This is a genomic window from Planococcus sp. APC 3906 (assembly GCF_030407685.1).
Classification (GTDB): domain Bacteria; phylum Bacillota; class Bacilli; order Bacillales_A; family Planococcaceae; genus Planococcus; species Planococcus koreensis.
Genome location: NZ_JASDCW010000007.1, coordinates 56552 through 114222, shown reverse-complemented (window position 1 = coordinate 114222; position 57671 = coordinate 56552). Strand labels below are relative to the sequence as shown.

At 48.6% G+C, this 57671-nt stretch carries 58 protein-coding genes (2 of these 58 running past the window's edge); 3 read left to right on the top strand and 55 right to left on the bottom strand.

Features of this window, described 5'->3' with window-relative positions; translation table 11 throughout:
- The 15 genes from QMA09_RS06480 to QMA09_RS06410 form a co-directional block, all read right to left on the bottom strand.
- Positions 1-532, bottom strand: the start of a protein-coding gene (locus QMA09_RS06480; RefSeq protein WP_290212484.1) for an amidohydrolase. Its footprint begins 560 nt before the window's first position; only the first 532 of its 1092 coding nucleotides appear in the window; the start codon lies at positions 530-532; its stop codon lies off the left edge, out of view.
- Complete coding sequence (locus tag QMA09_RS06475; protein WP_290212483.1) at positions 522-1658, bottom strand: mandelate racemase/muconate lactonizing enzyme family protein; 1137 nt, start codon at positions 1656-1658, stop codon at positions 522-524. Before QMA09_RS06475 ends, QMA09_RS06480 begins: the two co-directional genes overlap by 11 nt.
- Before the next feature lie 321 nt (positions 1659-1979).
- Positions 1980-3593: a M20/M25/M40 family metallo-hydrolase gene (locus QMA09_RS06470; protein WP_290212482.1), complete on the bottom strand. Its 1614-nt coding sequence runs from the start codon at positions 3591-3593 to the stop codon at positions 1980-1982.
- 45 nt (positions 3594-3638) lie between these two features.
- Entirely contained in the window at positions 3639-4799 is a 1161-nt protein-coding gene (locus QMA09_RS06465; protein WP_290212481.1) for an aminotransferase class I/II-fold pyridoxal phosphate-dependent enzyme, read from the bottom strand.
- Between the two features lie 96 nt (positions 4800-4895).
- On the bottom strand, positions 4896-5810 hold the full coding sequence (locus tag QMA09_RS06460) for a DMT family transporter (protein ID WP_135501585.1): 915 nt from the start codon (positions 5808-5810) through the stop codon (positions 4896-4898).
- 567 nt (positions 5811-6377) lie between these two features.
- Positions 6378-7838 (bottom strand): sodium/pantothenate symporter, encoded by a 1461-nt coding sequence (panF, locus tag QMA09_RS06455; RefSeq protein ID WP_290212480.1) that lies wholly within the window; start codon positions 7836-7838, stop codon positions 6378-6380.
- Positions 7835-8104, bottom strand: a complete 270-nt coding sequence (locus QMA09_RS06450; protein ID WP_290212479.1) for a YhdT family protein — start codon at positions 8102-8104, stop codon at positions 7835-7837. Before QMA09_RS06450 ends, panF begins: the two co-directional genes overlap by 4 nt.
- Positions 8105-8220: 116 nt before the next feature.
- Positions 8221-9519, bottom strand: coding sequence for an efflux RND transporter periplasmic adaptor subunit (locus QMA09_RS06445; protein WP_290212478.1), 1299 nt, complete (start codon positions 9517-9519; stop codon positions 8221-8223).
- Complete coding sequence (locus tag QMA09_RS06440; RefSeq protein ID WP_290212477.1) at positions 9512-10204, bottom strand: hypothetical protein; 693 nt, start codon at positions 10202-10204, stop codon at positions 9512-9514. The genes QMA09_RS06445 and QMA09_RS06440 overlap by 8 nt, the downstream gene beginning before the upstream one ends.
- 184 nt (positions 10205-10388) lie before the next feature.
- Positions 10389-10610: a DUF2187 family protein gene (locus QMA09_RS06435; RefSeq protein WP_135501577.1), complete on the bottom strand. Its 222-nt coding sequence runs from the start codon at positions 10608-10610 to the stop codon at positions 10389-10391.
- Positions 10611-10987: 377 nt separating this feature from the next.
- Positions 10988-11929 (bottom strand): C40 family peptidase, encoded by a 942-nt coding sequence (locus QMA09_RS06430; protein ID WP_290212476.1) that lies wholly within the window; start codon positions 11927-11929, stop codon positions 10988-10990.
- A 23-nt stretch (positions 11930-11952) separates the two neighbouring features.
- Positions 11953-12876 carry a S66 peptidase family protein gene (locus tag QMA09_RS06425; RefSeq protein ID WP_135501573.1) on the bottom strand — a complete coding sequence of 308 codons (924 nt, stop codon included), beginning with the start codon at positions 12874-12876 and terminating at the stop codon, positions 11953-11955.
- A gap of 48 nt (positions 12877-12924) precedes the next feature.
- The gene (locus QMA09_RS06420) at positions 12925-13749 is read right to left on the bottom strand and encodes a M55 family metallopeptidase (protein ID WP_290212475.1); all 825 of its coding nucleotides are present in this window, start codon (positions 13747-13749) and stop codon (positions 12925-12927) included.
- A 525-nt stretch (positions 13750-14274) separates the two neighbouring features.
- Positions 14275-14760 carry a transcriptional regulator gene (locus tag QMA09_RS06415; protein WP_135500208.1) on the bottom strand — a complete coding sequence of 162 codons (486 nt, stop codon included), beginning with the start codon at positions 14758-14760 and terminating at the stop codon, positions 14275-14277.
- A 101-nt stretch (positions 14761-14861) separates the two neighbouring features.
- On the bottom strand, positions 14862-15224 hold the full coding sequence (locus tag QMA09_RS06410) for a hypothetical protein (RefSeq protein WP_290212474.1): 363 nt from the start codon (positions 15222-15224) through the stop codon (positions 14862-14864).
- Between the two features lie 249 nt (positions 15225-15473).
- On the opposite strand from QMA09_RS06410, the gene QMA09_RS06405 reads away from it, so the two are divergent.
- Positions 15474-17006: an SWIM zinc finger family protein gene (locus QMA09_RS06405; RefSeq protein ID WP_290212473.1), complete on the top strand. Its 1533-nt coding sequence runs from the start codon at positions 15474-15476 to the stop codon at positions 17004-17006.
- A complete protein-coding gene (locus QMA09_RS06400) occupies positions 17003-19726 on the top strand; it encodes a DEAD/DEAH box helicase (RefSeq protein ID WP_290212472.1) in 2724 nt (907 codons plus the stop codon). Before QMA09_RS06405 ends, QMA09_RS06400 begins: the two co-directional genes overlap by 4 nt.
- Positions 19727-19780: 54 nt before the next feature.
- Here the strand turns inward: QMA09_RS06400 and QMA09_RS06395 are convergent, their stop codons facing one another.
- A complete protein-coding gene (locus tag QMA09_RS06395) occupies positions 19781-19924 on the bottom strand; it encodes a hypothetical protein (RefSeq protein ID WP_175580250.1) in 144 nt (47 codons plus the stop codon).
- 23 nt (positions 19925-19947) lie between these two features.
- Entirely contained in the window at positions 19948-20352 is a 405-nt protein-coding gene (locus QMA09_RS06390; RefSeq protein WP_135500204.1) for a single-stranded DNA-binding protein, read from the bottom strand.
- Positions 20353-20634: 282 nt separating this feature from the next.
- Between QMA09_RS06390 and QMA09_RS06385 the strand changes: the two genes are divergently transcribed.
- Complete coding sequence (locus QMA09_RS06385) at positions 20635-21072, top strand: YwpF family protein (RefSeq protein ID WP_135500203.1); 438 nt, start codon at positions 20635-20637, stop codon at positions 21070-21072.
- 49 nt (positions 21073-21121) lie between these two features.
- Here the strand turns inward: QMA09_RS06385 and fabZ are convergent, their stop codons facing one another.
- From fabZ to QMA09_RS06195, 38 genes are all read right to left on the bottom strand, one after another.
- Positions 21122-21562 carry a 3-hydroxyacyl-ACP dehydratase FabZ gene (gene fabZ, locus QMA09_RS06380; protein ID WP_135500202.1) on the bottom strand — a complete coding sequence of 147 codons (441 nt, stop codon included), beginning with the start codon at positions 21560-21562 and terminating at the stop codon, positions 21122-21124.
- 105 nt (positions 21563-21667) lie between these two features.
- On the bottom strand, positions 21668-21949 hold the full coding sequence (locus QMA09_RS06375) for a DNA-directed RNA polymerase subunit beta (RefSeq protein WP_135500201.1): 282 nt from the start codon (positions 21947-21949) through the stop codon (positions 21668-21670).
- Between the two features lie 186 nt (positions 21950-22135).
- Entirely contained in the window at positions 22136-23131 is a 996-nt protein-coding gene (gene mreB / locus QMA09_RS06370; RefSeq protein ID WP_135500200.1) for a rod shape-determining protein, read from the bottom strand.
- A 270-nt stretch (positions 23132-23401) separates the two neighbouring features.
- Positions 23402-24700 carry a UDP-N-acetylglucosamine 1-carboxyvinyltransferase gene (gene murA / locus QMA09_RS06365; protein ID WP_290212471.1) on the bottom strand — a complete coding sequence of 433 codons (1299 nt, stop codon included), beginning with the start codon at positions 24698-24700 and terminating at the stop codon, positions 23402-23404.
- 343 nt (positions 24701-25043) lie between these two features.
- On the bottom strand, positions 25044-25277 hold the full coding sequence (locus QMA09_RS06360; RefSeq protein WP_290212470.1) for a DUF1146 family protein: 234 nt from the start codon (positions 25275-25277) through the stop codon (positions 25044-25046).
- 249 nt (positions 25278-25526) lie between these two features.
- Positions 25527-25931: a F0F1 ATP synthase subunit epsilon gene (locus QMA09_RS06355; RefSeq protein WP_290212469.1), complete on the bottom strand. Its 405-nt coding sequence runs from the start codon at positions 25929-25931 to the stop codon at positions 25527-25529.
- 24 nt (positions 25932-25955) lie between these two features.
- Positions 25956-27371 carry a F0F1 ATP synthase subunit beta gene (gene atpD / locus QMA09_RS06350; protein WP_135500196.1) on the bottom strand — a complete coding sequence of 472 codons (1416 nt, stop codon included), beginning with the start codon at positions 27369-27371 and terminating at the stop codon, positions 25956-25958.
- A gap of 95 nt (positions 27372-27466) precedes the next feature.
- Positions 27467-28321, bottom strand: coding sequence for an ATP synthase F1 subunit gamma (gene atpG / locus QMA09_RS06345; protein ID WP_290212468.1), 855 nt, complete (start codon positions 28319-28321; stop codon positions 27467-27469).
- Between the two features lie 51 nt (positions 28322-28372).
- The gene (gene atpA, locus QMA09_RS06340; RefSeq protein ID WP_290212467.1) at positions 28373-29881 is read right to left on the bottom strand and encodes a F0F1 ATP synthase subunit alpha; all 1509 of its coding nucleotides are present in this window, start codon (positions 29879-29881) and stop codon (positions 28373-28375) included.
- Positions 29882-29909: 28 nt separating this feature from the next.
- The gene (locus QMA09_RS06335) at positions 29910-30440 is read right to left on the bottom strand and encodes a F0F1 ATP synthase subunit delta (protein ID WP_290212466.1); all 531 of its coding nucleotides are present in this window, start codon (positions 30438-30440) and stop codon (positions 29910-29912) included.
- Positions 30437-30958, bottom strand: a complete 522-nt coding sequence (atpF, locus tag QMA09_RS06330; protein WP_290212465.1) for a F0F1 ATP synthase subunit B — start codon at positions 30956-30958, stop codon at positions 30437-30439. The genes QMA09_RS06335 and atpF overlap by 4 nt, the downstream gene beginning before the upstream one ends.
- Before the next feature lie 320 nt (positions 30959-31278).
- Positions 31279-31503 carry a F0F1 ATP synthase subunit C gene (gene atpE, locus QMA09_RS06325; RefSeq protein WP_135500191.1) on the bottom strand — a complete coding sequence of 75 codons (225 nt, stop codon included), beginning with the start codon at positions 31501-31503 and terminating at the stop codon, positions 31279-31281.
- Between the two features lie 61 nt (positions 31504-31564).
- Positions 31565-32275: a F0F1 ATP synthase subunit A gene (gene atpB, locus QMA09_RS06320; protein WP_135500190.1), complete on the bottom strand. Its 711-nt coding sequence runs from the start codon at positions 32273-32275 to the stop codon at positions 31565-31567.
- 27 nt (positions 32276-32302) lie between these two features.
- Positions 32303-32674 (bottom strand): ATP synthase subunit I, encoded by a 372-nt coding sequence (locus QMA09_RS06315; RefSeq protein ID WP_290212464.1) that lies wholly within the window; start codon positions 32672-32674, stop codon positions 32303-32305.
- 3 nt (positions 32675-32677) lie between these two features.
- Positions 32678-32899, bottom strand: a complete 222-nt coding sequence (locus QMA09_RS06310) for an AtpZ/AtpI family protein (RefSeq protein WP_135500188.1) — start codon at positions 32897-32899, stop codon at positions 32678-32680.
- A 233-nt stretch (positions 32900-33132) separates the two neighbouring features.
- Positions 33133-34254: a non-hydrolyzing UDP-N-acetylglucosamine 2-epimerase gene (wecB, locus tag QMA09_RS06305; protein ID WP_290212463.1), complete on the bottom strand. Its 1122-nt coding sequence runs from the start codon at positions 34252-34254 to the stop codon at positions 33133-33135.
- 148 nt (positions 34255-34402) lie between these two features.
- A complete protein-coding gene (gene upp, locus QMA09_RS06300; RefSeq protein ID WP_290212462.1) occupies positions 34403-35032 on the bottom strand; it encodes a uracil phosphoribosyltransferase in 630 nt (209 codons plus the stop codon).
- Positions 35033-35245: 213 nt separating this feature from the next.
- Positions 35246-37420, bottom strand: coding sequence for a putative bifunctional diguanylate cyclase/phosphodiesterase (locus tag QMA09_RS06295; RefSeq protein ID WP_290212461.1), 2175 nt, complete (start codon positions 37418-37420; stop codon positions 35246-35248).
- 83 nt (positions 37421-37503) lie between these two features.
- Complete coding sequence (gene glyA, locus QMA09_RS06290; protein ID WP_421958233.1) at positions 37504-38745, bottom strand: serine hydroxymethyltransferase; 1242 nt, start codon at positions 38743-38745, stop codon at positions 37504-37506.
- Complete coding sequence (locus QMA09_RS06285) at positions 38726-39316, bottom strand: TIGR01440 family protein (RefSeq protein ID WP_135500184.1); 591 nt, start codon at positions 39314-39316, stop codon at positions 38726-38728. Before QMA09_RS06285 ends, glyA begins: the two co-directional genes overlap by 20 nt.
- Before the next feature lie 17 nt (positions 39317-39333).
- Entirely contained in the window at positions 39334-39771 is a 438-nt protein-coding gene (gene rpiB, locus QMA09_RS06280; protein ID WP_135500183.1) for a ribose 5-phosphate isomerase B, read from the bottom strand.
- A gap of 173 nt (positions 39772-39944) precedes the next feature.
- Complete coding sequence (locus QMA09_RS06275) at positions 39945-40379, bottom strand: low molecular weight protein arginine phosphatase (protein ID WP_338325005.1); 435 nt, start codon at positions 40377-40379, stop codon at positions 39945-39947.
- 21 nt (positions 40380-40400) lie between these two features.
- Complete coding sequence (locus QMA09_RS06270; protein ID WP_290212460.1) at positions 40401-41393, bottom strand: L-threonylcarbamoyladenylate synthase; 993 nt, start codon at positions 41391-41393, stop codon at positions 40401-40403.
- Positions 41394-41482: 89 nt separating this feature from the next.
- Positions 41483-42340 carry a peptide chain release factor N(5)-glutamine methyltransferase gene (gene prmC / locus QMA09_RS06265; protein ID WP_135500181.1) on the bottom strand — a complete coding sequence of 286 codons (858 nt, stop codon included), beginning with the start codon at positions 42338-42340 and terminating at the stop codon, positions 41483-41485.
- Complete coding sequence (prfA, locus tag QMA09_RS06260) at positions 42333-43406, bottom strand: peptide chain release factor 1 (RefSeq protein ID WP_290212459.1); 1074 nt, start codon at positions 43404-43406, stop codon at positions 42333-42335. The genes prmC and prfA overlap by 8 nt, the downstream gene beginning before the upstream one ends.
- A gap of 451 nt (positions 43407-43857) precedes the next feature.
- Entirely contained in the window at positions 43858-44451 is a 594-nt protein-coding gene (locus tag QMA09_RS06255) for a thymidine kinase (protein WP_135500179.1), read from the bottom strand.
- Between the two features lie 177 nt (positions 44452-44628).
- Positions 44629-44844, bottom strand: a complete 216-nt coding sequence (gene rpmE / locus QMA09_RS06250) for a 50S ribosomal protein L31 (protein WP_135500178.1) — start codon at positions 44842-44844, stop codon at positions 44629-44631.
- Between the two features lie 151 nt (positions 44845-44995).
- A complete protein-coding gene (rho, locus tag QMA09_RS06245; RefSeq protein ID WP_135500177.1) occupies positions 44996-46279 on the bottom strand; it encodes a transcription termination factor Rho in 1284 nt (427 codons plus the stop codon).
- A gap of 121 nt (positions 46280-46400) precedes the next feature.
- Positions 46401-47366 carry a class II fructose-bisphosphatase gene (gene glpX, locus QMA09_RS06240; RefSeq protein WP_135500176.1) on the bottom strand — a complete coding sequence of 322 codons (966 nt, stop codon included), beginning with the start codon at positions 47364-47366 and terminating at the stop codon, positions 46401-46403.
- A gap of 73 nt (positions 47367-47439) precedes the next feature.
- Complete coding sequence (locus QMA09_RS06235) at positions 47440-48738, bottom strand: UDP-N-acetylglucosamine 1-carboxyvinyltransferase (protein ID WP_290212458.1); 1299 nt, start codon at positions 48736-48738, stop codon at positions 47440-47442.
- A gap of 132 nt (positions 48739-48870) precedes the next feature.
- On the bottom strand, positions 48871-49521 hold the full coding sequence (gene fsa / locus QMA09_RS06230; RefSeq protein ID WP_135500174.1) for a fructose-6-phosphate aldolase: 651 nt from the start codon (positions 49519-49521) through the stop codon (positions 48871-48873).
- Positions 49522-49598: 77 nt separating this feature from the next.
- The gene (locus QMA09_RS06225; protein WP_135500173.1) at positions 49599-50456 is read right to left on the bottom strand and encodes a class II fructose-bisphosphate aldolase; all 858 of its coding nucleotides are present in this window, start codon (positions 50454-50456) and stop codon (positions 49599-49601) included.
- An 86-nt stretch (positions 50457-50542) separates the two neighbouring features.
- A complete protein-coding gene (locus tag QMA09_RS06220) occupies positions 50543-50902 on the bottom strand; it encodes a response regulator (protein ID WP_290212457.1) in 360 nt (119 codons plus the stop codon).
- Between the two features lie 165 nt (positions 50903-51067).
- Positions 51068-52663 carry a CTP synthase gene (locus QMA09_RS06215; protein ID WP_290212456.1) on the bottom strand — a complete coding sequence of 532 codons (1596 nt, stop codon included), beginning with the start codon at positions 52661-52663 and terminating at the stop codon, positions 51068-51070.
- 157 nt (positions 52664-52820) lie between these two features.
- A complete protein-coding gene (gene rpoE / locus QMA09_RS06210; RefSeq protein ID WP_290212455.1) occupies positions 52821-53402 on the bottom strand; it encodes a DNA-directed RNA polymerase subunit delta in 582 nt (193 codons plus the stop codon).
- A 62-nt stretch (positions 53403-53464) separates the two neighbouring features.
- Positions 53465-53626, bottom strand: a complete 162-nt coding sequence (locus QMA09_RS06205; RefSeq protein ID WP_290212454.1) for a hypothetical protein — start codon at positions 53624-53626, stop codon at positions 53465-53467.
- 590 nt (positions 53627-54216) lie between these two features.
- The gene (icmF, locus tag QMA09_RS06200) at positions 54217-57468 is read right to left on the bottom strand and encodes a fused isobutyryl-CoA mutase/GTPase IcmF (protein ID WP_290212453.1); all 3252 of its coding nucleotides are present in this window, start codon (positions 57466-57468) and stop codon (positions 54217-54219) included.
- 3 nt (positions 57469-57471) lie between these two features.
- Positions 57472-57671: the end of a TetR/AcrR family transcriptional regulator gene (locus QMA09_RS06195; RefSeq protein ID WP_135500805.1), read on the bottom strand. It continues 445 nt past the right edge of the window; the window shows 200 of its 645 coding nt (coding positions 446-645); its start codon lies off the right edge, out of view — the gene reads right to left on this strand; it ends in the stop codon at positions 57472-57474.

The following is a 57671-nucleotide window of genomic DNA, read 5'->3' as shown; positions in this document are numbered from 1 at the left end:
CGTGCGCATCGACGCCGGTGACTTTCCCTTTCAGGAAAATACCCGATCCGTGATGGATTGCAGGCGCCGCTTGGCCGTGCGGCAATTCTTCGATTGGCCGCAAATGGACGCCGTATAAATGCGTGGCATCTTCCAATGCACCGTGTTCAATCATCGCCAGCGAACCGTTGCCTTTTTCCTCCGCCGGCTGGAAAATGAAACGAATACGTTTCGTCAGGGTTTCATCTTTCAAGTACAAGAGCGCTCCCAGCACCATCGCCATATTGGCGTCATGGCCGCATGAATGGTTGGCTTGCACCTTGCCGTTCACTTCCTGCCACAGCGCATCGATGTCGGCGCGCACTGCAACGACCCGCTCGCCTTCCCCGATTTCCGCAAACAATCCTGTTACGCCATCAAATGTCCGGTGTGCGATGCCGAGCTCCGCCATGATGGACGCAAGCTTTTCAGTAGTCCCTGTTTCCTTCCAGCTCACTTCCGGATGGGCATGGAAATAATTGAACCATTCGTTGATTTTTGTTTCAATGGCCATGAAGTGTTCGGCCCCCTTCTACTGTACAGGACATGATCGTCAGCTTATGCAGCTGCTTTTCGTCGACTTCGATTCCAAGCCCCGGCTTGTCCGACAGCATGACGTACGGCAATTGGAAGTCCAGGTCGCCGATCTCTTCGGAAAATAAAAGCGGCCCTGTCAATTCGGCCGTCTGGATATTGCGGCGCGACATGACCGCGTGGTAACCGGCTGCAGAGCCGACCGACGATTCCACCATCGAACCGATCTGCGCGATGATGCCTGCGCCTTCCGCTGCTTTTGCCATTTGCACCGCTGGGAAAATGCCGCCTGATTTCATTAGCTTGATGTTGATGTAATCCGCTGCTTCCAAACGGATAATTTCGAGGACGTCTTCCATCGTCTGCACCGACTCATCCGCCATGATCGGCGTCGCCGTTTTTCTGCGGACGTCTGCCAGGCCGCGGATATCGCCCATGCGGATCGGCTGTTCAATCCAAGTAAGGCCTGCGCCATCAAGTTGGTTGATCACTTGGATTGCGTGCCCGGCTGTTTTCCAGCCTTGATTGACATCGATGCGGATCGGCATGTCCGGCCCGACCGCTTCGCGCACCGCGTAAATGCGTTTGATGTCCATCGCCGAGTCAGGGCCGCCCACTTTCAGCTTCAAACTGCTGAAGCCCTGCTCCATCGCAAGCTTCGCTTTTTGCGCCATGATTTCCGGTGCTTCGATGCTCAGCACTTTCGGATATTGCAGGTTGTCGTGCGCCTGTCCGCCGATCATGTTATAAACCGGCTGCCCCGATGCTTTGCCCATCAGGTCGTAGCATGCGATGTCGATCGCCGCTTTTGCTGCTGGGTTGCGGGCGATTTCCGAATTCATGAGAAAATGAATCTTTTCAATATCGAACGGGTTCTGCCCGATGACTGCCGGCACCAACACATTCTTCAGAATTTCATAAGTGCCGTTCACTTGCTCGCCCGTCACGTGCTCATCCGGAACTGCCTCGCCGTAGCCGACAAGCCCCGTATCCGTTTCCAATTTCACGATTACTGCCGCCATATGCGGATACGTCGCATACGAAATGATGAACGGTTCCTTGAGCGGAAACTCCACCACATAAATTTCAGCCTTCACGATCTTCATCAACCATTCCCCCTACTATGTATATACAATCCAATTGTACATGATTGCGGAGGCGTTTTGCGAGAAGGTTCTTGAGTTAACGCCGTAAACTTGGCGTTAACATGAACTAAATTGAAGTTAACATGAACCGCCGATGATTCAACATGACCTAAGCAGCCGTTAACATGAAGTGTTTCGAATTTAACCGGCATTCGCTCAAAATCGACGGCCAAGCTCTCCATATGAAAAGCCCTCCGCAATTGCGGAGGGCTCCAATACTTCACATGCGCATTCCGCACGGCGCGGAATGCAATAAGACGTGATTTTATTTGCTGACAAAGATCACACTGTGCTTTTCACAGGAATCGATAAAATCATCTCTTCAAGCAGCAACGGCATTTCTTCGAATGTGTTTTTGATGTGCAGCCGCTCGGTGCGCTTGTGGGCGTCTTTGCCGAACGGACCGACGTTGAGCACCGGCGCATCGAGTTCTTTCATCGCCTGGAACGGGATGCTGTAGGAATCGCCGTAGACCGGTGTGTTTTTTTCGTAGGTCACGAAGCTGTCTTCTTTATCGCCGTAATTGACGTAGCTGAGGTCCGAGATGCCGTTGAAGTAATGGATCTGCTGAAGCTCCAAGCCGAATTTTTCCTTGGCGTTGTTGGTGACTTGTTCGACGCAATGTTTGACGAGTTCATCGTCGGATGAGTTGACTGCTGGGTAATACGGCGGCGCGTAGAGCAAGACGCATGCCGGCGTCAGTTCCTGGCAATTGATGAGCAGGACGTCGGCGACGTGCATTGATTTTTCGCGCACATCCCATTCCGGATGCATCATCGTGTCAATCAATGCGCGGTCGATGTATTCACGGCCGAACTTTTTGATGGCATAGCGCTTGAGGTCGCGGAAGCGCATGACGCGGATGTCACCGACCGGTTCGATGTCTTCCCGTTTGCACATTTTTAGGTAATCGCTTGTGCAATGATCCATCGCTTCAATCGCGATTTTCTCGAACTGGGCGAACACTTCGTCAGCGTTCTTTTCCATCAGGAACACGTTGTACATCGCACTCGTGCGGTAAGGCGTCTGCGCGGAATACTCCAGTTTCATGTCTTTTTGCATGAGCGTCACCGGCAACGGCGTCGTTTCGCCGTATACCGTTTCCTTGAAGTTTTCATTCCATTCCATGCGGTGCGTCAGGTAGGTCGAAATATAGCTCGACGTGATGCCTGACAAGGGTTCACCGACATGGGTCTCTTTGCCGTAGAACAGCGCAGCCGGCATGATTTTGCCGATCGAGCCGGTGTAAAGGTAATGCCCGGTGTCGCCCGGTTTTTGCGCAAAGACAGGCTCGCCGTTCAAGAACAGCGTATATTCAAGGCCGAATTCGTGCTCAAGGTCGAGCAGTTTCGATACGCCGTAGCGCATCCCAGCCGAGTTGACTTCTTCGTCCGGCACGGACATCAGCAGCAGATTGATCGGCCATTGTTCCGTAGACGCTTTTTCGATCATCGCCATGTGCAATGCGAGCCCTGCTTTCATATCCATCGTGCCGCGGCCGAACAGGTATTCACCCGAATCCAGGTCTGCCTGCGCATCCGGGTCCAATTCATCGCGGACGCCTTTGAACGCTTCCGCCAATTCGTACGGGCTGCAGGCAAGCGGCTCCAAATCGCCGTATTCCGCTGTGCTGACAGTGTCAAAATGGCTCATCAGCACGACTGTATCGACGGCTTCCGGATGCTTGTAGAGCGCCGTAACGTTTTCGCGCTCCCAATTCACTTCGCTGAGGTGCAGATGTTCCGGGTGCTGCTGGAAATACGGCAGCTCTTCCAGTTTCTCTTTCAGCTTATACGCGAATTCGACTTCGCCTTCCGACAAGGTCATGCTTTTCCAGCCGACCATCTCTACCAATAATTCTTGCAGTTTCTCAGGTGTCCCCCATAATGAAGCCATCTAGATGTCCTCCCTTTATCGCCGCTGCGATAATGTCCAAGTGTTTTATTGTTCCAAAGTTTTAAGCCACACTCCGAGGCGCTCCATCGCGCGTTCGAGCGTCGGCATCGAATAGGCGTAGGAAATGCGCAAGAAGCCCTCGCCGTATGGTGTAAAAGCAGAGCCCGGCACAGCCGCGACTCCCCCTTCTTTCAATAAACGCGTTGCAAAGTCGAAAGATCCCATGCCGTATTTCTCGATCGACGGGAAAATATAGAACGCGCCTTTCGGTTTGACGACGTCGAGCCCCATTTCGAGCAGTTTGCCGTAGACAAAATCGCACCGCTCTTTGTAAGCGCGGTTCATTTCCTCCGGCACATCGCGGTTGTTTTTCAGCGCTTCGATCGCCGCATACTGGCTTGGCAGCGACGCGCAGACCGCATTGTACATATGCACTTTCAAGGCATGCTTCATGTATTGTTCCGGCCCCAGCAAAAAGCCCATGCGCCAGCCTGTCATCGAATGCGATTTCGACAAGCCCTGCACAAGGAACGTCCGCTCTTTGATGGCCGTGTAAGATGCGAATGAAGTATGTTCGCCTTCAAATGTATTTTCGCTGTAAATCTCATCCGTTACGACGAAGATGTCATGCAGCGCAAGCTCTTCAACGAGCGGATCCATTTGTTCTTTCGACAGCGTCACGCCAGTCGGGTTCGACGGGAAATTGAACAGCACCGCTTTGGTTTTATTCGTGATCAACGCCTTCAAATTAGCGGCTGTCGGCACGAGCCCCGTATCGGACGTGTCGAGCAGCACCGGAACACCGCCGTTCATCTCGACAATCGGGCCGTAGCCCGTGTAGCAAGGCGCCGGGATGACGACTTCATCGCCGGGAGCCAGGATGGTGCGGAATACCGCGTCAAGCGCTTCGGTTGCGCCGTTCGTGACGACGATTTCCGTCTGCGGATCGTACGTTAGGCCGTAGCGGTCTTTGAAGAAAGAAGCCGCTTCGGTGCGCAGCTCGATCAGCCCCGCGTTATGGGAATAGCCTGTCAGGTTATTGGTGATAGCGTCTTTTCCCGCCTGCTTGACCGCTTCGGGCGTCGGAAAATCCGGCTGGCCGATCGTCAAATTGATGGCATCGGGATAATCAGCCAGCTGGTTGAAAAACTGGCGGATGCCGGATATCGGAAGCGCTTCTGCGCGTGGATTCAAAGTTAAAGGCATATGTAGAAAACTCCGTTTCGTATTTGTCTTTCCTCTATTATATTGCATTCCTCAGGAAAATAAACCACTGCGGGCTGCGGAACCAAAAAAAGCGGCTCAAGAAGAGAGCCGCCTGCGCCGTTTGCGTATTAAATCCTCTGCTGCGCCTGAACCGAACAGCACGCCGATGATAATCAGCACAAGACCGAACATATGCCGGCCGGTGATCGCCTCGCCGAGAATGACGCTGGCACCAACCAGTGAAAAAAACGTATTGAGGTTCATGAAAATAGCGGCTTTTGTCGGGCCCGCCTGGCCGATCGAGTAATTATACAGCATGTGGCCGACCGCGGTACCGATGATAGCCGAAAACAGGAACGCCAGCCAGAACGTCGGCGGCACATCAAGAAACGCGCGGATTTCGCCTGGCTCCTGCACGAGCGAAATCAAGAACAGCACGAATGAGCCGATGATGAACATATACGCCGTCAGCAAACGCGGATCCATCGACCCGGCCGCTTTCGAAATGACGATATAGCTCAGGACCTGAACGAAAATCGACACGAAGACAAAGACATCGCCGATATTCATGCCCGTCGCGCCCCCGCTGCCGACAAGCACCGTTGCCGCAACTCCCGCAAGGCCGATGATGACGCCGAACCATTGCAGTTTCGACGGATATGAGCGCATGATGAGCGACACCAGCACCGCTGTCAGCATCGGACCTGTGCCGAGAATTAGTCCCGCGTTCGAACCGCTTGTGATCGCGAGCCCGCTCGACAGGAAATAATGGTGGCCCACTACATTGAGCAGCGACCCAAGGAAAATATATTTCCATTCATTTTTCTTCGGCCACCGCAGCAGCTTGACGAACGCCAAGATTACGAAAACCGAAATCCCTGCAAGCAGGATGCGGAACGCCGTCAGCGTCACCGGTTCCACGAAGCTGACCAAATATTTGACCGAGGGCAGATTGAAGCCCCACGTTAGCATGACTGCCGTTAAAATTAAGTAGATTTTCCATTGTTTCAAATGCATGTGCCTTCTTTCGCCTTACGAATTATCCACTCATTCTACGCCCTATCTGTGAAAAAGTAAATGGATGGCGGCGAAGTGCTGTGTGTGTTTCATAACAAGAAGCTTGTCCGCTATTGGGGAAATGCCGATTAAAATCGTTCGTGTTAACACAAGAACCTTCTGCCTAAAACCACAGCTGGTTGCATTTCGCCAAAGGTGAAATGCGCAAGTGCTTGAGAAGGAGCCGTTCGCCATGGCGAACGGCTTTTCCATTTAGGCTTTTGAACTTGGATCGTGGGGTGGTGCTTCTATTCTCCACTCATTTTCAGCTAGTGCTGGTTAACTTCTGAATAGTTCATGTTAACGGCGACGTAGTTCATGTTGATTATTCTGCACTTCATGTAGACTTCCAGTCAGTTCATGTTAACTCCGAATTAAGTCATGTTAGCAGGAGAACCTTCTAGCCAAAGCTGTAAATACATGCATTCCACCCGGGCGGAATGCGCCCTCCCTATAAAAGGAGCCGTCCGCGATGGCGAACGGCTCTTCTTATTAAAACTAACTCTGTAGGCACAAATGTGATTATTTCACAATTCCTGTCTCGTAATCATACGCTTTTCGTCCGATGAGCAGGCTGAATGAGACGAACGCGAGCAGTGACAGCAAGACCGGCACAGTGACGGTATGGACGCCGAACAAATTGCCGTTTGCTGCGTTGTAGAAATGCAGCGCAACGTAGCTCGTGATGCCGGTGACCATTGAAGCGATGGCGCCGTATTTATTGCTCCATTTCCAGTACAGGCCGAGGACGACCGGCCAGATGAACGCCGCTTCGAGCCCGCCGAAAGCGAACAGATTAAGGAAGATCAGCAGATCCGGCGGGTTGATTGCCAGCAGGAACACGATGGCGCCAAGCGTTCCGGTAACGCCGAACGACAGCCGCTTGATTGTTTTCAAATCAGCGTCCGGTTTGATGTAGTTCAAATAGACATCTTTGACGATCGACGAACTGACCAGGATGAGCAGCGAATCGACCGTCGACATGATGGCCGCCATCGGAGCGGCAAGAACGATGCCCGCTGCCCAGGGCGGCAGGGTTTCCAGCGCGATGAGCGGGATGACCTTGTCGCCGACTTCAATGCCCGGCAGAATCGGACGTGCAAAAACGCCGATCAAGTGCATGTTCAGCATAATGAAACCTGTGACGATTGTGCCGATGATGAGCGCGCGGTGCATCGAGCGCGCGTTTTTATAGGACATGGCGCGCACTGCAATCTGCGGCAGGCCAACAACTCCGACCCCGACGAGTATCCAGAACGACGATACGTATGCGGCACTCAAATTGCCGTCTGCGCCGAATGGTGTGACGAGGTTCGGGTTTTCATTGATCAAATCGTTCATGATGTTCGGAATGCCGCCGCCTGCGATGATGACCGCGATCAGCAGCACCAAGGTGCCGAGGAACATGACCGCCCCTTGCACCGCATCGGTCACCGCTACGGCGCGGAAGCCGCCAATGGTGACGTAGACGAGGACACTGACTGCAAAGATGAACAACGCCGTGTTATACGGCAAGCCGGTCAACGATTCCACGAGGCGCGCGCCGCCGATCCATTGCGCTGCCATTGCGGAAAACAGGAATACGATGATGCTGAACGCCGACAGCAGTACAACCCACGTGCTGCTGTAGCGGGCTTTCAAAAAGTCGATCATGGTGATGGCTTTGTAGCGGCGTGCCATGATGGCGAATTTCTTGCCGAGGATCATCAGCACGAAATAACCGGTGGCCACTTGCGTCATGGCGAGCAGCACCCAGCCGAAGCCCATTGTGTAAGCTGTGCCAGGGCCGCCGAGAAAGCTTGACGCACTGCCATAGGTCGCGACCATTGTCATCGCCAGGACAAAGCCGCCCAATTCACGGCCGCCAAGGAAATAATCGCTGATAAAGTTGGTGCTTGTCGCCAGCTTTTTGCTCGACCAATAGCCGATCGCAAAAATCACGACCAAAAACACCAGCATCGGAGTAAGGACTGCAAAATTCATCGGACATCCTCCTCTTCATCAAACGGCACTTCCACAAAGAAAAATTTCACAACGACGATGACCAGTACAACCATCAAAAGGAAGCCAACGACGCAGCTATAGAAAAACCAGTCCGGCAAGCCGAGAATATATGTATATTCCTCCACCGGGCGCGAGCCCAGCCCGTACGCAAAGCCGAACCACCAGATGAAATTGAAGATGGCGAGCCCCACCCCAATCAATGCCTCACGGTTAGCCACTTTAAAACGCCAGTCCGTCTCTTTCATTTTTCCCACTCCATTTCCTAAAACCTGCCAATGACTCCATCGTACCAATTGCACACGCCGCTGTCACCCACTTTCAAGGCATTGAAAAACCCGGAAGCGGCCGCTTCCGGGTGGGATTACCGTGCCAATAAATATTCGACATACTTGCGCCAATTGGTCGCTTTTGCAAATTCATAGTCAGGCTGTTTGCTTGGGAACGGCACGAAGATGCGCGGGGCTTTTTGGAACTCCCTCAGTTTTCGTTCATTCAAGACAATCGAACCCGACTCAATGCCATCGTTCAACACTGCCTTGCCGCCGACATCAAATCCGACGATCACTGGAGAAAGCGCGGCTTTCCCGGTTTTCGACAAGACATAAGCCGAACCGCTCGTGTCGTAGCGATCAAAAATCCACGGTTCCGGCAATGCCACTACGTCTATGGCTTCATTGATGATGATTTCAGCATTTGCGCTGCTGCCGAGCGGCAATGCCGCTTCGACTTCAGGCCCGATGCCAATCTGAACTTTATAAAAGGCAATCGGATTGGCTTGTTCAATTGGATCAAGCCCCTTATAGGCTTCCAGCCATTTCGAAGGTTCCGCCGGAATTGCGTCTACACTTAAAATGGTGCCTGGAACAGCTTGCCCCAAGCCCTCCGCTTGGACCATAACCCGGTCATCTGCCGCAACTTCATGCCATTCGTCTTCCAAGAGATAAGTCACGAATGTTTTTTCAGGCGAGTAGATTTCCACACTGAGCGGTTCTTCCGTGCGGTTGATTTTTGCGATGGTGCCTTCCGCTGGGCTGATCAACGCCGGGGTTGACGCACTTTGGTTCAATTGCGCGTTGACAACCGCCAGCTGCGAATCGATCGCTGCCAAGCGCTGTTCCGCCTGGGCGATTCCAGCTGCGTAAGAGCCGTCCTGCGGCACTTCGACGCCGACATTCAAATCGACGTTGAAGTTGACCGTGTTGCCGTCGTCGTCCGTATCGCTGGAACGGTCGGAATCGCTGCGTGATTCTGCGCCGCTATTGGACGAGCGCGCCGATTCAAGAGCCTGCAACGAACTTTGCACTTCCCCTTTTTCGGATTCCAAAGCGCTTTTTTCAGATTCCCAGACCGCGCGCTGGTCTTCCGACTCCGCTTCGTTCAGGGCTGCAAGCTCAGAACCTGCCTGCACAACATCCCCTTCTTCAACGAGCCATTGTTCGATGGCCTGTGAATCCTGGACGTAAATCTGGACAGTGGAAAGCGGTGCCGCCACTGCTTCTTTCGGCAGATTTTCTTCGTAATCGTCTGTATACGCCTGCTCGTACTCGCTGACATAGACATTTTTTGAAATGATGCTTTTTTCTCCGAATAATAACAATGCGTTAGCTGTTAAGAATGCCGTCACTGCTATGGAGAGTCCGATGAAAAAGAATTTATTCAACAGAAGGACCCCCTCTCGTGAAATCGCTGAGCATTTCGCCGAGCGGTACAAAGCTCAAAGAGGCGACTGCCAGCGCCACGACGACGTGCAGTACGATTAGCAGCAATAAAATCAGTTTCGGTGAATACGCTGTAAAACTACGGATATAGCGGTATTGGACCGCGATGATCAAAGATGTGAATAGCGTCAATTGGTTAAAGAAGTAGATGAGGAACGGGATGCCGATAAACGTGGCAGCCAGCGGTCCGAACGAGAACAGCGACACCGGCATCGTGTAGCCGGCCAGCGCAAAAATCAGGAACGTCAGCGTTTTTTCAACGACCAGCAATCCCAGCACGTAGGTCTGCATGACGATTACCGCGCGCCACGGCATTTTCAGGAATTTCCAGAACAAAAAAGCGGTTCCATATGAATGGAATGCCAAATAGATACCGGCCCAGATCAACGTGCCGGCGAGTGAAGCCCAGCGCGCTAATGTGTATTCCGCCCATTGGCCCTGCGCCAAATAAGGCGTCAGCGAGGCTGTGTTCATGCCCCAGATTTCACGCAGCGCAAAAACCAGTATGCCGAATGCAATGATCCAGCCCAGGCGTTTATTGAATTGGCGCATTTCGCCATTTTGTAAGTTATGTATCAATTCACCCTGTCGGACGAAATAATGCCAGAATCTAAAATCAAATATCATGCTGTGGGATTCCTTTCAACGCCAGTAGTGGTTTTGCTTTCTTTATTTTACCAAAAAAGCCGATGCTTTGAAACTTTAATAATGCCAGAACTTTCAAATCACTGCCTTTCGGCCAATAAAAAACCGCAGGCAACTCGAATCTTGCGAGTTTGCCTGCGGCCTGATTCCCGCCTTGCTGCGGGATTTAAACGATTTTGTATTTCTTATGGGAGATTACGGTCATGTTTGATGCCGCACCAATTTCTTTAGCGTCTTCTGGTGAAATTTCAACAATCACCGAGTTGTCCATAATTTTAAAAATGGTTCCATTAACTTCCACGCCATTGCGTGTGAAAGAAATCCATTCGCCAATTCTACGGGCTGCTACAAATTCCGATACTTCTTTTTCATGCGGTTGAAATGCCATCGTCATCCACGCCTCTCTGTTTATAGAAACAATATCTAGTAATTATAACATAAAAGCGACAGAATTTCACGTTTTAAAGAGGTTGGAAGGAACTGTGATAGACTTTTCATTTCGCTTCAGACGGACGCTTTCCGCGGGCCTGGCTTCAGTCTCCTCGTCGCTGCGCTCCTGCGGGGCCTTCAGCTCAGGCTAGTCCCGCTGGAGTCGCCGTCTTCCGCTTCATTCAAAGGTATTTCTTAATATAGAAAATCATTTCTTTTACCGAAGAACAGTAAGATATACATTCTGCATCTTCTTTTCAATATCCAGAGATGTAGAAAAAAAGCGGAGACATCTATGGAATATTAACTTTAAAAACTGAAGTTCTGCATACTCAGTTATTCTTCAGCGCCTTCATTTTCGACAAAACGGCGCACTGCGCATAGTTCTTTTTCGTGCACGGTGCCGGCGAGTTCGATGATTTCAATGGCTTTGCCCGGCGTCGGTGAATGGATCATCAAGCCGTTGCCGTAATAGATGCCGACGTGGTGGAGCCGGCCTTTGCCTTCTTCGTATGCGAAGAACAAAAGATCGCCGATGTGCCAGTCTTGTTGGCTGTCTTTATTGATTTCATGGCCTTCCGCTGCTTGGTCTTTCGCATCGCGCGGAATGATTACGCCGTTCGCTTTCAGCATATTGTAGCTGAGCCCGGAGCAGTCAAAGCCGTAGCTCGACATGCCGCCCCAGAAATACGGCAATTGCAAAAATGTTGCAGCCAGGTTTGCGACGTCCACGCCGGTGCCTTTTTCTACTTGGTCGAAGCCGCGGGCGACTTCCGCTTGCTTGGCCATGATGAAGGCGTCGCCAAGTGGCGTCTGCACGCGGATGAATTCCCCCAATTCCTTGACCGGCAGCATCGTATTGAATGGCACGACGAGGAGTGGTTTGAAATCTTCGGTCCATAATTGCGCCATTTGGGAAACGACGCGGGCATATCCGAGTTCGTCGAGTGCTTCGACTTCTTTCAGTTGGTCAATGGGCACCCAGCCCGGGTAGCCGCGCTCGTCTTTTTGCGATGGCTGCCAGATAGCCGCGATTTTCGCCCAGCCATCCGCCACTTCATCAATCATTACCGGTTCCCCGAAAAGGAGCTGCGACTGGACGCGGTTGCTGTCGACCATGTCACGGCTTTCTTCTGCTGTCATGGTATTGATCCATTTATTGATATTGGGCGTTTTCCCTAAGCCTTCCGCATCTGCTGCGCGGATTTTCTCCGGCGCCGTCCATACGGTCGCAACGGGCACAGTGCATACCCACCTTGTCGATTCTGTCTGCAGCATCTTTCTCCTCCGTCCTTCATCGTTTATTCTACGCCTGGCAATACCGTGAGCGTTCGTGCATCTCCGTCAAGCCGTGCTTTCGCACCGAGTGGCACAGAGAAATGCGGTTCGCAATGGCCGATCTTAAAGCCTTTGACTACCGGCACTTTCAAGTCTTTGAAATAATCCGCGAACACCTCATCCAAGCTCAACGAACGCTCTGGCTTTTTCGGATCTGCGTTTTTAAAATCGCCGATGACGATGCCAGCCACTTCTTCAAACTTGCGGGCCATCTTCAAATGGTTCAGCATTTCATCGACCTGGTAAGGCTCTTCGTCAATGTCTTCGATCAATAAAATCTTGCCTTTCGTATCGAGTTCGAATTTGGTACCAATCGAACTTCTGATTAACGACAGATTGCCGCCGACCAATTCCCCTTCAGCCTGGCCGCCCACCAGCGTTTCAAGCGGCGCGACTTCTTCCGTGTAATGCAGCTCGAACGGACCGAATAACTGGCCGAACATCCGGCCGCTGCGTTCGTGGAATTCATCCTTGCCAACATCCGACGCAAGCATTGGGCCATGGAAGGTCACGAGGTCCGCATATTGTCCAATCGCTGTATGTAAAAATGTTATATCCGAATAGCCCCAGAATACTTTCGGGTTTTCTTTGATCATCGCGAAATCGATGCGGTCTGTATAGCGCGCCGCTCCGTAACCGCCACCCGCGCAAATGATGCCGGCAATGTTCGGATCTTCGAACATCTCATGCAAATCAGCAAGGCGCGCATCGTCGTCTCCTGCAAGGTGGCCGCGTTTCGCTTCCACGGACTTGCCCATTTTGATATTGAGCCCCAATTCCTCTATGAATGGCAAAGCTTTCTTCAAATTGTCTAAGTTCGGCGGGCTCGAAGGCGAAATGATGCCGATCGTGTCGCCTTTTTGCAGCCGTTTTGGCGTTATACGCAAATAAATCCACTCCCATTTTCAGTTATGTACTTATCTAGCATACCGTTTTCAGCAAAATTTGGCTTGCATCGCGAGTTCCACCATGACGAGCATCGCCCGGTAAGCTTCTAAAATGTCCTTTGCTTGAAAACGGACAATGGTCGTCCCATCCTCAATCTCACAGCCCGGCATCATCGCCGCCAGCTCCGCTTCGCCATAATTCGTGAATTCGATTCTCAGCAGCGGTTTTTCCGGAGGTACAAGCGGTTTGACATTGCGGCGATTTTCTATAGCCGCTGCCGTTTGTCGCGCCAGCAACTCTTGCGCTTTTTTCGGATGCAGCGTCTTGACGGCTGAACGCGTAATGGATTCTTTCACTGCCGCCGTAATGACGTTTGGAATTAACGCTTCCGCCTCACGACAGGCACAATCATCTCCCGCTACCATAAGGACCGGCACACCGAAATATCCGGCAACATAGGCGTTCAAGCCCAACTCGCCAATTTCGGTTTCATTGATCCACATCGACCGCACACCGAAAATCATTGCATGCGACATCACGCCTTTTTGCCCCGCCCTCGCGTGGTAGCCTGCAAAAAAGGCACCATCGTAAGATGCATCCAGCCCTTCCACCATCGAAAAAGCCTTCACCCCGCCCGTAATCAGCAGCGCGTCTTCATGGAGATCTTCTGCAATCAAGTTATTCATCTTTGAATGGCTGTCATTTACGACGAATTCTTGCGCTCCATGATCGAATGCACTTGAGATCACGGCGTTGGCATCCTTTGTCATCAATCGGCGTCCGCGTTCATAATTGTGTTCAGCTGAGTCTACATATGTATAATCCGGCAATGCCGTCACACCTTCCATATCCATCGACAAATAAAACTTCACTCTGCAGCATCCTCTCACCTTGAATTGTCGGAAACTTCCTTCTATTTACTGTATCAAGTGAAAGGCGACATTTCAATCAGTGCTTCATCTTTTAAAATAGCTTTCAAATTTACATTTCTATAGAAAATTGTTTTATTTTTGAATATTTAGTTATTTTGGTCCATTGTATCAAATTAACGCTCCATTATAATAAAAATAAGTCAAAAAGATATCTGAAAAATGTGATTACATCACTTAGGAATCTTTTATCAGACAAATAGGCATTCAAAAGGGGCGGATTGAGATGAATTTTGACAAAGTACTAGAATTGGGTTGGGAAGATTTAGCATTAGGGGTTGGCGGTTCTGCAATTGTCATGTTTGTTATCAATTATGTCACTTTGCTGTAAACTGAATTTACTGCAGCTCTTATAAGCCCTTTTCCGCACACAACGGAAAAGGGCTTTCATGCGTTTTTGGGCACACAAAAACGCCTGTCCTTTGTTCTGGGTGCGGACAGGCGTTTATCCATTGGCTGCTTTCACTTTTAAAAACCTCCATTTTCCTGTTTTTCAAGCATCTGGCGTTCAAGCAATTGCTGTTCCAGTAACCTAAAGAACATTGCTTCGTCATGGGTCGCTAGAGCATAGTCAATCATCCGGTCAAAATTCTCTTTTTCCAGAAACTGAATCGCTTCCTGCGCTTCTTCCCTAGCTTGATCATTCACTCCGTGCAGCCCCGCTCTCTCTTCTTGCAGGATTGCCTGTAAATGTGTATGGATATCCGAAACCAGCAATAGCTGGTATAACGGCAAGCGTATAAATCTATTGCCTTTTTGGAAAACGAACACTTCGGATAGATTTTCCACTTGGAGGGTATTTAAATTGACGATGATTTCTTTTCCTTCTACCGGTATAAAGTGGAACAATTCGTCATCTTTCAAGATTGAAAAGTATTGATAGGCGAACACAAACTTAACCAAATGGCCTTCTTTCTTTGTATAAAAAGGTTTCATCAATTTAACCTGCAGCATGTCACTCCCCCCTTTTGGTTAAAGAGTTTGAAAATTCTTACTACAATTATGATATCATAAATTTCTCATTTTGGATATAAAAAAGCACAAGGATTATCACCTTATGCCAAAGGTTTTTCAACCCTTTTTTTGGATGAAACGATAAAGTTCATTTCTCCTGATGCCGTACTGAGAACCATTTTTTCAAGCAGAAATTGCAGGAATTTCGTGAATTCACCGTCGCTCAACTCTCCTTTATGGAGCACAATGCGGCTCGCTGCGAAATCAATTTCCGCTGATTTCCGCGTCCCCTCAGGTGTTTCTTCACTCTTTAAGATCACTTTGCTGCCTGAAGAAACAATGTGCCAGCAAATTTTTTCATAATTGCCCGATCTCGCCGTCCCGTAAACTTGCCACTCCATAATGCTTTCCTGCTTCAATAAATAACCGAGTTCCGGAATCTCCAATATGATTGATTGGACCATGATGTGCCTCCTCAAACGATTTTTTATAGGACTTTTTCTTCTAAATGATTCCAAATCGCTTACAATCCATGAAAATTTTTTATTATTTTTATTGCTTCAGATTCTCTCTCAGCCCTGCGCACGCTGAAAAGCACAGCACATTTCGTATCTTTTCCTAAGCGCCGCTGGGCAATACTTGGTCTTCATCGTTTACGCCGCCATTTTAAAGCCGTATAATAGAAGGAAAGTTTTTATTTTGGAGCGATGCATATGGCTACGGTTCAATCCCTGGCAAAACGATTCGATGATACGATCTACAATTATATGGCTGCTATCGAAAAATCACTCACTCCATCACGGGAAATGGATGAGGAAATGGTTCGAAAAGCAGTCTTTTTAGTGCGCCACGACGGCGTACAGATACTGTCATTCAATGAAGAACGGCTTTTGCTTGAAGCGATTGTCAAGGACGCCCATACCGTCAAGGTCGTCTTGAACTTCGATAAAATGAACGCCGTCTGCGCATGCCCACAGCCCGATATGTGCCGCCACAGGCTTGCGGTGATTTTTTCACTGTACCAGAAAGTCGGCTCATTATCGGAATGGGTTGCCGCTTGGCGGGCACAGCCGAGCAGCCAGCTGAAAATGATGGCGGAAAAACGCTCACCCGAGCAATGGACCCAAATCATCAAAAGCGTTTGGCGCGATCCGATACCTGACTACACAACCCGCAATTACTTTTATTTTGAGCAAATGTTCGAAGGCCGCTTGAAAAATGCCTTGTCGTTTGTGCCTCTTGAACGGGAATGGAAAGTATTTTACCGCACGTATGCCCATTTGATTTCCTTGATGGAAGTTTGGGATACGTTTATCGCGGGCACCGAGGAAGTGCATCATTCGTTTTTCAAAACCTGGTTCGAGGACGAATTGCATGCATTGCGCGATTTGCTTGAACAATTGCGTGTACAGCACCGGACATTTGAAGCGGATGCCTTTTTGGACCACTTAAGAAAGCTGGTCCGTGCATTCATAGAAACAAAAAACGGGTCGTTTTCACAACGTTTCACGGTCTACCGGCTGTTCTGGACGACATTGTTCATTTCGAATAAATTGCGCAGCAGCGAAGCAGCTGCTTTGGCGAAGCCGGACCACCGCATCGCCGCATTTTTCGCGATCTTGTCCGGCGATGGCGTGGTTGTCCAAAAAATCGCACCAGGCGAGACTGCAGATTGGGTGCAGCTTGCGATCCAAGCGGAGACTGAGCAGCATCAACAAGCGCTGACCGCTATTTTAATGGCGATCAAACCGCATGTAAAAACCTTTTTGTTCGAAGGACTCTATACCCAGTACCGCCACCAATATGTGCGGATATTAAGCCGCCTATTTTCGCAGATTGATCTGAGCGAAGCGGATTGGGAAGATTTGTTCAAGCAATTCGGCCATTACGGATTGCCAGCGTATTCGACTTACTTGATTGAAAAACAATTTTATAAACAATGGGCAGAGCTTCATCATCTCCATAATTCGCCGCTTTATTTCGTCGAGGAATGCGGCTTGAAAAACGTGCAAGACGCCGCACCTGATTTTGTTCTTCCGCTATACCACCGGTTTGCGATGGACTTTCTGGAAGAGCGCAACCGCCCCGGCTATAAGCAAGCGGTGCGGATTTGGAAAAAGATGAAAGCCGCCTGCAAGAAAAGCGGTCAACTGGAATTCTGGAACGCCTACATGACCGAAGTGCGTACACAGAACAAGCGCCTGCGGGCACTGCAGGAAGAGATCGAGAAAGGACATCTTCTATGAATCAGTTTCAGACAGAAGGAAGCAAAACCTATTATTTAAAGATCAGCCGCGCTGAAGAGTTCCGCATTCAGGCTACCAACGAAGCGGGGAACCGCATTCCTCCTGAAATCTGGAAACCGTATCTCTATTTTTTAGACAAAGCGAGTTTTTACGGATTGGCTTCACGCATCGACGGGCTGGACTTGCTCCTGACACCAGCAGATTTCGTGCGCTTATTTCAGCAGAAACCTCACCATTACGTAACGTTTCTCGGGCAAAGCCCTGCAGATGATACTTGGCTCAGCCTAGCTTCACGCGTATCCGATTCGCTGAACGATCCTGAATTATGGAATCACGTCGAAGCCGATGGCGATGACATCGTCATCCGAGATTCATACGGCGACGCGGAAATTCAGTCGTTCCTAGCGGATACCATCCGCCATCAGCTGCGCCAAAAAGGCTTGTCGCCGGCCCAACTGCCGTTCATCAGCCATTTCGTGCAGCAAGTCGGCTGGGATGGATTGCCGGCTGCCGACGATTATGTGCTGGCTGCTCAATTGAGCGAACCTGACGAAGACGCATTCTGGTCCTTTAAAGTCGTATTGCGGACGAAACGCGGCTCCGTTTATTGGTCCCCTTCGAAGCGCCGCATGAACGAACCGTTCGAAAAAGTGCTGCCTGAAAAATGGCGCGTCCATGCAAGCGAAATCCAGGAAAGGCAGTCGCTGCTCCTAAGCCTCTGCCCCGCCGTTGAATCCTTTGAAAGCGACCGGTTTTACCAGGCCGACTGGACGGATGCGCAAGTGCTCGACTTTTTGCGCAACGATGCAGAGATTCTGCAATCGTTCGGCATCGAAGTTTCGATTCCGTCATGGCTGAAAGCAGTCCAGGAATCCAAAGTACGCGTGAAAGCAAATGTCCATTCGCCGATCAAGAAAGCATCGGTTGTCGGGCTCGACCAGATCATCCGTTTTGACTGGCAGTTTTCATTGAATGGCCATGAGCTCAGCATGCAGGACTTTAACCAGCTCGTCTCCGAGAACAAGGAGTTCATCCGCATCGGGAACGAATGGGTGCGCGTCGACTCCGCCTTGCTCATGCAGCTCCGAAAAATGATCGAAAAAGCGGAGGACGCGGATTGGACCATAAAAGACATGCTGTTCCAGAACGTCCCTGAAATCATGCTGGAAGAAAACATCGAAGAAGACGATCCGCTTGTCGAATATCACTTGAACAAGTCGCTTCGAACATTGCTCGATAAACTGCTGGATAAGCGCGACTTGCCGCCGACTCCGGTTCCGGCCAATCTCCATACTACGCTCCGCCCTTACCAGAAGACCGGTTTCGATTACTTGGTTTTCATGCGCGAAGAAGGCTTCGGCCTGTGCTTGGCTGACGATATGGGCCTTGGCAAAACGGTTCAGCTGATTGCGTATTTGCTGCATGTCCACAGCAAGAACCCTGGACAGCCCTCGCTGATCATCTGCCCGACTTCGGTACTCGGCAACTGGCAGAAAGAGCTTGAACGTTTTGCACCTGACTTGAAAGTGGGTATGCATTACGGCAGTTCACGCCCGAAAGGCGAGCAATTCACGAACTATCTGGCAAGCGAGCGCCCTGATGTCTTGTTATCGACTTACGGCATCGCTTCGTCCGACGCGGAAGAAATCCAAGCCATCAATTGGACGAGCATCACGCTTGATGAAGCGCAGAACATCAAGAATATGTACACGAAACAATCGCGCACAATCCGTAAATTCAAAGGCGGCCACCACATCGCTTTGACTGGGACGCCGATTGAAAACCGCTTGTCTGAGCTATGGTCGATTTTTGACTTTATCAATAAAGGCTACCTTTACCGGATCAAGCAATTCCAGGAAAACTTCATGATTCCGATTGAACGGGATGATTCCGAAGAGCATAAAGAAAAATTGCGCCAGCGAATTCAGCCATTCCTGCTGCGCCGCACCAAAAAAGATCCGGATCTGCAGTTGAACCTTCCAGAAAAACTGGAGCAATTGGAGTATTGTCCGCTTACGCCTGAGCAAGCCGCGCTTTATGAAGGGCTTGTACAGGATACGGTGCAGAAAATGGAGACGCTCACAGGCTTCGAGAAAAAAGGGCTTGTGCTGAAAATGCTTAGCAAATTGAAGCAATTATGTAATCATCCGTCTTTATACTTGAAAGAGCCGTATACTACCGCGGATGAAATTCTGCCTCGTTCACAGAAGCTGGAGCGCATAGTGACTCTCGCCGGGGAAATTGCGGAACGCGGGGAACAATGTTTGATCTTCACTCAATATATCGGCATGGGACACCTTTTGCAGCAGGCCATCAATGAACTTTATGGCCATGAAGTGCCGTTCTTGACTGGCAGCATGCCAAAAAATCAGCGCGATTCGCTGGTGGCTGCTTTCCAAGCAGGCAAATTCCCGATCTTCATCTTGTCATTGAAAGCGGGTGGTACAGGCCTTAACTTGACCGCCGCCACGCATGTTCTCCACGCGGATAGATGGTGGAATCCAGCTGTTGAAAATCAGGCAACTGACCGGGCATATCGCATCGGGCAAACGCAATTCGTGCACGTCCATAAATTTGTGACGATCGGGACCATCGAGGAAAAAATCGATTCACTTCTGACACAAAAACAATCGATGTCGGAACAGTTTATCCAGTCCAGCCAATGGATGACTGAGCTGTCTGACAACGAACTGAAGGAATTGTTCACTTATAATCTTTAAAATGATTCGGCCAGGCCCCCACCTGGCCGAATTTCCTTTTAGACGGAAAAACCTTCACCCTTTTTCAGCGGAACGGAAGATCGCTTTCATTTCACTTAGTTCCCGTTCCGCCTCGCTCAATCGCTGATGAAGCAAGGCAGTCAGCCTGATCAATTGCTCCATATGCACTTCCAGTTGCAATTGCACGTCTTTCTGCATCGCTAAGTGCCTCCCTTTTCATGTTATACGGTCACTTTATCCGTCGCTGGCGGCGGAAAGTCAAAATCTGCAGCAGATTCAGGCTCCCCTTGGACGGCTTCCGCTTTCTCCTTCTTTTTGTCGAGGAACCGGATCTGGTCTCCCAGTATTTCTGTGACGTAGACGCGTGTACCGTCTTCTTTGTCGTAAAAGCGGGATTGCAGCCTGCCGCTCACCGCAACGAGCGCACCTTTATGGCAGTATTTGTGGATATTGAGCGCTGGCCGCCCCCATGAGGAACACAGCACAAAATCCGTTTCCACTTCTCCTTTCTGATTTTTGTAATTCCGGGAAACCGCCACGACGAATGACGTATGTACGCGCCCTTCAGGCAATTCACGCATCACCGGATCTTTTGTTAAACGCCCTACAATACCGACTTGGTTCATGTATTCACCTCCTTTGGATTACCCAAATCATAGATCGAACAGCGAATATTGCGCAAAAGGGCAAAAATGGAATTTGGGGGTTATCAGGGCTCAATATTTTATTTTTGGCTGCCCGCAAAAAAAATTCGTTGTTTATTTTCACTAGAATTAACGGGAAAAACCCTAATTTGTCCCTTTATTAAAATGTCGGATTTTGCATATTGGCCATGAAATTTCTGGTGTTTGCACTGAAAAATAATGGCTGTGATATACTGGAAAAAAGTGATGTTTGGAGTGAGATTCGTGAAAACATTTAAAATGCTATCGCTCGGAGTAGTCGAAAATGATGTAGTGACAGATTATCCACTGGAAGATGGGATCATCATCAATCAGGAAAATAGCCACCGTTCGTGGGTGTTGGAAATGCTGATGGACATCCGCTATTTGGAGACATTCAAAAGAATGATGGAAACCGGCCATATCTACGATGTCAAAGTGGTCATCTCCTACCCGGAAAATGAACCGGCCACATTCGAAGTTGCCATCTATGGCGTGAAAGTCATCGGAGATCAAATTTCCGTGCTGTTGAAAGGCACCCTGAAACGTGCGCGCCGCAAGTACGCTGAAACGCTTCTATCAGAGTTGCTCGAAGACGGTCTTGAAGGCGAAGAATTGCTCGAGCGTTTCGAACACGATATGCGCAAACGGCCAGGTTTGAGAAAAGACGAAGCTAAACAATAAAAAAGCTGGAATCCAGGGACATTCCCCGGATTCCAGCTTTTTTTCTTTTTCATTTTGCTTCTGCAACCGGTCCTAGTGCGAATAGGATATCGCATTCGCAGACAAGTTCGCCGTCAACGGTGGCAATGGCATGACCTTTGCCCATTGAACCGCGCAATTTTGTCAATTCCACTTCAAGCTTCAATTGATCGCCAGGTACAACTTGGCGCTTGAACCGGCAATTGTCGATGCCCGTGAAGAACGCCAGCCGCCCTTTGTTTGCATCAAGCTGAAGAACCGCTGTTGCGCCGACCTGTGCTAATGCTTCAACGATCAATACGCCTGGCATAACCGGATAACCCGGGAAATGGCCGTTAAAAAACTCTTCGTTTGCCGTTACATTTTTAAGTCCGACCGCTCTTTTTCCCGCTTCGATTTCCAAAATGCGATCCACCATTAGAAATGGATAGCGGTGCGGCAAGATTGCCTGAATCTGTTCTACTGTCAACATGGTTCCAACCCCTTTGAATTCTTTTGCAGTTGAAATCGGCTGTGGCATAAGTTCGCCGCCCGCAGCCTTCAACTTATCCTTGCGGCTAAAAAACAAGAGCGGAAATTATTTCTTCCCGCTCATGATATCGATAATATGCTGCCACGTTTCCCATTTCAGTGCATCTTTCGCGTTGCCGTCTCCGATAACGCCATAACCGATCATTGATCCCAGCGCAGCGGCAATAACGATTAGCACCAATACGATAATGATGCGGAGCCAAATTGGAAACATCCGAATTTGCACCCACCGAGTCTTTTTCGCTTCCTTTTTGGCCACAGCTGCATCTCGTTCCGGAGCTTTTCTAGTTTCTTTATGAAGAGGAATTTTCTTATTTGTTTCAGCCATTCATTCAGTCAACCTTTCCATTGATGCATACGCCCGTTAAGCTTGGGCAGTTTGTCGCCGAAATTCTACTGTTATGTATATTTTCCACGCGCATCTGCATTAGTTGTCATTATACTAAAAATATGCGGATTTGCCATATGCCATTCGTCATAAACCCTGCATACAGCCTAGCTTCCAGCAATCCACTTAACGGCGTTTCGACAACCGGCCCATATTGTCCAGCATAATGCCGGTACCTAATGCCACGCAATCCATTGGGGTTTCCGATACAGTTACAGGCACTTTCAACTCTTCAGCCAATAATTTCTCCATGCCATGCAGCATCGCACCGCCGCCTGTCAAAATAATGCCGCGGTCAATGATGTCTGCAGACAGTTCCGGCGGTGTTTTCTCCAGCACATTTCTTGCTGCTGCCACGATCATGGCAATCGAATCTTTTAGCGCCCCTTCTATTTCAGAAGAATGGATTGTAATGACGCGCGGCAACCCTGTTACCATATCGCGCCCGCGCACTTCCATTTCCTCTTTGCGGTTGCCTGCTAGAACCGAACCAATCTGAAGCTTTATATTTTCCGAAGTGCGTTCACCAATCAATAATTTGTATTCGCGTTTAATGTATTGAAGAATATCGTTATCGAATACATCTCCCGCAACTTTGATCGATTCGCTCGTGACGATGTCGCCCATCGAGAGCACGGCTACATCTGTTGTGCCGCCGCCGATATCGATGACCATATTGCCGCTTGGCTGGTAAATGTTCATGCCCGCGCCAATCGCCGCGACTTTCGGTTCTTCTTCCAGATAGACTTTTTTGCCGCCTGATTTTTCGGCAGCTTCCCGGATCGCTTTTTGCTCGACACTTGTTACGTTAGTCGGACAGCAGATCAAGATTCTCGGCTTCGTCATAAAGCCTTTTACCTTCAAGCGGTTAAGAAAATATTTCAGCATGATTTCTGTGACATCGAAGTCCGCAATAACGCCATCTTTCAATGGACGTACAGCGACGATGTGTTCAGGTGTGCGGCCGATCATTTTGCGTGCCGCTTCCCCTACTGCAATCACTTGATTTGTTTTGCGGTCCAGAGCTACAACTGATGGCTCATTTAAGACGATGCCTTTGCCTTTCACATGGATCAGGACGTTAGCCGTCCCAAGGTCTATTCCTATATCTTTTGAAAACATTTAAACCGTTTCCCCTTCCAAATCTAGCACAGCAATTATTGAGCCTGAAAAAGACTCTCCTAACTGAACATTTTATCATAGGTAAGAGATAAAAGAAAAAGAATTTCCAAGGAATATAGTCCTCTTTTGAGAGGAGTTGTTCTCATTTCTCAATTCATCTGCTGATGCTTTTAGTTTATTGGCATAATATTTTGCGTCAGTTGAAAAAAGCTTTATGGCATATAAAAAGCCTGCCGGCAAATAACCGGCAGACTTGAAATATAAATGATATTAGGCCATTTGCTCTTCTTTTACTTCTGTTTCCACAGTCGTAACTCGTTCGATGTCAGCACCTAAAGCAGCTAATTTTTTATGGAAATTCACGTAGCCGCGATCCAAATGATACAATTCGTTAACGCGAGTGATGCCCTCAGCAGCCAATCCTGCCAATATAAGCGCTGCTGCTGCTCTTAAGTCAGTTGCAGACACTTCTGCTCCTTGAAGCTTAGAAGGCCCTTCCATGATCACTGAACGCCCTTCAATTTTAACAGACGCGTTCATGCGGCGGAATTCTTCAACGTGCATAAAGCGGTTTTCGAAAACGGTCTCTGTCAAGATGCCGCTGCCCTGAGCAGTCAACATCAATGACATCATCTGAGACTGCATGTCTGTCGGGAATCCCGGGTGAGGCATTGTCTTAATATCGATTGAACGAAGCGGACGATTTGAGCGGATGCGCAAACCTTCTTCTTCTTCTTTTACATCAACGCCCATTTCCTCCAATTTGGAGATTAAGGCCGCCATGTGTTCAGGAACTGCATTTTCAATAATGACGTCGCCTTCTGTGATAGCGGCAGCCACCATGAACGTGCCAGCTTCTACACGGTCAGGAATAATGTAATGCTCAGTGCCGTTCAATACTTCCACGCCTTCGATGCGCAATGTATCTGTGCCAGCGCCCACGACTTTGCCGCCCATTTCATTGATGTAATTTGCCAAATCAACGATTTCTGGTTCTTTAGCCGCGTTTTCAATAATCGTGATGCCCTCAGCCAAAGCTGCTGCCGTCATGATGTTTTCAGTTGCACCGACGCTCGGGAAATCCAGGTAGATTTTAGCGCCGCGCAGACGGCCGTTAACAGTCGCTTCCACGAAACCATTGCCGAAAGTGATTTGTGCGCCCATCGCTTCAAAGCCTTTTAAATGCAATTCAATCGGACGTGATCCGATTGCACAGCCGCCTGGAAGAGCAACTCGAGCGAATCCATTACGTGCAAGCAACGGCCCCATAACCAAAATTGAAGCACGCATTTTACGAACGTATTCGAATTGCGCTTCGCTTGATAAGGTGTTTGATGCATCAATCACCATTTCATTTTTTTCCGGGAAGTATTCAACAGACGCGTTCAAACTTCTCAAAACTTCTTGAATCGTGTAGACATCCGCCAAGTTTGGAACTTCTTTGATAACGCTCTTGCCATTTGAAGCTAGCAAAGATCCTGCCAATACTGGCAAAACTGCATTCTTCGCCCCTTCGACACGTACTTTCCCTTTAAGTTGTTGGCCGCCTTTTACAATAATCTGATCCACTGATATGCCCTCCATCTATAATGTGATTTATCTATATGTACAATCTGTACGTTAAAGTCCTATGTCATAATTTAGAAACAAAACCTTTCTTATAATACCTGTATTTTACTAAAATAACAAGTATCTATGGAAAGTTTTTAATAACAATTATCTTTTATGGCTATAATTTTCGCAGGACTGACAAATTTTCTGTCCGTCTCCACAAACATCTTTACGCTTTCATGACAATGGTATTTTTCCCTTATAATTCAAAACTAAACCTAAATCCCTATTTTATTTCCCGGGAAATAAAAAAATTGCTTTGCCGCCATGAGAACATTTGTCCATGTGCAGCAAAGCAAACTTAGAAAAGATAGGGCAATTGCCTTGACCATACCGAGATATTTAAAAAGAAGGTTGAGACGGCTAACCCGATTGAGATGCTTAAAAAGATATACAAAATTTGCGCTTGCAGCACGTGTTCCTTACGTATCCATTTTTCAAACATTACTGCCCGCATTGCGTAAAAGGCTACACCCGAAAAAAAGATATGGCTGAATATCGAAATCAATGCCTGCTGGCCGATCATGGTCTCCATTCTATCTCCCCTTTGCACAAATATAAGTTGCTAATAAAAAAAGCGGACAAAAGTCAAAAACCCTTTTGTCCACTCGTTCTTATCGTCCAGCATCAGCGGCTATGAACGGCCGTTTCCGCTTTTCTTATTGGCTAGCTTCAGCGACCAGATTCTAGGGTCATAAGCCACTCTGGCTGTGCGGCTGAAAACATGCCGCTTCGCCAGTGCGTCTTATGCCCGTCGAATCTATACGGTCGCTTACGCTTTTCTTTAGATATTACCCTCATAAACGTTGATACGATTCATCGCACGTTTTAACGCTAATTCTGCTCGTTTAAAGTCGACTTCATCTTTATGCGCCTGAAGCATCGCTTCTGCACGCTTTGCAGATTCTTGTGCACGCGCCAGATCGATGTCTGTCGCAAGCTCTGCGGATTGTGCAAGAATTGTTACTTTGTCAGGGCGAACTTCTAAGAATCCGCCGCTCACAGCTGCCAATTCAGTCGAGTTGTCTTTCTTCAATCGGACTGCGCCGATTCCAAGAGGAGCAACTGTCGGAATGTGGCCAGGCAAGATACCCATCTCGCCTGTCGCTGTAACTGCTATTACCATAGAAACTTCTGAATCGTATACTGGGCCGTCGGGAGTGACAATATTGACTTTAATGGTCTGCATTTTTTTCCCTCCTGGTCCCTGGTTTTAGACTTGTACGCCCATGCCTTTGGCTTTTTCGATTACTTCTTCAATACGCCCTACCAAACGGAATGCGTCTTCAGGCAAGTGATCGTATTTGCCGTCAAGAATTTCTCTGAATCCTTTGATCGTTTCCTGTACTGGCACGTACGAACCTTTTTGGCCCGTAAACTGCTCAGCAACGTGGAAGTTCTGAGATAGGAAGTTTTGAACGCGGCGCGCACGGTTAACCGTTAGCTTATCTTCGTCGCTCAACTCATCCATACCTAGGATTGCAATGATATCTTGAAGCTCACGGTAACGCTGAAGCGTTTCTTGAACTTCACGGGAAACTCCGTAATGCTCTTCGCCAACGATTTCAGGCGACAATGCGCGAGAAGTCGAAGCCAAAGGATCCACGGCAGGGTAGATACCCATTTCAGAAAGTTTACGCTCAAGGTTTGTAGTTGCATCCAAGTGAGCGAAAGTTGTTGCAGGAGCTGGATCCGTATAGTCATCGGCTGGTACATAGATCGCTTGGATCGATGTTACTGAACCTGTGCTAGTCGTTGTGATACGCTCTTGCAATTGACCCATCTCTGTAGCAAGTGTCGGCTGGTAACCAACCGCTGATGGCATACGGCCTAGAAGGGCTGAAACCTCAGAACCTGCTTGTGTGAAACGGAAAATGTTATCGATGAAGAGAAGAACGTCAGCGCCTTGCTCGTCACGGAAATATTCTGCCATAGTCAAACCACTTAAAGCTACACGCATACGTGCGCCAGGCGGCTCATTCATCTGGCCGAAGACCATTGCCGTTTTCTTGATAACGCCGGATTCGCTCATCTCGTGGAATAAGTCATTTCCTTCGCGTGTACGCTCACCAACACCAGCGAATACTGAAAGTCCGCCGTGCTCTTGAGCGATGTTGTTGATCAATTCCTGGATTAGAACTGTTTTACCTACACCAGCACCACCGAAGAGACCGATTTTACCGCCTTTGATGTAAGGGGCAAGCAAGTCAACAACTTTGATACCAGTTTCAAGGATTTCGATTTCAGTGGAAAGATGTTCGAAAGTCGGCGCTGAACGGTGAATCGGGTTACGCATTTCTGTAGCCGGAATCTCTTCGCCTAAATCGATAACTTCGCCAAGTACGTTGAATACACGGCCTAATGTTACATCTCCGACTGGAACAGTGATAGCGCTGCCCAAATCAGTTACTACTGAACCGCGTTGCAATCCATCAGTAGACTCCATTGCAATAGTACGTACAGTGTCGTCACCAAGGTGAAGAGCTACTTCCAACGTCAATTTTACTTGAGGTTGGTTTGGACGATTAATTAATACTGTTAGGGCGTTGTAGATCGCTGGAAGATGGCCATCGGCAAACTTAATGTCTACAACCGGTCCCATAACTTGAAGAACGTGTCCTGTGTTCATGCTGTTCCCTCCTGTCTTACTTTTTTTCATAATATCGCACTTGAGCTTTTCCTGACGGTTCGGCCCAAGCGCTCTAGAAATTGCTTTTTTAAGTTCTATTCAAGCGCCGCTGCTCCGCCGACGATTTCAGTGATTTCCTGAGTGATCGCAGCTTGGCGCGCACGGTTGTATGAAAGTGTCAATCCATTGATCAAGTCAGTCGCGTTATCGGTTGCGCTCTTCATTGCGGTCATGGACGCAGCGTGTTCACTTGCCTTGCCGTCAAGGACAGCACCAAAAATCAAGCTTTCTGCATATTGCGGAAGAAGCACTTCTAAGATGGCTTCAGCGGATGGATCGAACTCGTAAGAAGCAGTTGCTCCAGTCGCTTGGATATCCGTTAGAGGCAGGACTTTCTTTTCAGTAACGTCTTGCTGAATTGCAGAGGCGAAGTGATTGTAGTACATATAAACTTCGTCATACGTACCGTCTGAGAACATACCAACAGCTTTGCGCGTGATTTCTTTGATGTCTGCAAAAGTCGGATGATCCGGAAGTGCGATTGCACTTTCCAAAATCGTCATTCCCTGCTTAGCGAAGAAATCCCGACCTTTACGGCCAACGCTTAGGATAACGAACTCATCATTGGATGTATGGCGTTCATTGATTCTCGCCATCACTGTCCGAAGGATGTTGCTGTTATATCCGCCGACTAAGCCGCGATCCGATGTGATCACAAGGTAAGCCGTTTTCTGCACAGGGCGTGTCATCATCATTGCATGCGTCTCGTTTGAGCCAGCTGCGATTGATGCGACAACGTCCTGAATTTTCTCCATGTAAGGAACGAACGCTTTCGCGTTCACTTCCGCACGGTTCAATTTCGAAGCAGAAACCATCTGCATAGCGCGGGTGATCTGGCTCGTTTTCTTGGTTGACGTAATTCGGTTCTTTATATCGCGTAAAGATGCCACTGGTATTTCACCACCTTATTATTTTTTGTTCGTATCCGGACTGGTCGAAAATTACTCTGATTTTGCGAATGTGCGTTTGAAATCGTTGATCGCTGCGCCAAATGCGTCGTCAGAAGGCAATCCTTGAGTCGTGCGAATCGTATCCAAAACTTCAGTGTGGTTCGAATCCAACCAGCTTGTCAATTCCGCTTCGAAACGAGTGATGTCTTGAACTGGAATATCGTCAAGGAATCCGCGTGTCAATGCATAGAAAATAACAACTTGTTTTTCAACTTTGATCGGGTTGTTCAAATCTTGCTTCAAGACTTCAACTGTGCGTTTACCGCGCTCAAGTTTTGCTGCAGTCGCTGCATCAAGGTCTGAACCGAATTGGGAGAATGACTCCAATTCACGGTATGCTGCCAAGTCAAGGCGCAAAGTACCAGCAACTTTTTTCATCGCTTTGATCTGAGCTGAACCACCAACACGTGATACAGAAAGACCGGCGTTGATCGCTGGACGAACACCAGAGAAGAATAGATCTGACTGAAGGAGAATTTGTCCGTCAGTGATCGAAATTACGTTTGTTGGAATATAAGCGGAAATATCGCCAGCTTGTGTTTCAACGAATGGAAGGGCAGTGATTGATCCTGAACCCAATGTTTCGTTCAGTTTCGCAGCACGCTCCAACAACCGTGAGTGCAAGTAGAAGACATCCCCTGGATAAGCTTCTCGGCCTGGTGGACGGCGAAGCAATAGTGAAAGTTCGCGGTAAGCAGATGCTTGTTTCGTCAAATCATCATAAACGATCAAAACGTGTTTGCCGTCAAACATGAATTCTTCAGCCATTGTGATACCTGCATAAGGAGCAAGGTACAATAATGGAGCTGGCTGTGAAGCCGAAGCCGTTACTACGATCGTATAATCCAACGCGCCGTTTTTGCGGAACGTTTCAACTACGTTACGTACTGTAGATTCTTTTTGTCCGATTGCCACGTAGATACAGATCATGTCTTGGTCAGCTTGGTTCAAGATTGTATCGATTGCTACAGACGTTTTACCTGTCTGGCGGTCACCGATGATCAATTCGCGCTGTCCGCGGCCGATCGGAACTAATGCATCAATCGCTTTGATGCCTGTTTGAAGCGGTTCATGAACCGATTTACGGGCCATAACGCCTTGTGCAGGGCTTTCGATTGGACGTGATTTTGTTGTGTTGATCGGTCCTAGACCATCAACAGGCATACCTAATGGATTTACTACGCGCCCGATAAGTTCTGATCCTACCGGTACTTCCATAATGCGGCCAGTACGACGTACTTCATCGCCTTCTTTAATGTCTGCGAATGGGCCAAGGATAATGATACCAACATTGTTGGCTTCCAAGTTTTGCGCCATTCCAAGGACACCGGTTGAGAACTCTACAAGTTCTCCAGCCATGACGTTGTCGAGGCCATGAACACGAGCGATACCGTCACCGACTGTGATTACTGTACCAATATCGTCAACTTGCATTTCAGATTGATAATTTTCAATCTGCTGTTTAATCAGGACACTGATTTCTTCAGCTTTGATGCTCATGTATGTCACCCTCTCTTAATTTCTTAGATTAACCGATCAATTGACGCTGCAGGCGCTCTAGTTTCGCGCTGACTGAGCTGTCGAATATGCGGTTTCCGATTTGAAGACGCAGCCCGCCGATTAGGGACGGGTCAATGATGTTTTCAATTCGCAATGCTTCTTTGCCGATTTTTTTCGCAAATACAGAAGAGATGGATGCGCGCTGCTCGTCAGTCAATGGGCTTACCGAGTAGACTTTCGCATCTTCAATTCCTTTGTCTGCGTTATCCAAACGGATATATTCGTCGACGATTGGAGAAATTTCAATTAAACGTTTACGGTCAGAAAGCAATTGCAATGTGTTTAGGACATATACATTCGCCTGTCCGAAAAGCTTGGAAATAACGGTTTTCTTTTCAGTTGCTTCCAGTTTCGGGGAACTTAATAGTTCCAGCAGTTCTGGATTTGCCACGAAAGCTTTTTGCACTTCGCGAAGATCCATTTCCACTTCCACTGAAGCGCCGTGTTTTTTAGCGATTTCGAACAATGCTAGTGCGTAGCGTTCTGAAGCTTGGCTCATTGCACTTCGCCTGCCTTCGCAATCGTTTCGTTAATCAATTGGCGGTTGTCTTCTTCAGAGATTTCTTTGTTAAGAACTCTAGATGCTGCAAGCAATGACAATGCGACAACTTCTTCGCGCACTGCTGCCATCGCTTTATCACGTTCGTTTGCAATTTCTTGAACTGCAGATTCTTTCATGCGGCCAGATTCGGCACGCGCAGTCGCGATTAGTTCCTGACGCGAAACTTCGCCTTGCTTTTTAGCATTTTCTACGATTTCTTGCGCTTGAACACGCGCTTCTTTTAACAAGCTGCGTTGTTCTTCAAGCAATTTAGCGGATTCTTGGCGGCTGTTTTCAGCCGTTTCGATTTCGCTGGCAATCAAATCTTCCCGCTGCTGCATGATGCCCATCAAAGGACCCCAAGCGAATTTTTTCAGCAAGAACAGCAATACTAGAAAGACCACAAGTGTTGCGATGATGTCTCCACCATTCAAAAATTCTCCAGTTGCACCAAGTACAAGGTGATCAAAAAACACGATTGTTTCACTCCCTTCAAGAGCCTAAAATCCGGATTCTTCTATTTAGTAAAATCTATTGATTTCAAAGATGTTGTTTCAAGATCAAATGGGTCATACAAACATAAATGGCGAAAAACATGCCGAAGCATTCCCGCCATTCTGCTTGATATTGTCTAGAGCACAAACGCCATAAATGGCGCTTCCGCTTTTCGTTGTCCAGCTGCAGCGCCCAGATTCTAGGGTCATAAGCCGGCCCGGCTGTGCGGCAAAGAACGCCGCTTCGCCAGTCCGGCTTATGCCCGTCGAATCTACACGGGCGCTTCCGCTTTTCGTTAATACTATTGGTTCATTACGATGAACGCGATTACTACAGCGATGATCGGCAATGCCTCAACCAAAGCTACCCCGATGAACATAGTTGTTTGTAGAACGCCACGAGCTTCTGGCTGGCGAGCGATACCTTCTACTGTTTTTGAAACGATCATTCCGTTACCGATACCTGCACCTAGTGCTGCTAAACCTACTGCGATTGCTGCTGCTAATAAACCTAATGAACCTGTCATTGTGATGTTTCCTCCTCAGGATAGTTGTTTTTTTGTTTGCTCTGCTAGGAGCGTTTTATACTCAATGGTCTTCGCTGACTTTATGCGATAAATAAACCATCGTTAACATAACGAAAATGAATGCTTGGATTGCCCCGATAAAGATCGAGAATCCTTGCCATACCATCATCGGAAGGAATGCAGCGGCAAAACCGAATACACTTGCTCCGCCGAGTCCGGCCAATAATGCAAGAAGAATTTCTCCTGCGTAAATGTTTCCGTAAAGACGCAGACCGAGTGTCAGCGTATTTGCGAATTCCTCAATGATCTTAAGCGGGAAAAGGAATGACATCGGTTTGAAGTAATCCGCACCGTACCCTTTCAGCCCTTTCAGCTTGATGCCATAATAATGGCTCAAGATGATAACCATTGCTGCCAGCGTCATTGTTACAATCGGATCAGCTGTTGGTGATTTCCACCAAAGATCGCCGTTGACAATGATTGAGAAAGGGAGACCTAACATATTCGATACGAAGATGAACATGATTAGCGTTATTCCCAGCACATGGAACCTGCCGCCAGTTTTCCAGTCCATATTGCTTTTAATGATGCCCTTGACGAAATCCATGATCCATTCCATGAAGTTCTGCATGCCCGTAGGCTTCAGTTTCAAATTCCGTGTAGCAATAAAAGCAATGAGGAAAACGATAACAGCGGCAACAATTAGCATCAAAACATTCGACAAGTTGAACCATAAGCCGAATATCTCACGAGTTGGAGCGCCGTGATCCACGATAGTTTCACCTCTCTTTCACTTTTCTTAATGGTGTTTCACGTGATAGATAATCCGTTCCGCCAATAACAGAACATAAGGAATCATCAATCCAATTACCGTACTGACCAAGTGAACTTGCTCTGCGAAAAGAATTGCTATCGCAACAGCGGCAACACCTGATGCAAACCGTAATGCCGTTCCAAGCGAACGAACCTTCGAGCCTTCTGCCACCGCCCGGTCGAATTTTTCCATCCGGCGAACCAAAATCCACATATTATAAATGCCGAACAGGGATCCTATGATGAGGCCTGCAAAAATCGCCTGGTATGGGGTCAATCCCCAGCCTAAAACGAAAGCTGCCAGAATGAAATACATCATCTTTTTTAGGCGTTCATAAATTTCCCTAAGTCCATCCATTTTCTACTGGTCTCCTGATTCGAATTTTCGGACGGTCTGAAGCATTGCCCATACTCCGAGAGCTAATCCCGCAAGCAGGAAAATGATCAGAAATAGCGGGGCGGTTCCGAATTGTTCATCGAGCCACATACCTGTGAACAGACCGATGAGCACGGACCCGACAAGTTGTGAGAGGATGGCGCTGTAAAGTGCCATCGCTTGTAAGGGACTTTTTGTTGGGCGCATGATAAACCCCTCGAGTTTCGTTTTGATTTGACATAAAACCCTTAAAAAAGAGCAGTCGCATCAGGCTTCCAGAACAACATCTTTATGTATGAAAACCTTCTCATGCATACCCTTTGTAAGCATACATTAGGGGTAAATTCATGTCAATTGGATGAAGTGAAAAACATCACAAGCGATTCTGGGCTGACATATTGTCGACAAATTTAAAAACAAATGTCCATAACCTTTTCTAGTTATTGCTTGTTTTCGAAATAAGCATGCAGGGCTTCGACAATCCGCATCGATGCTTTTCCGTCTCCGTATGGATTGGATGCATGCGACATGCTTTCATAGGCCGCCTTGTCTGTCAGCAATTCTTTCGCCAAGCGATAGATATCTTCCTCATTTGTTCCGGCGAGCTTAAGCGTTCCTGCATCGATGCCTTCCGGACGCTCCGTTGTATCGCGCAGCACCAGAACCGGCTTGCCGAGCGATGGCGCTTCTTCCTGGACGCCGCCCGAATCGGTCAAAATAAAGAACGAGCGCGCTGCGAAGTTATGGAAGTCCAGCACTTCAAGCGGCTCGATCAAGTGAACCTGCTTGTTGTCTCCAAAAATTTCGTTTGCCACTTCACGCACTGCCGGATTCAGGTGAACCGGATAGACCACTTGGATATCGTCGTGTTCTTCTGTTAGGCGTTTGATGGCCCGGAACATATTGCGCATCGGTTCGCCCAGGTTTTCACGCCGATGGGCTGTCAGAAGAATCATCCGGTCCGAACCGATCTTCTCCAGCATCGGATGGCTATAGTCATCACGCACAGTCGTTTTCAACGCATCGATGGCTGTATTGCCGGTGATGTAAATGGTTTCTTCTTTTTTGTTTTCAGAACGCAGATTCTCGGCAGACTTTTCAGTCGGCGCGAAATGGATATCCGCTAAGACACCAGTCAATTGGCGGTTCATCTCTTCCGGATAAGGCGAGTACTTATTGAACGTACGCAGTCCGGCTTCGACGTGTCCGACAGCAATCTGGTTATAGAATGCCGCAAGCCCGGCGACAAAAGTCGTTGTGGTATCGCCATGGACAAGCACGATATCCGGCTTGGCCTCTTTCATGATGCCGTCCAAGCCTTCAAGTGCACGGGTTGTCACACCGCTCAGCGTCTGGCGGTCTTTCATGATGTTCAAATCGAAGTCCGGCGTGATTTTGAACGTCTCCAGGACTTGGTCAAGCATTTCGCGGTGCTGCGCAGTGACAGCCACCAGCGGCTCGATTGTTTCAGGATGCTTCTGGAGTTCCAGCACAAGCGGAGCCATCTTGATGGCTTCCGGCCGCGTGCCGAAAATCGTCATTACTTTCCACTTTTTCGTCAAGCTTATCCCGCCTTTTCACTTCATTGTCCAGACTCCGGTGGCCAGCCCCTCGAGGTCGCTTCGGTTTTGCCAACAATGGTAAAACGCCATTGCCAGCAAACCCTCCAGCGCTTGTCGGGGTTAAAACGGCCACCTGCGCTTTTCTTGCTTACTTAGTTCCGAATAAACGGTCTCCGGCGTCTCCTAGACCCGGAACGATATAGCCATGGTCGTTCAGCTTTTCATCAAGCGCCGCAATGTAGATATCGACATCAGGATGTGCTTGCTGCAATGCTTCTACGCCTTCAGGAGCGGCGATGATGCACATGAAACGGATTTTTTTCGCGCCGCGTTTTTTCAATGAATTAACAGCTTCAACTGCTGAACCGCCAGTAGCGAGCATCGGATCCACCACGATGAATTCACGTTCTTGCACGTCGGAAGGCAATTTCAAGTAGTATTCAACCGGCTGCAAAGTTTCTGGGTCACGGTACAAGCCGATATGCCCCACTTTCGCTGCTGGGATCAGTTTTAAAATTCCATCGACCATGCCGATGCCGGCGCGGAGAATCGGAACCACTCCTAGTTTTTTGCCTGACAATACATTCGACTTGGCCAATTGGACAGGCGTCTCGATTTCAATTTCCTCTAATGGAAGATCGCGCGTGATTTCAAAGGCCATCAACGTTGCGATTTCATCGACAAGCTCGCGGAATTCTTTGGTGCCCGTTGATTTGTCACGGATGTAAGTCAATTTATGCTGGATTAACGGATGATCAAATACATGTACTTTTCCCACTGCGAAACAGCTCCTTTTCAAACTTTATCCTATCTAGTATAACAGAATTTTTTTACCGCGACTCACTGCTTGCCGCATTGAGATTTTTCAGATTTTTTTCGGCTCAGGGTTTTAGGCTGCCATAAAACTTTCCCTCTCCCGCAGCGGAAAGGGTTGCTGTCCAATAGAGCCCCTTTTACAATCGCAAAAAAACCGGAGCATGGATGCTCCGGCTTACAATAGATTCGCTTCATCGAGTGACATCGGGCGATAGAAATAATAGCCTTGGCCGACACGGCAGCCCAGATTGATGAGCATTTCGCGCTGCTCATTCGTTTCGACTCCTTCTGCCACCGCCAGCATATGGAGATTCTCCGCCAGCTGGATGATTGTACGGACAATCGCCATCGTTGCAGGCTCATGCATTTTTGATATGAACGAACGGTCGATCTTGATTTCGTGTACAGGCAGTTTCTGGAGATAACTCAGCGATGAGTAACCAGTTCCAAAATCATCGATGGAGCTTGTAAAGCCGAAAGCTTTCAAGCGGTTAAAGACTTTATAAGCTGTTTCGATATCAACAAAGCCGATGCGCTCAGTGATTTCAAGCCGGATCAAGCTTGGTTCGATATCGTATTCGGCCGTGATGTCCACAAGGTATGGAATGAAAGAATGATGGAAGAAATGATCGGTAGAAATATTGACCGCCACTTGCCGCAGCTCCATGCCAAGATCCCGCTGTTTTTGGAGCCAAAAGAGCACTTTCTTCATGACAAGCTGTTCCAGCTCACGAATTTTACCGCTCTTTTCCGCCACCGGGACGAACACTTCAGGCGATATCGTCCCAAGGTCGGCGGAGAACCAGCGGGCAAGCGCTTCAAAACCAGTGATTTTGCCGCTGTCCAACTCCACTTTCGGCTGCAGATGCACATCGATTTCCTCACGCTTGATAGCGGCTGTCAGCTCATTTGCTATCCGCAAATCCCTCATCATGAATTCATCGTGTTCGTTTTCGTAATAGCAGATCGACTCACCTGCCCTCAGCTTCGCTTTTGACAGCGCACTGTCCGCATGGCGGATCAACTCATCGGCATCGTGCTGATTTTGGGTAACGATCGCGATTCCCATCTTCAGCGTCAGGAACAATTCCAGATCGTGTACTTTCACGGGCTCGGCAGCGCATTGCGCCAGCACATTGAGAATATCCGGTACTTTAGCGAGCGGCGTCAAGCAGAAAACGGCAATGGTTGAATCTGAGAAACGCGCCACCAAACTATCCATCGGCAATGGCGACAACAAGAACCGCTTGCCGATTTCCCGGATTAGCGCGTCGCCCGCCCGATGCCCATATTGGTCAACCACTTTGACGTACTCGTCAGTGGACAAGAACGCCACGAAACCTTCTTTGTTTTCTGCCATCAGCGTTTGGGTTTCATTCATAAAATAATTGCGGTTCGGCAAATCCGATTCTTTGTCCAAGAATGCCAAGCGCATCATTTCCTCCTGTTGGCGGAAATACTTGATCGTCAGCGACACAATCGGTGCAAACTGTTCAATGAACTCCCGATCTGCAGCTGCCAGTGCATTCTCTTCCTTGAAGTAGATTCCAAATGTGCCGATGGCGTCCCCAGCGGCGTCCAGAATCGGTACCGACCAGCTTGAAAACAATCCGTAGCGCTCCACTAGTTCCTGATGGCCGGACCATAACGGATCGGTCCGCATATTCTCCACTACGACTGTCTCTTTCCGGAAATAAGCAGCGCCGCAAGTCCCGACTGTAGCTTCGGCTTTAATCTCGCTGACTGCATCGTGAAATTGCTGAGGCATCGAATTGCCCGCTCCCGATTTGAATTTCCCATCTTCCCCTACTAATAAGACAGTGCATTTCGCGCCGTCCTGGAAGAACGATTCCACCACCGTGCAAGCTTTTTGCAGCAGCGCACTAAGCATATAGCCTTTTTCCAAGTCATTATAAGTTTCCTGCTGCAGCTTGATGAGCGCTTCCGCACGTTTTCTGTCCGTGACGTCCCGGTGCAGCATCAGCGTGAACTTCACGTCCGTTTCATCGAGGGTAATCGGCTGGATTGTGATTTCGTTCCAGAAAGGCATACCGTCTTTGCGGTAATTGACGATTTCCTTAACGCAGGCTTTACCGGTGTCGATGCATCCGCGTATTTGCCGGCTGATTTCCATATCCGTTTTCGAACCATGCATGAATTTGCCGTTTCTCCCGACCACTTCGTGCACAGGGTACCCGCTCATCTCACAAAATGCTTCGTTAGCATAAATGATAGGATTATCTTCCGCTTCAGGATTAGTGATGATAAAACCCGTCTTGAACTCTATTCCCAGACGCTGAAGCCAGTCGATAATTATGCGCGTTTCTTTATTTCTCTTATCATTCTGCATATGCGGGTCCTCCATGTTCATCGGATGTATTTTTAGACAAAAAAACAGCTGCCTATAATTAAACCTTTGGCAGCTGTATTCCCTTATTTGTACAACGGAAAACTCGCTGTCAGCTTCGCTGTGCGCTCCGCTGCTTCTTTTTTAACCGCTTCGTTTTCAGGGTCTTTCAATAATGAAGCCATGATAGAAGCGATTTCTTTCATTTCAGGTTCTTTGAATCCTCTGGAAGTCACAGCCGGCGTTCCTAAACGGATGCCCGAAGTGACAAATGGGCTTTCAGGATCAAATGGAATCGTATTTTTGTTTGTCGTGATGCCGACTTCGTCAAGTGCGTGCTCAGCCACTTTTCCTGTCAGATTCAATGACCGCAAATCGAGCAGCAGCAAATGGTTTTCTGTGCCGCCGGATACGATATCGACTCCTTCAGCCATCAGCGCTTCCGCTAATGCTTGCGCATTTTTGACCACTTGGTCGATATACGTCTTGAATTCAGGCTGCTGCGCTTCTCCGAATGCTACCGCTTTAGCAGCGATTACATGCATCAAAGGCCCGCCTTGAATGCCAGGGAAGATGGTTTTGTCGATTTTTTTCGCGAATTCTTCTTTGCAAAGAATCAAGCCGCCGCGCGGTCCACGAAGTGTCTTATGTGTAGTTGATGTGACGAAATGTGCATGCGGCACTGGGTTCGGATGTGCACCCGTAGCTACCAGGCCTGCGATATGCGCCATGTCGACCATCAAGTATGCACCTATTTCATCCGCAATTTCACGGAATTTAGCGAAATCCAATTGGCGGGAATATGCACTTGCGCCAGCTACGATCATTTTCGGCTTGTGTTCAAGCGCAACTTCACGCACAACGTCGTAATCGATTAATTGCGTGTCTTTGTTAACGCCGTATTCCACGAAATTATACTGCATTCCGCTGAAATTAACTTTGCTGCCATGTGTTAAATGGCCGCCATGGTTCAAGTTCATGCCGAGAATCGTATCGCCTTTTTCCAGAACCGCCGTGTAAACTGCCATATTGGCCTGTGATCCTGAATGAGGCTGGACGTTCGCATGTTCTGCGCCGAAAATTTCTTTCAAGCGGTCGCGTGCAATATTTTCTACAATGTCTACAAATTCACAGCCACCGTAATAACGTTTGCCCGGATAGCCTTCCGCGTATTTGTTCGTTAAAACTGAACCTTGGGCTTCCATTACTGCTGGTGACACGAAGTTTTCAGAGGCGATCAGTTCAATGTTCGCTTCCTGACGCTGCTTTTCTGCTTCCATTGCTTCATAAACTGCCGGGTCTTGCGCTTTAATCAATTCCATCTCCATCTGTAAATCCCTCCTGTAAGTGAACAAGCTGACGATTGTAGCGCGCACGCTCCCCGCCGATCAATTTCGGCCGGGTTGTAGCGGCTGAGACAATCGCTTCTCCTATTAGTTTAACAGAAGTTCGGAGTGGAACGGCTACTCTTTTTAAATGCATGCCAATCATTGTTTGTCCGATATCGATTCCAGCATGCGCCTGAATCTCTTCGACAACGACTGGATCGTTCATTGCAGTGAATGCGTATGCGCTCATTGAGCCCCCAGCTTTCGGCACCGGAATAACCGTCACGGGCTCCAAACCGTATTTTTCCGCTGCCTGCCGCTCGATTGTGATTGCACGGTTAATATGCTCACAGCCTTGGAAAGCCAGAAAAATGCGATGGCGCGCGGCGAATTTCTCCAGCGGCTTGTATAAGCTTTCCGCAATATCAAGACCGCCGCCAGTGCCGATGCGCTGGCCTGCCACTTCAGATGTCGAACAGCCGATAACGAATACCTGGCCTTTCTTGAACTGGATCTGCTGCTCTAATTCACTAAGAACTTCTTCAAGCTGCAATTCCCATAAAGTCTGCATATCGCCCACCCCTTCGATTAGTTTTCGAGGTTAGAAATTTTCTCTATGCGGTTCTGGTGGCGTCCACCTTCAAATTCCTCTGCCAGCCAAGTTTTGACGATTTCCCGTGCAAGGCCAGGACCAACAACGCGTTCGCCCATAGCCAGGATATTGGAATCGTTATGCCCTCTCGTCGCTTTCGCGCTGAATACGTCATGGACTAGTGCGGCGCGGATGCCTTTGACTTTATTCGCTGCAATCGACATGCCGATTCCTGTGCCGCAGATCAGGATGCCGCGGTCGTATTCGCCGCTCGCGACTGCATCTGCAACCGGTTTAGCATAATCCGGATAATCCACCGAATCGTCTGTCTGTGGCCCGAAATCCTTGTATTCTATACCTGATTCATCCAGTAAATTCATGATGTCCTTGCGCAGCACGTTGCCGCCGTGGTCTGAAGAAATAGCTATTTTCATGAAAAACCCTCTTTTCTGTTTCTATTTGAGCGGATCGCCAAAAAAAGCTGCTTCCACTTTTCTATTATTCTAACATTATTGCAGTAAAAAACCTACACAGCTGGCACGCAAGGCACGATTGATCCATGCCAAATTAAAAAGCCATCCGCTTTTACGCAGATGGCCGGCTTTCATTATCCATTTAATTTATCCACAAGTTTATCAATCAGCACTTTCAACTCGTTGTAAGTCTGTTGATAAGTAGCCAAGGAACCGCCGTAAGGGTCACTGACATCTGCCAGACGCCCTTCGGCAAATTCCTTCAGCGTGAAAATCTTGTCGCCTGCTTCCGGATGATTTTGCACCAAATATTGCTTATGGGTGGCAGTCATCGTCAAAATCAGTGACGACCAGCGGATATCCCCTGGCAAAAGTTGCTTGGACATATGCTGAAAAGCGATTCCGTCTTCTTCGAGCACGGTGCGGGCATGGCTTGATAACGGTGCCTCGCCGGCAAAAATGCCAGCTGACCGCACTTCAACTCCAGGCAACTCTTTCGCAGCGAGCAAGGCCTGCGCCATCGGGCTGCGGCACGTGTTTCCAGTACAAACAAAGAAAATTTTCATCATCTCCACCGCCTTGTCATTGGGTTAGCAGAACCATTTGTGATCGGCCGCTTTTTCAAGCCGATTCATCATGGCGTCGCCTTTTTCAACATTCGCCGATACTGCCGCCAAGATCATGTCGGCATCCATTAAATCACATTTCCGCAAACTGGCGTAAAGCGTTTCCGCAGTCAATGGGAAATGGAAATCAGCCGTTTTAAATTCATGTTCACTTAAAATGGCCACTTTTTTACCATCTTTCTGTACATGCTGAATCGCTTTTTCAATCAACGCCGGATCATTTTCGATCAAGTAGACCGGAGCCTCCGGCGCATAATGGATATACTTCATGCCGGGTGATTTCGGTGCGTTTCCTTGGATTTCAGAAGACAGCCTCACTTTGCCGATCACGTTTTCGATCTGTTCTTGCGAAATCCGTCCCGGCCGAAGAATCACTGGCGGTTCCGAGGTCATATCAAGCACCGTCGATTCCAGCCCGATAGCTGTCGCACCTCCGTCCAGAATGAGCGGGATTTTCCCTTTCATGTCATGGTAGACGTGCTCTGCTAATGTCGGGCTCGGTTTGCCGCTCGTATTCGCACTCGGCGCTGCGAGCGGAAACGGCAGCCGTTTCAATAAATTCAGCGCCACCGGATGGTCCGGCACGCGAATGCCTACTGTAGAAAGCCCGGCAGTGACATTATCCGCAAATTGGTCTGGTTTTGCTTTGACAATCAAGGTCAATGCACCCGGCCAAAAAGCGTCCATGCATTGAAGAGCCAGCGGCGAAAGCTCTTCTGCATATTGTAAAGCACTGTTTTTTGAATCGACATGGACAATCAGCGGATTGTCCGCTGGCCGCCCTTTCGCTTCAAATATTTTTGCGACAGCATCCGGATTTGTGGCATCCGCGCCTAAACCATAAACCGTTTCTGTCGGAAACGCTACAATGCCGCCATCTTTAAGTATTTCCACAGCCTGTGAGTAAGTTTCTTCCTTATTCACATTTTTATCCACAAGTATGGTTCCTGTTTGCATGTTAACAACTCCTATTTTAACAGGTTTTCTATCGTTCTATCCACAAACAGTGGATAAGTTATGTGAATCTGCCGATAAAATGTTAGTAACTACGCGTTGATGCAAAAGACCATGCGGTCATTTTTGTTGATATCTTTTTTGACGTATATTTCTGCCTGGGGATAAGCTTCTTTCAACAAGGATTTTACCGCTTCTCCTTGGGCATGGCCGATTTCAAAACCGATAATTCCGGGTTTATTCACCAAAGCAGGCAATTCACGGGCCATGCGGCTGTACAAAGCAAGGCCTTGATCATCAGCGAATAAGGCAGTATGAGGTTCAAAATCACGCACTGTGTCGGATAGTTCAGCTTTTTCATCATATCCGATATAGGGCGGGTTCGATAAGACAATGTCCCATTTCCGCCCACGGATCGGCTCCGTCAGATCGCCGAGCTTAAAATCAATGTCCGCTCCGTGCCTCGATGCATTGCGTTCCGCAGTAAGGAGTGCGCTTTCTGAGATATCCACAGCTGCAACTTCTGAAGCTGGCAGTTCGCATTTCATCGTGATGGCGATAATGCCGCTTCCTGTTCCGATGTCAACAATCGAAGGGTCTCCGGCCGGAAAATAGCGCTGCACCAATTGAAGTGTTTCTTCTATTAGCTCTTCCGTTTCCGGACGTGGAATCAGTACATCTTTGTTCACTTCGAATTCGCGGCCATAAAATTCCTCGACGCCCGTCAGATGCTGAACCGGTACGCCTGCTGCATGCTGTTCAATGTTGCGGCGGAAACGTTCATCCTGCTCCGGGTCCAATGGATCGCGAAGAGAAGCGAGGAGTCCAGCCTGAGACATCCCGAGTTCATGCTGCAGCAGAATGCGCGCTGCATTTTCTTCGCGGCCTTTGGCTTTTAAAAAAGAAGAAGCCCAGTTAAGGGCCTCAAATACACGTCTCACATCAGTCATTGTTCAAAGCTTCCATTTTGGCAGACTGCTCTTCCACAACCAAAGCCTCCACGATTTCATCCATTTTGCCTTGCATGATTTGGTCCAATTTCTGGATCGTCAAACCGATGCGATGGTCCGTTACACGGTTTTGCGGATAGTTATATGTGCGGATCCGTTCAGAACGGTCGCCGGTGCCGACTGCTGATTTTCGGACAGCATCGTATTCAGCTTGTGCTTCCTGCTGGAACTTATCGTAGACACGCGCGCGAAGCACTTTCATTGCGCTCGCTTTGTTCTTGATCTGGGATTTTTCGTCCTGGCATGTTACGACTGTGTTCGTCGGAATATGCGTCAAACGCACCGCTGACATTGTCGTATTGACCGATTGTCCACCTGCCCCTGATGAAGCGTAAGTATCGACACGGATATCATTGTCGTGGATTTCAACTTCCACTTCTTCCACTTCCGGCAAACAAGCTACCGTTGCAGTAGATGTATGGATACGGCCGCCCGATTCAGTTTCCGGAACCCGCTGAACGCGATGCGCCCCGTTTTCGTATTTCAATTTCGAGTAAGCGCCCTTGCCTGAAATCATGAAGACGATTTCCTTGAAGCCGCCGAGCCCTGTCGGATTTGAATCCATGACCGTCACTTTCCAGCCATTCGATTCCGCATAGCGGCTGTACATGCGGTATAGGTCACCCGCAAACAACGCAGCCTCATCGCCGCCCGCAGCTCCGCGAATTTCCATGATGACGTTTTTGTCATCGTTAGGGTCTTTCGGTATCAATAAAATATGAAGGCGCTCTTCAATCGCTTCCAATTGTTCTTCCAATTCGCTTACTTCTTCTTTCACCATTTCGCGCATATCGGCATCAAGCTTATCGTCGAACATAGCTTTCGCGCCTTCCAATTGCTCTTTGGTGTCTTTGTATTCACGGTACGCTTCCACCGTATCCTGCAAATCCGACTGCTCCTTGGAATACTCGCGGAGCTTGTTTGTATCGCTGACGATTTCCGGATCGCTCAGCAATTCATTTAATCGATCGTATCGATCTTCTACAGCTTGTAATCGATCAAACATCCCAAATCACCTCTATTTCTATTTTCAATGTGTTGTTATAATTCTAATCGTCGCTTCGGACGCTCAGGGCATGGCTTACGCCATAAGCCGGGAAGAACACCCGTCTTATAGCTCCGCCCAGCCCGTGTTCGCGCCTCCGCTTAGAGATTTAATTATTGATAAGTGTCTTTTATTGATTAGAGGAATATGTTCTAAATTTCTCTTCTATATTAGTTGAACTAAACAATTATCATAAATATACCGTGTCAGTGCTTAAAAAAATCTCTGGAGATATGCAGCAAAACAGCTGCGACTCCTGCGGAATAGCGAGACTCCCGAGACCCCGCAGGAAGCGGAGCGACCGAGGAGGCTTGGGAGCGAGCCCGCGGAAAGCGCAGCTGTTTTGCGGAATATCGACGATTAAACTACTAGTTCAACTTGTATATAAAAAGATCAACAAAAGAACTTGCTGCTATTTATTAACAGTAACGCCCGCTGGCACTTCGTGATGGTGGCGGCAGCGCGGCTCGTAGGCTTCGGATGCTCCAACTAAGATTGTCGGATCATCTGAACCTGCTGGCCGGCCGTCGATGAGGCGCTGGGTGCGGCTTGCGGGTGATCCGCATACGGTGCAGACAGCCTGCAATTTTGTTACTTGTTCAGCAATTGCCAAAAGGGTGGGCATCGGACCGAATGGACGGCCTCTGAAATCCTGGTCAAGGCCCGCTACGATGACTCGGAATCCGTGATCCGCAAGTTTCTGGATGTTGTTGATGATTTCTCCGTCAAAAAACTGGGCTTCGTCGATGGCAATGACGTCAAAATCATCCGAGATGTAACTCCACATTTCTTCGGAATGCTCGATTGGCAATGCGATGACTGTTGTTCCATTATGCGATACGACCGCTTCTTCACTGTAGCGGTTGTCGATTTTCGGTTTAAATACGGCGATTTTTTGTTTTGCAAATTGTGCGCGGCGCACACGGCGGATCAATTCCTCCGATTTCCCTGAAAACATGCTTCCGCATATCAGCTCTACCCAGCCTGACTGTTTCATAACGTACATATGTGAGACCCCTTTCAAACACTTTTATCATTACTTATCATACCTAAAATTCATGCTGATTACTGCTTTTTTATCTATATATTGCCTTCGGAATTGGTTAAATTGCCGGGCTGATAGGGTTTATAAACGAAAAAATACCTGCCTCGCGTTTTCGCGCTGGGCAGGTATATTTTAATCTTACTCTTTGATTTCTTCTTTGATGCCGTATTTTTTGTTGAAACGGTCTACGCGGCCGTCTGCAGCAGCAAATTTTTGGCGTCCAGTGTAGAATGGGTGGCACTCTGAGCAAAGCTCGACGTTGATGTTCTCTTTAACAGAACCTGTAGTGAAGCTGTTGCCGCAAGAGCAAGTTACTGTTGCTTGTTTGTAATCTGGATGAATACCTGTTTTCATGTGTTTTTCTCCTCTCGCCCTGAACCATCTGGAACAGAGTTCATAATCTATTTTGCTATTGCCTTACATGGCTCTTTAGGCCATATATGCAATAGTCATGTATCAATTCACTTTCATAATCATATCAAATGCATCTCGCTTTTGCAAGTAATTAAATCATCTTTTTGCTGCCGCGATGTGCTTTCATTTCGCTGTTGAGCTGTTCGAAAAACTCTTCGTTGGTTTTTGTCTTGCCAAGCTTTTTCAGGAAACGTTCGCCGAAATCGGATGAATCCGAGAACGTTTTGCGGATTGACCACAATCTTTCGAGCTGTTCCGGATCCAGCAGCAATTCCTCTTTCCGCGTGCCGGAACGGCGGATATCGAGCGCTGGGAAAATACGGCGTTCTGCAAGGCTGCGGTCCAGATGCAGCTCCATATTGCCGGTCCCTTTAAATTCTTCATAAATCACTTCATCCATGCGTGAACCAGTATCGATCAACGCTGTCGCCAAAATCGTCAAGCTTCCGCCTTCTTCGATATTGCGCGCTGCGCCGAAAAAGCGTTTTGGCCGATGGAATGCTGCCGGGTCAATCCCTCCTGAAAGTGTACGCCCGCTTGGCGGAATAACCAAATTATATGCTCGGGCCAGGCGCGTGATCGAATCCATCAAGATGATGACGTCGCGTTTATGCTCAACAAGGCGCATCGCGCGTTCCAAAACCAATTCTGCCACTTTGACGTGGTTTTCCGGCACTTCATCAAACGTCGACGAAACGACGTCGGCATCTACGGAACGTTCGATGTCGGTGACTTCCTCCGGGCGTTCGTCGATCAGCAAGACAATCAATTCCGCTTCAGGATGATTGGTCGTGATCGAATTCGCGATTTCCTTCAGCAGCATCGTCTTGCCGGCTTTCGGCGGGGCGACGATCAATCCACGCTGGCCGAATCCGACAGGCGCCACAAGATCCATGATGCGCGTCGATAAATGGTCAGGCGTCGTTTCAAGCTTAATCTGGCGGTCTGGATAAAGCGGCGTCAAGCCCGGGAAATGGACGCGTTCTTTTGCGACTTCCGGGTCTTCCCCATTAACCGCTTCAACTTGCAGCAAGCCGAAATAGCGCTCGTTTTCTTTTGGCGGACGCACTTTTCCGGATACTTTATCGCCGTTTCGCAAATCGAATCTGCGGATTTGGGACGCTGAAATGTAAATGTCCTGCGAACTCGGAGAATAATTAATCGGGCGCAGGAAGCCGAAACCTTCCGACTGGATGATTTCAAGGACGCCTTCCATAAAGAAGAAGCCTTCTTGTTCTGCGCGTGTTTTCAAGATTGCAAAAATCAATTCTTTTTTCGTCAGTTTGCTGTAATTGGTCAGCTTGTATTCTTTCGCCAAATTATAAAGCTCTTTCAGCGTCATGTTTTCCAATGCGGAAATTGTAATCGTTGTCATTAATGGACACCACTCTTATTTATTTTTTAGGAAGCTGTTTTGGGGATTGTTCGTTGAAAGTAAGGAAAGATTTTTAAAGAAGGAGCCCGGCAATATGCCGGACTCATTTTGAAGTATGGATTTAATCGTTCATTACCAGATTCGGTTTCTTCTTCAAGCTATGGCGGCCCTCAACAAAGCGTACTGTGCCTGATTTCGCGCGCATAACCAGTGTATGGCTTTCTGCAAAAGCGCCTTTCAACTGGACGCCGCGCAGCAATTCGCCGTCTGTTACGCCAGTCGCAGCAAAAATCGCGTCGTCGCCTTTGACAAGGTCTTCCATCATATAGACTTTATTGACATCGATTCCCATATCGATGCAGCGCTGTGCTTCTTCTTCGTTTTGCGGAAGAAGCTTCCCTTGGATTTCACCGCCTAGGCATTTTAAGCCTACTGCGGCAATGACGCCTTCAGGAGCACCGCCGATGCCGAAAAGAATGTCGACGCCGGTTTTATCGAAAGCCGTATTGAGCGCCCCAGCCACATCGCCATCCGTGATCAACTTAATGCGTGCGCCTGCGGCACGGATTTGGTCAATGATGTCTTTATGGCGTGGACGGTCGATGATTGTTGCCACTACGTCTTCAATGTCTTTGTTTTTCGCTTTCGCGACAGCACGCAGATTATCAATGACCGGTGCGTTGATGTCGATTTTACCGACAGATTCAGGTCCGACTGCAATTTTGTCCATATACATATCCGGAGCGTTCAGCAAATTCCCGCGGTCAGCGATGGCTAAGACCGCCAATGCGTTCCAGCCGCCTGCAGCTACGATATTCGTACCTTCAAGAGGATCTACCGCAACGTCGACTTCGGGGCCTTGGCCCGTCCCGAGTTCTTCGCCGATATACAACATCGGCGCTTCGTCCATTTCGCCTTCGCCGATCACGACAACTCCACGCATCGGAATCGTATCGAATACGCTCCGCATCGCCGTTGTCGCCGCATCATCCGCTTCGTTCTTCAAGCCGCGGCCCATCCATTTCGCTGAAGCAATTGCAGCAGCTTCTGTAATCCGCACCAGTTCCATTGATAAACTTCGTTCCATAATATATGTTCCTCCTGTTTAGCTATAACTCAATCCTTTTAAGTGTAGCATAAATCGGCAAGCTAAAAAGAAGTCAATTGGCGTTCTGGCTAAGGTCGGACTTTGCACTCGCGACCGGGTCAATCGTTTCTCTGCGGATGTCTGCCCCAAGGCCCTGCAGCTTATCGATGATCTTCGAATAGCCTCGTTCAATGTGGTAGATTTCGCGGATTTCCGTTTCGCCTTCTGCCATCAAACCAGCAATGACAAGTGCAGCGCCTGCACGTAAATCAGATGCTACAACAGTTGCAGCGGTCAATGGCGTCGGTCCGGTGATAATCGCAGCACGCCCTTCGACACGCCCACTTGCATTCATGCGGCGGAATTCGTCAATGTGTTTAAAACGGGCCGAGTAAATCGTATCCGTAATCATCGAAGAACCTGTCGCTTGCGTCATCAATGCCGAGAATGGCTGTTGCAAGTCTGTTGCGAAACCTGGATAAACCAGTGTCTTAACATCAATCGCCGTTAATTGCTCCGGTTTCGGGATATAAATCGATTCTTCGCCTTCCTGGACATCAACGCCCATTTCGCGGAGTTTCGCAGTCAACGCTTCCATATGGAAAGGAATGACATTGTCGATGGTAATGCCGTCGCCAATGGCAGCCGCCATGATCATGAATGTTCCTGCTTCGATGCGGTCAGGAATGATCGTATGGTTTGTGCCGTGAAGCTCTTCAACGCCGTCGATGCGGATCACGTTCGTTCCTGCACCTTTGATTTTCGCGCCCATATTCGTCAACAATGTAGCCACATCAATGATTTCCGGCTCTTTTGCCGCATTTTCAATGACCGTCTGCCCTTTTGCCAGAACGGCCGCAAGCATAATGTTGATCGTCGCCCCTACACTGACAACGTCCAAATAGATTTTCGCGCCTTTCAGTTCGTCTGCGCGCAAGTAGATGGCGCCATGTTCGTTCGTCACTTTTGCACCCAGCGCCTCAAAGCCTTTGATGTGCTGGTCGATTGGCCGAGGGCCTAAGAAACATCCGCCGGGAAGCCCGATTGCCGCATGCTTAAAACGGCCAAGCATTGCGCCCATCATATAATAAGAAGCACGCAGTTTTTTGACGTTGCCGTTCGGCAATGGCATATCGATCATATTCGTCGGATCGATGTTCATGATGCCGTCTTCGAAAGACACTTCCCCGCCGATTTCTTCAAGAATATTTTTTAATGTCCACACGTCTGAAATCTCCGGCAAGCCTTCAATTTGCACCGGTGAATTCGCTAAAATTGATGCGGGAATCAATGCTACCGCACTGTTCTTTGCCCCGTTCACTTTGATCGTGCCTGTTAAGCGTTTGCCGCCTTTTATTTTATAAACATCCATTAATTAATTTCTCCTTTGCCATACTTCAGGAAGGCAGGCAACTAAGTGCAGCCTGCCCCTAAAAGTACGATTGGTTCTTCTAACATTCACCGGCTTAGAAATATTCGCTGAACGCAGATTCGCAATGCGCTGTTATTCAGCTGTACGCTTTTCCCAATCTGCAAGGAATGCTTCGATTCCTTTGTCCGTCAATGGGTGCTTGAACATTTGTTTCATGACATTGATCGGCATAGTTCCAATGTGTGCACCGTTCAATGCTGCTTCCGTTACGTGCTGCGGGTGGCGGATCGATGCTGCAATGATTTCAGTTTTGATGTCGTGGATTGCAAAAATATCAGAGATTGTCGCGATTAAATCCATGCCGTTGTGGCCGATATCATCAAGGCGCCCAAGGAATGGCGATACGTAAGCCGCTCCTGCACGTGCTGCAAGAAGTGCTTGGTTCGCACTGAAGATTAACGTTACGTTAACCTTCTTGCCTTCGCTTGCCAAAACTGCACAAGCTTTCAAGCCGTCCGGCGTCATCGGCAATTTAACCGTGATGTTCGGAGCAAGAGCCGCCAATTCGCGCCCTTCTTCGATCATGCCCTCTGCATCAAGCGCGATTACTTCGCCGCTGATTGAACCATCGACCAATGCCGCGATTTCTTTCAAGCGGTCGTGGAAAGAGACGTTCTTTTCTTTCGCCACTAGCGAAGGGTTTGTTGTAACGCCTGAAAGAATGCCCCATGCGTGTGCTTCTTTGATTTCTTCAAAGTTTGCGGTATCAATAAAAAATTTCATGAATTATCCTCCTGGTTTATGGAAAAGAGAGAAGAGACCTATCGGACGCTTCCCTCTTTCATCCATCATGTATGATTTTATGCTTTGCCTGAACTTCCGAATTCGCGCATTTTGCCTGATACTGTCGCTTGGATTGCGTCGCGTGCAGGTGTCAGGTATTTGCGTGGATCGTACATTTCCGCATCTTTCGCCAATGCTTCGCGCACAGCTTTAGCAGAAGCGATTTGGCTTTCTGTGTTGACGTTGATCTTCGCTGTGCCTAGTGAAACGGCGCGTTGAATATCTTTAGTCGGAATTCCAGTTCCTCCGTGAAGAACCAATGGAACGTCACATAGCTGAGAAATTTCTTCCATCTCTTTGAAGCCAAGGTTCGGTTCGCCTTTATAAGGTCCGTGTACAGAACCAAGTGCAGGCGCTAAGCAGTCAATCCCAGTCGCATCAACAAGTGTTTTGCATTCCTGCGGATCTGCGTAGATGACGCCGTCAGCGATGACATCGTCTTCCTGGCCGCCGACAATTCCAAGTTCAGCTTCAACCGAAACATTGTTCTTGTGCGCGTATTCAACCACTTGCTTCGTGATTTCGATGTTCTCGTCAAATGAATGATGCGATGCGTCGATCATCACCGAAGTGAAGCCAGCGTCAATCGCTTCTTTGCATTTTTCGAAGCTTGATCCGTGGTCAAGATGGATCGCGACAGGAACCGTGATTTTATAATCGTGCATCAAGCCTTTCACCATATGGACGACCGTCGTGAATCCGCCCATGTAGCGAGCTGCGCCTTCAGAGACACCTAAGATTACCGGTGAATTCTCTTCTTGTGCCGCTTTTAAGATTGCTTGAGTGAACTCAAGGTTGTTTAAGTTAAATTGGCCGATTGCATAGCCTTCTTTTTTCCCTTTAATCATCATGTCTTTCATTGAAACCAATGCCATTGCAAATTTCCTCCTCAGCTGTGACTCTATCCGAATATCCTTTATACTATAACAAAAACCGCTTGCTTTCGCCACTTTCGTATATATCAGTCTGTTAACATTTCCTTTACAGCGTCGCGGATTTCGAAGACATCGAACGGTTTCGTGTAATAACAGCACGCCCCGCTGACCATCGATTCCTTGATGACATCGAGCTCGCCATAGGCCGTCATCATGATCACTTTGATGTCCTGCCGCATTCTTTTCAAGTTCTTCAAGATTTCTATGCCGTCCATACCGGGAATTTTCATATCCAGCAGCACAATATCCGGGGAGTTTTCCTCCGCCTGCTTCAAAGCCTGCGGTCCATTAGCAGCCATCAAGGTCTGAAACCCTTCTTTTTTGAATACTTCGTTCAATAAAAGCCGGATACCCGTCTGGTCATCAACAATCAGTATCGTTTTCAAGAGGCCTCATTCCCTTCTGTACTTACTTTCCATTTTACTAAATTCAGGGAATTATTTCTACCTCCCTTCTCTTTCCCACTGTAAATAAACAATGAACCCATCTGAAGCGTTCTGCCTAAAGCAAAAGCCTTCCCGAAAATAGGAAGGCTTTTGCTATGCTGTCTTTTATTCGCCGAGTGACGCGCGGATGAACTCTCTGAATAGAGGCTGCGGGCGTGTCGGGCGTGAGATGAATTCCGGGTGGAATTGGCAAGCCAGGAACCACGGGTGATCTTCAAGCTCAATGATTTCCACAAGGCGGCCATCCGGGCTAGTGCCCGAGAACTTAAAGCCGGCTGCTTCGAATTGCTCGCGGTACTCGTTGTTGAACTCGTAGCGGTGGCGGTGGCGTTCATATACCAATTCTTCGCCGTACGCTTCGTGCGCTTTCGAGCCCGGCTGTAATTTAGCTGGGTACAAGCCGAGGCGCAATGTGCCGCCCAAGTCTTCGATGTCTTTTTGTTCTGGCAATAAGTCGATGACCGGATAAGGCGTCTTCGGGTCAAGCTCCGAAGAATGAGCGCCGTCCATGCCCATGATGCTGCGTGCGAATTCAACAGAAGCCAGCTGCATGCCCAGGCAAATTCCGAAGAATGGCACTTTGTTTTCACGTGCGTATTGCGTTGCTGCAATTTTGCCTTCGACGCCGCGGTCGCCGAATCCGCCAGGGATTAAGATGCCGTCGACGTGCTGCAATTTCTCAGCAGCATTTTCTGCGTTAATGTGTTCTGCATTGATCCATTCGACTTCAATTTCAGAATCGAATGCGAAACCGGCATGCTTCATCGCTTCCACTACAGAAATGTACGCGTCTTGAAGCTCTACATATTTCCCGACCAAAGCGATGCGGACCGTTTTAGACAATGATTTCACTTTATCGACCAATTGGTTCCACTCCGTCATGTCCGCTACAGGGGCTTCGATGCCGAAATGGTCAAGGACGATCTGGTCCATGTTCTGCTCCTGCAAACGAAGCGGCATTTCGTAGATCACATCGACGTCACGGGATTCAATGACTTCTTCCGCTTTAATATCGCAGAATAACGCGATTTTGTCTTTCATGTCCTGCGGCACTGGATGTTCCGTGCGCACAACAATCAAGTTCGGCTGGATGCCCAGGCTGCGCAGCTCTTTAACGCTATGCTGAGTTGGTTTTGTTTTCATTTCTTTGGCAGCACCAAGGTATGGAATCAATGTACAGTGGATGTACATGACTTCATCGCGGCCTAGATCCGATTTCATTTGGCGAATCGCTTCCAGGAATGGCAGCGATTCGATGTCGCCTACCGTTCCGCCGATTTCAGTGATGACGACATCCGCTTGAGCCGTTTTAGCAGCGCGCACCAAGCGGTCTTTGATTTCGTTCGTAATGTGCGGAATGACTTGGACGGTACCGCCCAGGTAATCGCCGCGGCGTTCTTTCTGGATTACTGTCGAATAGACTTTCCCCGTCGTCACATTCGAATATTTGTTAAGGTTGATGTCGATGAAACGCTCGTAATGCCCCAAATCCAAGTCCGTTTCCGCGCCGTCGTCTGTTACATAAACTTCTCCGTGCTGATAAGGGCTCATTGTACCCGGGTCAATGTTGATGTACGGATCGAATTTCTGGATCGTCACTTTCAAGCCTCTGTTTTTCAGCAAGCGGCCAAGTGAAGCAGCGGTAATCCCTTTACCAAGCGACGATACAACCCCGCCTGTTACAAAAATATACTTTGTCATTCTGTTTCCTCCTCTGATGATAAAAAAATAAAAAGCGCTCCGCCTGCAAGGTGCAGGGGGAGCGCGTAGACTGTACGAATCATTTCTCCTCTTTTAAGGAGCCCAATAAAATCTTATCCAGTCCAGCCTCATAAGTCAAGGTAAAAAAATGTTCAGACTACTTCAAATCCTCGTCGTCTTCATCATCTTCGTCTTCTTCTTCGTCGATGATATTGCCATCCAAGTCTTCGACAAGAACGTCCACATCTTCTTCATCATCGTCGTCGACATCAAAATCAATAACTTCCACTTCAGGTGATTTCAATAAATCATCTTCCGGTACCGTATCGATATCGTCGTCGTCATCGTCGTCCTCTTCATCGAAGTCATCGAATTCCAATTCGTCTTCAAGCTCAAGGTCCATGTCATCGAAGTCTTCGTCGCCTGCAACTTTCGCCTTTTTCTTGCGGGCTTTTACAGTCGGCGCAGATTCTTCTTCGATTTGTTCAACCGGGTACCACTCACGCAAGCCCCAACGGTTTTCGCCAAGGATCAGGAAGCGGCCGTCAATGTTCATATCGGTATAGAACTGCACAAGGCGGGCCTTCATGTCCTCTTTAGACAAACCAAGCAAGTTCTCGATTTCTGTGACAAGCTCAGCGTATGTTTTTGTTTCGTGCGTTTCTTCGAGCATTGCATATGTTAAGTCAACAAATGACTCTTCGATTAGTTCGTCTCTGGATAATTCGCGTAATTTCAATCTGTGCACGTCCCTTCTACTATCTTAACTTAATTCATTATATACAAAGTCGGTGCGCTCCGCTACCGTGTTTTCTTTTTTCTGCCCTTTAGCTGCATCCAGCCGAAAAAAAACAAGTAAAACGACAAGATCAGAAACGGAATCGATCCAAGCGCTTTATTGTAAAGGAAGAATATGAGCACGATGCAAAGGACCATTATGCTGTAATGTACGTATTTCGGCATGGGCTTCCATCCTTCTGTGGCCAACATTGAATTTTCTTTCATTATACCGAAGTTCGCTGAGCAATGCGACACGCATCTCGGCGGAGAGCAGAATTCTGGTTGAACGCTCGTAAATTCTTCTGAGCGCGCGTAAATCTCTGCGAACGCTCGTAAATTCTCTTGAACGCGCATAAACTCTGCGAACGCTCGTAAATTCTTCTGAACGCGCATAAACTCTGCGAACGCTCGTAAATTCTCCTGAACGCGCATAAATCTCCACGAACGCTCGTAAATCTCCACGACCGCGCATAAATCTCTACGAACGCGCATAAATCCGCGCCGCACCCTCAAACTCTGAATTCTCCCGCTCCACAACCCGCCCCTAGCATGGTTTTTCGCATTTCGCCTGCGAAATGCATCCATTCTGCTCTTTTCACGCTGCCTTTTCGCCAACATCTCCTGTTCTCAATCCAAAACACTCAGTGCAAGAGCGGAAAAGGAAGCTTTTCGCCAGCGAAAAGCTTTTTATAAAAGATAAGGGCCTTCACTCCATTAGAAACGCACAAAAAACCGCCTGCGGAGATGATCCGCAAGCGGTTTGCTTGATTCGCTTACATGTTGCGGCGGTATTGTCCGCCTACTTCATATAATGCCGTTGTGATTTGGCCGAGGCTCGCTACTTTGACGGTTTCCATCAATTCTTCAAAGATGTTGCCGCCTGATTTCGCGACTTGCTTCAAGCGCGCCAATGCTTCATCTGAAGCGTTGCGTTCCTGGAAAGCGCGCAGGTTGGCGATTTGTGTTTCTTTTTCTTCTGTTGTGGCGCGGGCGATTTCCATCGCGTTGATGTCATCGTCCGTTTGCGGATTCGGGTTCAAATACGTATTGACGCCGATAATTGGCAATTCGCCCGTGTGTTTCTTCATTTCGTAATGCATCGACTCTTCCTGGATTTTTCCGCGCTGGTATTGCGTTTCCATCGCGCCGAGGACGCCGCCGCGGTCGTTGATGCGGTCAAATTCTGCAAGCACCGCTTCTTCGACGAGCTGCGTCATTTCTTCAATGATGAACGCGCCTTGCAGCGGGTTTTCATTTTTCGACAAGCCGTGCTCTTTCGTGATGATCATTTGGATGGCCATCGCGCGGCGCACGGATTCTTCTGTCGGCGTCGTAATGGCTTCATCGTAAGCGTTCGTGTGCAGCGAGTTGCAGTTATCCTGCAGCGCCATCAATGCCTGCAATGTCGTGCGGATATCGTTGAAATCGATTTCCTGTGCGTGCAAGCTGCGCCCGGAAGTCTGCACGTGGTATTTCAGCTTCTGGCTGCGTTCGTTCGCGCCGTACTTATCGCGCATAACGACTGCCCAGATGCGGCGTGCCACGCGGCCGATGACCGTATATTCCGGATCCAAGCCGTTCGAGAAGAAGAACGACAAGTTCGGCGCGAAATCATCGATGTTCATGCCGCGGCTCAAGTAATACTCAACGTACGTGAAGCCATTCGACAAGGTGAACGCCAATTGTGAAATCGGGTTCGCTCCCGCTTCCGCGATGTGGTAGCCGGAAATCGACACCGAATAATAATTGCGCACTTTATGGTCGATAAAGTATTGCTGGATGTCGCCCATCATGCGCAGCGCGAATTCAGTCGAGAAGATGCACGTGTTCTGCCCTTGGTCTTCTTTCAGGATATCGGCTTGCACTGTGCCTCGGACGACTTGCAGCGTGCTTTCGCGGACTTCCGTAAATTCTTCCAGCGTCAATGCGCGGCCGAATTTTTCTTCGTTCAGCTTCACTTGCTGGTCGATTGCCGTGTTCATGAACATGGCCAGAATGATCGGCGCTGGTCCGTTGATCGTCATCGAGACTGATGTCGAAGGAGCGCATAAATCAAAGCCTTCGTATAATTTTTTCATGTCTTCCAGCGTACAGATCGACACGCCTGATTCGCCGACTTTTCCGTAGATGTCGGGACGATGGTCCGGGTCTTCGCCGTATAGCGTCACTGAATCGAATGCCGTCGACAAGCGTTTCGCGTCGTCGTCTTTCGACAAGTAATGGAAGCGGCGGTTCGTGCGTTCCGGCGTCCCTTCACCCGCAAACTGGCGCTTTGGATCTTCGCCTTCACGTTTGAACGGGAATACGCCCGCTGTGTAAGGGAATGAACCCGGTACGTTTTCCAAATAAACCCATTTCAAAATTTCACCGTAATCTTCGAATTTCGGCAGCACCACGCGTGGAATCTTCAAGCCTGAAAGGCTCTCTGTCCGAAGAATCGTGCGGATTTCCCGGTCGCGGACCGTCGTCACGAACTCGTCGCCGGCGTAAGCGTCTTTAATGGATTTCCAATTTTCAAGAATGCGTTTCGATTCCGCTGTCAGCTCATCGCGCATGCCGTCAGCAAGCGATTTGAGCGATGCCAAAAGCGCATCGTCCGGCGCTTTTTCCTTCACAGTTTCCATGGCGCCTTCAAGCTGGAAGATCCGGCGCGCAAATGCAGCCTGTTCAATCGTTTTCGCATGGTAGCCGCGGACCGTGTCCGTAATCTCGCGCAAATAATAACGGCGGTCGTTTGGAATGATCAAGTTCTCTTTTTGCGTTTTCGCGAACTGCTCGTAATCGGTTGTCCAGTCCGTGCCGCATTTTTCATTGACGATCCCGACCAAAGCCGCAAACAAGGAGTTTGTGCCTTTGTCGTTGAACTGGCTGGCAATTGTACCGAATACCGGCATTTTTTCCAGCTCATCATCCCAGCGCAGGTGGCTGCGTTGGAATTGCTTCTGCACTTGGCGCAAAGCATCTTCCGAACCTTTGCGTTCGAATTTATTGATAACAATCAAATCCGCATAATCGATCATATCGATTTTTTCAAGCTGAGTCGGTGCACCGAATTCGCTTGTCATGACGTACATCGACACGTCCGAGAAGTTCGCGATTTCCGCGTCCCCTTGGCCGATGCCGCTCGTTTCAACGACAATCAAGTCGAAGCCAGCCGCTTTCACGACGTCAAGCACGTCGCCAAGCGCACGCGAAATTTCCGTGCGTGAACCGCGCGTCGCCAAGCTTCTCATGAACACGCGGTTGTTGAAGATGGCGTTCATGCGGATGCGGTCGCCAAGAAGCGCGCCGCCCGTTTTCTGTTTGGTCGGGTCAATCGACAAAATGGCGATCTTTTTATCCGGCAGTTCGGACAGGAAGCGGCGGATCAATTCATCCGTCAGCGAGCTTTTGCCCGCTCCGCCCGTACCTGTAATCCCGAGTACCGGTGTATTTTTCGATTTCGCGCGGACTGCTGCTAGCAATGCATCCGTATCGGTTTCACGTGTATGCGCTTCTTCAGCCGCCGTGATGATGTGCGCCAAACCGACTGGATCTTCTGCAGAGACAGCGTCCGCTGGTAGATCTTCTTTCACTGTGGAGAAATCGCATTCTTCGACGATTTCCTGGATCATGCCTTGAAGGCCTTTTTTCCGGCCGTCTTCCGGAGAGAAAATGCCGGCGATGCCGTATTCTTCAAGTTCCTTGATTTCGCGCGGCAAGATGACGCCGCCCCCGCCTCCATAGATGCGGATGTTGCCGGCGCCTTTTTCAACCAGCAAATCGTGCATGTATTTGAAGTATTCCATGTGGCCGCCCTGGTATGAAGAAATGCAGATGCCCTGCACGTCTTCCTGGATTGCTGCGTTGACGACTTCTTCTACAGAACGGTTATGCCCCAAATGGATGACTTCCGCTCCGTTTGACTGCAAAATACGGCGCATGATGTTGATTGACGCATCGTGGCCATCAAATAGGCTTGAAGCCGTGACGAAACGCACATGATTCTTCGGCTTATAAGTCGATTGTTCTTGTATAGTTGCCATGATCTATTTAACCCCCTGTATGGTGATTTTTTCCCCTGCCATCCCCTGCAGCAGAAATTGAGTCTGTAATTCGATGAATTCTTCAATGGTGAAATCACGCAGCGCCCAGCGCCTGAACGCCCACATCTGTCCTTGGACGAATAAATGATGGGCAGCCAGCGTGATTTCTTTAGGCGACAATTTCACTTCGCCGCTTTCTGCAC

What these genes read in the sequence shown, in the direction of transcription:
- QMA09_RS06415 (WP_135500208.1), bottom strand. Translation starts at nt 14,760, where the DNA reads ATGCTGCAGGTTAAATTGATGAAACCTTTTTATACAAAGAAAGAAGGC.
- fabZ (WP_135500202.1), bottom strand. Translation starts at nt 21,562, where the DNA reads ATGTTGACAGTAGAACAGATTCAGGCAATCTTGCCGCACCGCTATCCA.
- rpmE (WP_135500178.1), bottom strand. Translation starts at nt 44,844, where the DNA reads ATGAAAACAGGTATTCATCCAGATTACAAACAAGCAACAGTAACTTGC.
- QMA09_RS06225 (WP_135500173.1), bottom strand. Translation starts at nt 50,456, where the DNA reads ATGGCATTGGTTTCAATGAAAGACATGATGATTAAAGGGAAAAAAGAA.
- QMA09_RS06405 (WP_290212473.1), top strand. Translation starts at nt 15,474, where the DNA reads ATGGCTACGGTTCAATCCCTGGCAAAACGATTCGATGATACGATCTAC.
- icmF (WP_290212453.1), bottom strand. Translation starts at nt 57,468, where the DNA reads ATGGCAACTATACAAGAACAATCGACTTATAAGCCGAAGAATCATGTG.
- glpX (WP_135500176.1), bottom strand. Translation starts at nt 47,366, where the DNA reads ATGGAACGAAGTTTATCAATGGAACTGGTGCGGATTACAGAAGCTGCT.
- prmC (WP_135500181.1), bottom strand. Translation starts at nt 42,340, where the DNA reads ATGACTGATGTGAGACGTGTATTTGAGGCCCTTAACTGGGCTTCTTCT.
- QMA09_RS06205 (WP_290212454.1), bottom strand. Translation starts at nt 53,626, where the DNA reads ATGCCGAAATACGTACATTACAGCATAATGGTCCTTTGCATCGTGCTC.
- QMA09_RS06465 (WP_290212481.1), bottom strand. Translation starts at nt 4,799, where the DNA reads ATGCCTTTAACTTTGAATCCACGCGCAGAAGCGCTTCCGATATCCGGC.
- QMA09_RS06470 (WP_290212482.1), bottom strand. Translation starts at nt 3,593, where the DNA reads ATGGCTTCATTATGGGGGACACCTGAGAAACTGCAAGAATTATTGGTA.
- QMA09_RS06255 (WP_135500179.1), bottom strand. Translation starts at nt 44,451, where the DNA reads ATGTACGTTATGAAACAGTCAGGCTGGGTAGAGCTGATATGCGGAAGC.
- QMA09_RS06270 (WP_290212460.1), bottom strand. Translation starts at nt 41,393, where the DNA reads ATGCAAACAGGAACCATACTTGTGGATAAAAATGTGAATAAGGAAGAA.
- QMA09_RS06475 (WP_290212483.1), bottom strand. Translation starts at nt 1,658, where the DNA reads ATGAAGATCGTGAAGGCTGAAATTTATGTGGTGGAGTTTCCGCTCAAG.
- QMA09_RS06360 (WP_290212470.1), bottom strand. Translation starts at nt 25,277, where the DNA reads ATGGAGACCATGATCGGCCAGCAGGCATTGATTTCGATATTCAGCCAT.
- QMA09_RS06450 (WP_290212479.1), bottom strand. Translation starts at nt 8,104, where the DNA reads ATGAAAGAGACGGACTGGCGTTTTAAAGTGGCTAACCGTGAGGCATTG.
- QMA09_RS06285 (WP_135500184.1), bottom strand. Translation starts at nt 39,316, where the DNA reads ATGCAGACTTTATGGGAATTGCAGCTTGAAGAAGTTCTTAGTGAATTA.
- QMA09_RS06310 (WP_135500188.1), bottom strand. Translation starts at nt 32,899, where the DNA reads ATGCGCCCAACAAAAAGTCCCTTACAAGCGATGGCACTTTACAGCGCC.
- QMA09_RS06295 (WP_290212461.1), bottom strand. Translation starts at nt 37,420, where the DNA reads ATGCAGAATGATAAGAGAAATAAAGAAACGCGCATAATTATCGACTGG.
- glyA (WP_421958233.1), bottom strand. Translation starts at nt 38,745, where the DNA reads ATGGAGATGGAATTGATTAAAGCGCAAGACCCGGCAGTTTATGAAGCA.
- atpA (WP_290212467.1), bottom strand. Translation starts at nt 29,881, where the DNA reads ATGAGCATCAAAGCTGAAGAAATCAGTGTCCTGATTAAACAGCAGATT.
- QMA09_RS06235 (WP_290212458.1), bottom strand. Translation starts at nt 48,738, where the DNA reads ATGGATGTTTATAAAATAAAAGGCGGCAAACGCTTAACAGGCACGATC.
- fsa (WP_135500174.1), bottom strand. Translation starts at nt 49,521, where the DNA reads ATGAAATTTTTTATTGATACCGCAAACTTTGAAGAAATCAAAGAAGCA.
- QMA09_RS06335 (WP_290212466.1), bottom strand. Translation starts at nt 30,440, where the DNA reads ATGAGCCAAGCTTCAGAACGCTACGCACTAGCATTGTTCGAAATCGCT.
- atpD (WP_135500196.1), bottom strand. Translation starts at nt 27,371, where the DNA reads ATGAACACAGGACACGTTCTTCAAGTTATGGGACCGGTTGTAGACATT.
- QMA09_RS06315 (WP_290212464.1), bottom strand. Translation starts at nt 32,674, where the DNA reads ATGGATGGACTTAGGGAAATTTATGAACGCCTAAAAAAGATGATGTAT.
- panF (WP_290212480.1), bottom strand. Translation starts at nt 7,838, where the DNA reads ATGAATTTTGCAGTCCTTACTCCGATGCTGGTGTTTTTGGTCGTGATT.
- mreB (WP_135500200.1), bottom strand. Translation starts at nt 23,131, where the DNA reads ATGTTTTCAAAAGATATAGGAATAGACCTTGGGACGGCTAACGTCCTG.
- rho (WP_135500177.1), bottom strand. Translation starts at nt 46,279, where the DNA reads ATGACAACGATTACAATTTCCGCATTGGAAAACATGACGCTGAAAGAG.
- QMA09_RS06375 (WP_135500201.1), bottom strand. Translation starts at nt 21,949, where the DNA reads ATGGCTGAAACAAATAAGAAAATTCCTCTTCATAAAGAAACTAGAAAA.
- QMA09_RS06395 (WP_175580250.1), bottom strand. Translation starts at nt 19,924, where the DNA reads ATGCAGAAAGACGTGCAATTGCAACTGGAAGTGCATATGGAGCAATTG.
- rpiB (WP_135500183.1), bottom strand. Translation starts at nt 39,771, where the DNA reads ATGAAAATAGCTATTTCTTCAGACCACGGCGGCAACGTGCTGCGCAAG.
- QMA09_RS06400 (WP_290212472.1), top strand. Translation starts at nt 17,003, where the DNA reads ATGAATCAGTTTCAGACAGAAGGAAGCAAAACCTATTATTTAAAGATC.
- QMA09_RS06430 (WP_290212476.1), bottom strand. Translation starts at nt 11,929, where the DNA reads ATGCTGCAGACAGAATCGACAAGGTGGGTATGCACTGTGCCCGTTGCG.
- QMA09_RS06435 (WP_135501577.1), bottom strand. Translation starts at nt 10,610, where the DNA reads ATGGCATTTCAACCGCATGAAAAAGAAGTATCGGAATTTGTAGCAGCC.
- QMA09_RS06355 (WP_290212469.1), bottom strand. Translation starts at nt 25,931, where the DNA reads ATGCAGACCATTAAAGTCAATATTGTCACTCCCGACGGCCCAGTATAC.
- QMA09_RS06440 (WP_290212477.1), bottom strand. Translation starts at nt 10,204, where the DNA reads ATGATATTTGATTTTAGATTCTGGCATTATTTCGTCCGACAGGGTGAA.
- QMA09_RS06275 (WP_338325005.1), bottom strand. Translation starts at nt 40,379, where the DNA reads ATGATGAAAATTTTCTTTGTTTGTACTGGAAACACGTGCCGCAGCCCG.
- QMA09_RS06215 (WP_290212456.1), bottom strand. Translation starts at nt 52,663, where the DNA reads ATGACAAAGTATATTTTTGTAACAGGCGGGGTTGTATCGTCGCTTGGT.
- QMA09_RS06410 (WP_290212474.1), bottom strand. Translation starts at nt 15,224, where the DNA reads ATGGTCCAATCAATCATATTGGAGATTCCGGAACTCGGTTATTTATTG.
- atpE (WP_135500191.1), bottom strand. Translation starts at nt 31,503, where the DNA reads ATGACAGGTTCATTAGGTTTATTAGCAGCAGCAATCGCAGTAGGTTTA.
- prfA (WP_290212459.1), bottom strand. Translation starts at nt 43,406, where the DNA reads ATGTTTGATCGATTACAAGCTGTAGAAGATCGATACGATCGATTAAAT.
- QMA09_RS06390 (WP_135500204.1), bottom strand. Translation starts at nt 20,352, where the DNA reads ATGAACCAAGTCGGTATTGTAGGGCGTTTAACAAAAGATCCGGTGATG.